The sequence below is a fragment of the Phyllobacterium sp. SYP-B3895 genome, assembly GCF_009647635.1.
Lineage (GTDB): Bacteria > Pseudomonadota > Alphaproteobacteria > Rhizobiales > Rhizobiaceae > Phyllobacterium > Phyllobacterium pellucidum.
Genome location: NZ_WJIG01000003.1, coordinates 797,414 through 855,084, shown reverse-complemented (window position 1 = coordinate 855,084; position 57,671 = coordinate 797,414). Strand labels below are relative to the sequence as shown.

At 59.8% G+C, this 57,671-nt stretch carries 52 protein-coding genes (1 of these 52 cut by a window edge); 24 read left to right on the top strand and 28 right to left on the bottom strand.

What is annotated here, in order from left to right; genetic code table 11:
• Positions 1-105, top strand: partial view of a hypothetical protein gene (locus GF108_RS16700; protein ID WP_153669160.1) — the 3' end only. It extends 1,077 nt beyond the left edge of the window; only the last 105 of its 1,182 coding nucleotides appear in the window; its start codon lies off the left edge, out of view; the stop codon is at positions 103-105.
• Here GF108_RS16700 and GF108_RS16695 read toward each other — a convergent pair.
• From GF108_RS16695 to GF108_RS16685, 3 genes are all read right to left on the bottom strand, one after another.
• Positions 102-1,547, bottom strand: coding sequence for a lytic transglycosylase F (locus GF108_RS16695; RefSeq protein ID WP_153669158.1), 1,446 nt, complete (start codon positions 1,545-1,547; stop codon positions 102-104). The two genes, GF108_RS16700 and GF108_RS16695, sit on opposite strands and share 4 nt — an antisense overlap.
• Before the next feature lie 127 nt (positions 1,548-1,674).
• Positions 1,675-3,414, bottom strand: coding sequence for a M48 family metallopeptidase (locus GF108_RS16690; protein ID WP_153669156.1), 1,740 nt, complete (start codon positions 3,412-3,414; stop codon positions 1,675-1,677).
• A 149-nt stretch (positions 3,415-3,563) separates the two neighbouring features.
• Positions 3,564-3,791 carry a hypothetical protein gene (locus GF108_RS16685; RefSeq protein WP_228019418.1) on the bottom strand — a complete coding sequence of 76 codons (228 nt, stop codon included), beginning with the start codon at positions 3,789-3,791 and terminating at the stop codon, positions 3,564-3,566.
• Positions 3,792-4,187: 396 nt separating this feature from the next.
• Between GF108_RS16685 and GF108_RS16680 the strand changes: the two genes are divergently transcribed.
• Entirely contained in the window at positions 4,188-4,958 is a 771-nt protein-coding gene (locus GF108_RS16680) for a hypothetical protein (RefSeq protein WP_370462217.1), read from the top strand.
• 6 nt (positions 4,959-4,964) lie between these two features.
• On the opposite strand, the gene GF108_RS16675 is transcribed toward GF108_RS16680, so the two are convergent.
• Entirely contained in the window at positions 4,965-5,618 is a 654-nt protein-coding gene (locus GF108_RS16675) for a hypothetical protein (protein WP_153669153.1), read from the bottom strand.
• A gap of 313 nt (positions 5,619-5,931) precedes the next feature.
• Between GF108_RS16675 and GF108_RS16670 the strand changes: the two genes are divergently transcribed.
• The 11 genes from GF108_RS16670 to GF108_RS16620 all read left to right on the top strand — a co-directional run bounded on the left by GF108_RS16670 (position 5,932) and on the right by GF108_RS16620 (position 20,965).
• A complete protein-coding gene (locus tag GF108_RS16670) occupies positions 5,932-7,593 on the top strand; it encodes an arylsulfatase (protein ID WP_153669151.1) in 1,662 nt (553 codons plus the stop codon).
• Positions 7,594-7,668: 75 nt separating this feature from the next.
• A complete protein-coding gene (locus tag GF108_RS16665; RefSeq protein WP_210386090.1) occupies positions 7,669-10,200 on the top strand; it encodes a fused MFS/spermidine synthase in 2,532 nt (843 codons plus the stop codon).
• The gene (locus tag GF108_RS16660) at positions 10,197-11,171 is read left to right on the top strand and encodes a MoxR family ATPase (RefSeq protein WP_153669149.1); all 975 of its coding nucleotides are present in this window, start codon (positions 10,197-10,199) and stop codon (positions 11,169-11,171) included. Before GF108_RS16665 ends, GF108_RS16660 begins: the two co-directional genes overlap by 4 nt.
• 30 nt (positions 11,172-11,201) lie before the next feature.
• Positions 11,202-12,137, top strand: coding sequence for a DUF58 domain-containing protein (locus GF108_RS16655; protein WP_370462216.1), 936 nt, complete (start codon positions 11,202-11,204; stop codon positions 12,135-12,137).
• A complete protein-coding gene (locus GF108_RS16650; protein ID WP_172982658.1) occupies positions 12,137-12,640 on the top strand; it encodes a DUF4381 domain-containing protein in 504 nt (167 codons plus the stop codon). The genes GF108_RS16655 and GF108_RS16650 overlap by 1 nt, the downstream gene beginning before the upstream one ends.
• Positions 12,627-13,640 (top strand): VWA domain-containing protein, encoded by a 1,014-nt coding sequence (locus GF108_RS16645; RefSeq protein ID WP_153669145.1) that lies wholly within the window; start codon positions 12,627-12,629, stop codon positions 13,638-13,640. The genes GF108_RS16650 and GF108_RS16645 overlap by 14 nt, the downstream gene beginning before the upstream one ends.
• Positions 13,637-15,205, top strand: a complete 1,569-nt coding sequence (locus tag GF108_RS16640; RefSeq protein WP_153669143.1) for a VWA domain-containing protein — start codon at positions 13,637-13,639, stop codon at positions 15,203-15,205. The genes GF108_RS16645 and GF108_RS16640 overlap by 4 nt, the downstream gene beginning before the upstream one ends.
• Entirely contained in the window at positions 15,202-16,560 is a 1,359-nt protein-coding gene (locus GF108_RS16635; RefSeq protein ID WP_172982657.1) for a BatD family protein, read from the top strand. Before GF108_RS16640 ends, GF108_RS16635 begins: the two co-directional genes overlap by 4 nt.
• Positions 16,561-16,628: 68 nt before the next feature.
• Entirely contained in the window at positions 16,629-17,618 is a 990-nt protein-coding gene (locus GF108_RS16630) for a formylglycine-generating enzyme family protein (RefSeq protein WP_153669138.1), read from the top strand.
• A gap of 46 nt (positions 17,619-17,664) precedes the next feature.
• Positions 17,665-19,356 carry an aspartate-alanine antiporter gene (gene aspT / locus GF108_RS16625; protein ID WP_153669137.1) on the top strand — a complete coding sequence of 564 codons (1,692 nt, stop codon included), beginning with the start codon at positions 17,665-17,667 and terminating at the stop codon, positions 19,354-19,356.
• Positions 19,357-19,366: 10 nt separating this feature from the next.
• Positions 19,367-20,965, top strand: a complete 1,599-nt coding sequence (locus GF108_RS16620; protein WP_153669135.1) for a bifunctional aspartate transaminase/aspartate 4-decarboxylase — start codon at positions 19,367-19,369, stop codon at positions 20,963-20,965.
• A 58-nt stretch (positions 20,966-21,023) separates the two neighbouring features.
• On the opposite strand, the gene GF108_RS16615 is transcribed toward GF108_RS16620, so the two are convergent.
• Entirely contained in the window at positions 21,024-22,733 is a 1,710-nt protein-coding gene (locus GF108_RS16615; RefSeq protein WP_153669133.1) for a histidine kinase, read from the bottom strand.
• A 217-nt stretch (positions 22,734-22,950) separates the two neighbouring features.
• On the opposite strand from GF108_RS16615, the gene GF108_RS16610 reads away from it, so the two are divergent.
• A complete protein-coding gene (locus GF108_RS16610) occupies positions 22,951-23,631 on the top strand; it encodes a hemolysin III family protein (protein WP_153669131.1) in 681 nt (226 codons plus the stop codon).
• Positions 23,632-23,637: 6 nt separating this feature from the next.
• Here the strand turns inward: GF108_RS16610 and GF108_RS16605 are convergent, their stop codons facing one another.
• The 4 genes from GF108_RS16605 to GF108_RS16590 form a co-directional block, all read right to left on the bottom strand.
• Entirely contained in the window at positions 23,638-24,036 is a 399-nt protein-coding gene (locus GF108_RS16605) for a hypothetical protein (protein WP_153669129.1), read from the bottom strand.
• Between the two features lie 133 nt (positions 24,037-24,169).
• On the bottom strand, positions 24,170-25,135 hold the full coding sequence (locus tag GF108_RS16600; protein WP_153669127.1) for a substrate-binding domain-containing protein: 966 nt from the start codon (positions 25,133-25,135) through the stop codon (positions 24,170-24,172).
• Positions 25,136-25,164: 29 nt separating this feature from the next.
• Positions 25,165-26,439 (bottom strand): ABC transporter permease, encoded by a 1,275-nt coding sequence (locus GF108_RS16595; RefSeq protein ID WP_153669528.1) that lies wholly within the window; start codon positions 26,437-26,439, stop codon positions 25,165-25,167.
• A 38-nt stretch (positions 26,440-26,477) separates the two neighbouring features.
• Positions 26,478-28,034 carry a sugar ABC transporter ATP-binding protein gene (locus GF108_RS16590; protein WP_153669125.1) on the bottom strand — a complete coding sequence of 519 codons (1,557 nt, stop codon included), beginning with the start codon at positions 28,032-28,034 and terminating at the stop codon, positions 26,478-26,480.
• 111 nt (positions 28,035-28,145) lie between these two features.
• Here GF108_RS16590 and GF108_RS16585 point away from each other — a divergent pair, with 111 nt between their 5' ends.
• Positions 28,146-28,850, top strand: a complete 705-nt coding sequence (locus GF108_RS16585) for a GntR family transcriptional regulator (protein ID WP_172982655.1) — start codon at positions 28,146-28,148, stop codon at positions 28,848-28,850.
• A gap of 26 nt (positions 28,851-28,876) precedes the next feature.
• Here the strand turns inward: GF108_RS16585 and GF108_RS16580 are convergent, their stop codons facing one another.
• The 4 genes from GF108_RS16580 to GF108_RS16565 form a co-directional block, all read right to left on the bottom strand.
• Positions 28,877-29,449, bottom strand: a complete 573-nt coding sequence (locus GF108_RS16580; RefSeq protein ID WP_153669121.1) for a DUF1349 domain-containing protein — start codon at positions 29,447-29,449, stop codon at positions 28,877-28,879.
• Between the two features lie 20 nt (positions 29,450-29,469).
• The gene (locus GF108_RS16575) at positions 29,470-30,501 is read right to left on the bottom strand and encodes an ABC transporter ATP-binding protein (RefSeq protein ID WP_153669119.1); all 1,032 of its coding nucleotides are present in this window, start codon (positions 30,499-30,501) and stop codon (positions 29,470-29,472) included.
• A complete protein-coding gene (locus tag GF108_RS16570) occupies positions 30,498-32,003 on the bottom strand; it encodes an iron ABC transporter permease (protein ID WP_246664008.1) in 1,506 nt (501 codons plus the stop codon). Before GF108_RS16570 ends, GF108_RS16575 begins: the two co-directional genes overlap by 4 nt.
• Before the next feature lie 201 nt (positions 32,004-32,204).
• Positions 32,205-33,221: an iron ABC transporter substrate-binding protein gene (locus tag GF108_RS16565; RefSeq protein WP_153669115.1), complete on the bottom strand. Its 1,017-nt coding sequence runs from the start codon at positions 33,219-33,221 to the stop codon at positions 32,205-32,207.
• A gap of 218 nt (positions 33,222-33,439) precedes the next feature.
• Here GF108_RS16565 and GF108_RS16560 point away from each other — a divergent pair, with 218 nt between their 5' ends.
• Positions 33,440-34,441, top strand: a complete 1,002-nt coding sequence (locus GF108_RS16560) for a bile acid:sodium symporter family protein (RefSeq protein ID WP_153669113.1) — start codon at positions 33,440-33,442, stop codon at positions 34,439-34,441.
• Positions 34,442-34,455: 14 nt separating this feature from the next.
• On the opposite strand, the gene GF108_RS16555 is transcribed toward GF108_RS16560, so the two are convergent.
• From GF108_RS16555 to GF108_RS16540, 4 genes are all read right to left on the bottom strand, one after another.
• On the bottom strand, positions 34,456-35,829 hold the full coding sequence (locus GF108_RS16555) for a virulence factor family protein (protein ID WP_246663979.1): 1,374 nt from the start codon (positions 35,827-35,829) through the stop codon (positions 34,456-34,458).
• A gap of 5 nt (positions 35,830-35,834) precedes the next feature.
• Complete coding sequence (mprF, locus tag GF108_RS16550) at positions 35,835-38,465, bottom strand: bifunctional lysylphosphatidylglycerol flippase/synthetase MprF (protein ID WP_153669109.1); 2,631 nt, start codon at positions 38,463-38,465, stop codon at positions 35,835-35,837.
• Positions 38,466-38,651: 186 nt separating this feature from the next.
• A complete protein-coding gene (locus tag GF108_RS16545; protein ID WP_153669107.1) occupies positions 38,652-39,131 on the bottom strand; it encodes a hypothetical protein in 480 nt (159 codons plus the stop codon).
• 264 nt (positions 39,132-39,395) lie between these two features.
• Positions 39,396-40,091 (bottom strand): fumarylacetoacetate hydrolase family protein, encoded by a 696-nt coding sequence (locus tag GF108_RS16540; protein ID WP_153669105.1) that lies wholly within the window; start codon positions 40,089-40,091, stop codon positions 39,396-39,398.
• Positions 40,092-40,227: 136 nt separating this feature from the next.
• Here GF108_RS16540 and GF108_RS16535 point away from each other — a divergent pair, with 136 nt between their 5' ends.
• Both GF108_RS16535 and GF108_RS16530 read left to right on the top strand, forming a co-directional pair.
• The gene (locus tag GF108_RS16535; RefSeq protein WP_153669103.1) at positions 40,228-41,493 is read left to right on the top strand and encodes a glucoamylase family protein; all 1,266 of its coding nucleotides are present in this window, start codon (positions 40,228-40,230) and stop codon (positions 41,491-41,493) included.
• Positions 41,494-41,621: 128 nt separating this feature from the next.
• On the top strand, positions 41,622-42,524 hold the full coding sequence (locus GF108_RS16530; protein WP_153669101.1) for a diacylglycerol kinase family protein: 903 nt from the start codon (positions 41,622-41,624) through the stop codon (positions 42,522-42,524).
• Positions 42,525-42,578: 54 nt separating this feature from the next.
• Here the strand turns inward: GF108_RS16530 and GF108_RS16525 are convergent, their stop codons facing one another.
• From GF108_RS16525 to GF108_RS16490, 8 genes are all read right to left on the bottom strand, one after another.
• On the bottom strand, positions 42,579-43,022 hold the full coding sequence (locus tag GF108_RS16525) for a hypothetical protein (RefSeq protein ID WP_153669099.1): 444 nt from the start codon (positions 43,020-43,022) through the stop codon (positions 42,579-42,581).
• A gap of 120 nt (positions 43,023-43,142) precedes the next feature.
• On the bottom strand, positions 43,143-44,018 hold the full coding sequence (locus tag GF108_RS16520) for an alpha/beta hydrolase (RefSeq protein ID WP_153669097.1): 876 nt from the start codon (positions 44,016-44,018) through the stop codon (positions 43,143-43,145).
• 8 nt (positions 44,019-44,026) lie between these two features.
• Positions 44,027-45,646 carry an NTP transferase domain-containing protein gene (locus GF108_RS16515; protein ID WP_153669095.1) on the bottom strand — a complete coding sequence of 540 codons (1,620 nt, stop codon included), beginning with the start codon at positions 45,644-45,646 and terminating at the stop codon, positions 44,027-44,029.
• Positions 45,643-46,356, bottom strand: a complete 714-nt coding sequence (locus tag GF108_RS16510) for an XdhC family protein (protein WP_370462197.1) — start codon at positions 46,354-46,356, stop codon at positions 45,643-45,645. The genes GF108_RS16515 and GF108_RS16510 overlap by 4 nt, the downstream gene beginning before the upstream one ends.
• A 2-nt stretch (positions 46,357-46,358) precedes the next feature.
• Complete coding sequence (locus tag GF108_RS16505) at positions 46,359-46,691, bottom strand: XdhC family protein (protein WP_370462196.1); 333 nt, start codon at positions 46,689-46,691, stop codon at positions 46,359-46,361.
• 20 nt (positions 46,692-46,711) lie between these two features.
• Positions 46,712-47,977 carry a VWA domain-containing protein gene (locus GF108_RS16500; RefSeq protein WP_153669524.1) on the bottom strand — a complete coding sequence of 422 codons (1,266 nt, stop codon included), beginning with the start codon at positions 47,975-47,977 and terminating at the stop codon, positions 46,712-46,714.
• 1 nt (position 47,978) lies between these two features.
• Entirely contained in the window at positions 47,979-48,920 is a 942-nt protein-coding gene (locus GF108_RS16495; RefSeq protein ID WP_153669091.1) for a MoxR family ATPase, read from the bottom strand.
• 7 nt (positions 48,921-48,927) lie between these two features.
• Complete coding sequence (locus tag GF108_RS16490; RefSeq protein WP_051615011.1) at positions 48,928-49,383, bottom strand: flavin reductase; 456 nt, start codon at positions 49,381-49,383, stop codon at positions 48,928-48,930.
• 225 nt (positions 49,384-49,608) lie between these two features.
• Here GF108_RS16490 and GF108_RS16485 point away from each other — a divergent pair, with 225 nt between their 5' ends.
• From GF108_RS16485 to purB, 5 genes are all read left to right on the top strand, one after another.
• On the top strand, positions 49,609-50,688 hold the full coding sequence (locus GF108_RS16485) for a branched-chain amino acid ABC transporter substrate-binding protein (RefSeq protein ID WP_153669089.1): 1,080 nt from the start codon (positions 49,609-49,611) through the stop codon (positions 50,686-50,688).
• Positions 50,688-51,695 carry a P1 family peptidase gene (locus GF108_RS16480; RefSeq protein ID WP_153669087.1) on the top strand — a complete coding sequence of 336 codons (1,008 nt, stop codon included), beginning with the start codon at positions 50,688-50,690 and terminating at the stop codon, positions 51,693-51,695. The genes GF108_RS16485 and GF108_RS16480 overlap by 1 nt, the downstream gene beginning before the upstream one ends.
• 70 nt (positions 51,696-51,765) lie before the next feature.
• Positions 51,766-52,431 (top strand): ribulose-phosphate 3-epimerase, encoded by a 666-nt coding sequence (gene rpe, locus GF108_RS16475; protein WP_153669085.1) that lies wholly within the window; start codon positions 51,766-51,768, stop codon positions 52,429-52,431.
• The gene (locus GF108_RS16470) at positions 52,428-53,165 is read left to right on the top strand and encodes a DUF2259 domain-containing protein (protein WP_370462195.1); all 738 of its coding nucleotides are present in this window, start codon (positions 52,428-52,430) and stop codon (positions 53,163-53,165) included. The genes rpe and GF108_RS16470 overlap by 4 nt, the downstream gene beginning before the upstream one ends.
• A 90-nt stretch (positions 53,166-53,255) precedes the next feature.
• The gene (gene purB / locus GF108_RS16465) at positions 53,256-54,560 is read left to right on the top strand and encodes an adenylosuccinate lyase (RefSeq protein ID WP_153669083.1); all 1,305 of its coding nucleotides are present in this window, start codon (positions 53,256-53,258) and stop codon (positions 54,558-54,560) included.
• Between the two features lie 49 nt (positions 54,561-54,609).
• On the opposite strand, the gene GF108_RS16460 is transcribed toward purB, so the two are convergent.
• A complete protein-coding gene (locus GF108_RS16460) occupies positions 54,610-55,503 on the bottom strand; it encodes a VOC family protein (RefSeq protein ID WP_153669081.1) in 894 nt (297 codons plus the stop codon).
• A gap of 231 nt (positions 55,504-55,734) precedes the next feature.
• Between GF108_RS16460 and GF108_RS16455 the strand changes: the two genes are divergently transcribed.
• A complete protein-coding gene (locus tag GF108_RS16455) occupies positions 55,735-56,283 on the top strand; it encodes an alpha/beta hydrolase (protein ID WP_153669079.1) in 549 nt (182 codons plus the stop codon).
• Here GF108_RS16455 and GF108_RS16450 read toward each other — a convergent pair.
• Together GF108_RS16450 and GF108_RS16445 are read right to left on the bottom strand one after the other, a co-directional pair.
• On the bottom strand, positions 56,280-57,047 hold the full coding sequence (locus GF108_RS16450; protein WP_153669077.1) for an HpcH/HpaI aldolase/citrate lyase family protein: 768 nt from the start codon (positions 57,045-57,047) through the stop codon (positions 56,280-56,282). The two genes, GF108_RS16455 and GF108_RS16450, sit on opposite strands and share 4 nt — an antisense overlap.
• A 120-nt stretch (positions 57,048-57,167) precedes the next feature.
• Positions 57,168-57,485, bottom strand: coding sequence for a DUF1476 domain-containing protein (locus tag GF108_RS16445; protein WP_027231625.1), 318 nt, complete (start codon positions 57,483-57,485; stop codon positions 57,168-57,170).
• Between the last annotated feature and the right edge of the window lie 186 nt (positions 57,486-57,671).

Here is a 57,671-nt window from a genome sequence, read left to right as displayed (position 1 = left end):
GTACCGGTGTCCGCGGCCGCTCTGCTTCCGTTCGTCGCGGTCGCGATAACGCAGCTGCCGATCAAGGAACTCGTACCGGTGCTGAAGCGCCTGCTGCTTCTCTAGCCGCCTTTGGCTCCGGCATTGACCGCGTCGGCATGCTCGCCGAGGCGCTCCACGAGCATCGAATAGGCAACGTAGTATTTGAAGATGTTGCTGACGTACTGCACCGTCTCGCGCCCGATGATATCGGCCGCCGAATTCTCCACATTGCCGAACCAGATATTCGGATCGAGCCCCATCTGCGTGGCCCTTTTCCGGAACTTGTTGAGGTTGCCGGGGCCGGCATTATAGGCGGCAAATGCCATCAGCTGGCGGTCGCGTTCCTTCATGTCCGGCTCGTTGAGATAGGTATCGATAAGATAGCGCAAATATTTCGACCCGGCTTCGACATTGCGGTCCTGGTCCTTGTCGATGCCGTTTATGCCAACCGCCTTGTCTCGCGCCGTGGCGGGCAGCAGTTGCATGATTCCGACAGCGCCCCGCGGGCTGCGTTTCGCCTGATCGAGCTTCGATTCCTGATAACCCTGGGCCATCAGCATCAGATAATCGAAGGAATAGGTCTTGCCGTGCTTGCGGAAGATCTCGACAAGCTGCTTGAACTTTTCCACGTCTTCGCCCGAATAGTCGCGCTGCAGGATCTTGTCGCTCTTGAAATATTTGCTGCGCAACATGTTGCCGAACGCTGTGCCAACGCGGTGGGCGGCGACGAAAGTGTCGAGTTCCTTCTTGAGTTGCGGGCTGTTTCTGCGGATCGCCCAGGCGATCTCGCCGTCCTTGGCGACTGCAATATCCTCATGCACCTTGATGTCGGTGAAAATCGTCGCCCAGATATCTGCCTTGTACTTGTCGACGACGGTGTACTGCAAAATGCCGGCATTGACCATTTCGAGGATGTCTTCGTCTTCGAGATTGTCGTCCATGATCCTGAGCTTGATCGGCTCCTTGCCGCGCGACTTAAGGTCCTCGTTGACCTTCAGGAGATGCTCGTAATAGCTGCTCGTTTCCCGCACTGCGAGTTCCTTGCCGGACAGTCCGTCAAGGTTGAATACCTCCTTTGACGCCGGCCCTGTTACCAGCACCTCGCTTGCCTTGTCATAGATAGGGATAGTGAAATCGACCTGCTTCAGGCGCTCGGGCGTGATCGTCAGGTTGGCCATGATGATGTCACCAAGCCCTTCGTTCAACGCCGGTATCAGCCGGTCGCGTCCCATTGGGATAAATGCGACGTGGATGCGATCGACCTCACGCTTCTTGCCTGTGTTGATCGCCGTCTCAAGTTCCAGCCCGAAATCGACTGCCGTGCCGAGTTGTCGGCCCTTATCTAGGAAATAGATTGTCTTGCTGTAAGGAACGTGGACCCGGACCAGTCGGCGCTGCTTCATTCCCTCAAGATCGTCCAGATGGGCCTGGACGAGGGATTTTGTTTCCGCCAGCGCCAGACTTGCAGGCACGCACAAGAGTGCCAGCGCGAGCGCGACAGCACTGACGAACCACCTCTTATTCATTTGTTTTGGGCCTCCCCGCCCAGCAGCGCCGTGTCGCTATGGTTTCCCAGGTTCTATCCCGGATGAGCAACGGCAGTGTGCTGGTGAGATTTCACCGACACCACCACTCCCTGCAAGTACGTAACTGTTAATTGGTTGCGGGAAGCGGCTGGGCCAACGGAAGACCGGCCTTGACCAGCCCGGCCTCGAGCCCATCGATCATGGCCGGAGCATAGCGGCGCGCAATCATGTCGGCGCGGAACGTCGTCCAGAAGCGGTCGTGGTAGCGGGTCAGACGGTCCATGGTTTCCCGGACACCCGAGGCATCACCCAATTGGCCGAAGGCTGCAAGTTCAAGCACATCGGCCAGATAGTTCCCCGAATGACCCATCTGCTGAACCTTGAGCACCGCCTTGGTGAAATCGCCCTTTCGATAGGCGTCAAGCGCAAGGATCAACTCGGCATCATCCTGCGTGCCGTTGATCTGTTCTGCCCTGGAGGCGAGGTTTGCGCCCTCGGTCCAATTGCCATTGGCGAAGAACATCGCGCCAAGCTTGGCTGGAATGAAGCTATTGTTGGGATTGAGCGCCATCGCCCGATAGCCCGCAACGAAGGCCGCTTCACTCTGTCCGTTATGATAGAGCGCCAGCATTTGCGCATAGCCGGCGCGGTCCGACATCGGCGCCAATGCAACGGCCTTATTGGCCAGAAGCAGCGCCTGCGCTGCAGTGCCGTTGACGACTTCCGGCGCCGCGGACTCGATCATGGTGACCGCCATGGCGGCGTTGGCATCGGGATTGTTCGGCATGGCTTGCAAAGTGGCGGCGAGACAGTCGCGAACAGCGTCGAGCTCAGCAGCATCTTGCCGCTCGAGCGCCACCCCGGTTCTGAGGATACAGCCATTGCCGAGACTGGGGGCTGCGAGTTCTCGCGTATACTCGATATTGTTGATGACGCCTTGCGGGCCGGCGAAGCGGGTGGCGAGATCGGTTACAAGCTCGCGGCGAACCTCCGTGTCCGGCCGGTCGTCCGGGGTAGCACGCTCCACCCCCGACCGCAGGGCTTCGCCGCTCACCGGATCGACGACCTGCCACCAAACCGCGCGGCCATTTATGTCCGGGTGGTACTTGAGGACGACATGGTAGGGATTGGCAGCGCGCCGGGCGCTTCGGAACCAGCTAAGCGCTGGAAGCGTCGCCCTTACCGGCGATGGCATTTCTGCCGCCGCCAGCGTCAAAGTCTGAAATTGCGAAAGCGCCGTCATCAGATAGTCGCGGATGAGGCCGGCTTCCGCATCGGTGCCATCGCCTGCCAGCTTCATCTCGACAGCAACGACCGGCTTTTCAGAAAAAACACGGCGGTTGGCCGCAACTGCCACGAGAGAAATCGCTGTGATACACACGACGCCTGCTGCAACGGCAAGATGCCGCTTGGTCATGAAGCTGCGCGAAGGCTGCGCCGGGGGCAAGACGGGCTGTTCTTCCGCCTCCTCGCATTCTTCCACGACCTCCGCTTGCGGCGGCGCCTTGGTGAATACGGGTATGTAGCGGCCGCGCGGCAGTTCGATGCGTACGCTGCCTTCCTCGGCCCGGCTCTCATAATATTGCGCCAGGGAGGCCCGAAGCCGGGTTGCTTCGATGCGGACGATGGGATCGGTCGTCGGGTCGAAACTCGAGGGCCGGCCAAAGACGTCGACGGCAATCGTATAGGCTTTTACCGAGGCTGCCCGGCCCTCGAACATCTCCTGGGCGACGAACCTGAGGAAATTCCGGTTACGTTCTGTCGAATGGAATTGTGAGTCCGAAAGGAGCCTGTCGAGCTCCGCCCGCGCCTCTTCTTCGGAAATCCTCTCCGAGTCTGGCATGTCGACATTGAAGTCAACTTCCATGTTTGCGCCCCACCCCAGTTTCACTGGATAGTAGAATTGAACGGAACGCTACGCAACGCCATACGGGAAATCCCCCAGGTTGCGATGGAATTGTCCTGACGCAAGACCAGGTTGAGGAGATCAGCGGTCGATAGTGGGGACGCTCTACCTCAGTAGCTTCTGCCGCGCGTGGCGATGCAGATGTCGATGACTTCACTCTCGATGTCAGCGCAGAGCATTTCATATTCAGCAATCAGCTTGAGATCTTTCGAGCCGTTGCGGCGCAAGCGATCAAGCGTGGAGCTGGCCTCGTCGAAGGCATCGCACAAGCTTTGCAATGTCGTATTCCGCGCACTGAGGACCTGCAGCTGCCCACGCATCGCAGGCAGCCTGAGCATCAATTTCCACAGTCCCCTTTGGGCAGACGCGGTCGACATCGCTTCAATTGCATCCCCTGCTCGTTGTTCCGTCGAGCTCCGGTCGGGCCGCAATCAGCAATTATATCCCCAGGCCCCGCTCGGTCATTGATCATAGGATGATGTCTCGCCTTATGGGAGTACGTAACGGTTAACAGGGGTCCGTTGCCGCAAATCCGCGAGCCCAAAAAACGAAATGTTTTGCCTTGGATGAATTTGGATTGCCCCCTTTTTGGTCGTTCTACCCTGGCATGGGCGGGAGGCCGTAAACGTTACAGTTACGAACTTGTCATGCAGGATGGAATCTGGCTCACCTTGGCTTTCAATTAAAGGATGAAGACCATGAGATATTTAAGTTATTCGTTAGATGTATTGATTATGGCCATCGGTGCGATTTCGTTAAGTGCGCAAGCCGCATCGTCGCAGGAACACGCAGACGTAAATGCTGCAAACAACCCGCTGACGCCCAAGATCACGCTGAATTTTCATGACTACTATGTTCCCGAACTGACCGGACTGCCGGGCGACCGCTACGCAAACCAGTTCCTGCTGCGCGGTCTCGTGCCTTCGGACCTTTTCGGTGCACCGCAACTGATCCGTTTCACGCTTCCGGTCGCGACCGCACCGGAATTTCCGACAGGATATACGACGGGCCTGGGCGATCTGACGCTGATGGACATTTTCCTGGTGCCCGGCAAGGAGATTTCATTCGGCGCCGGCCCGCTCGTCGTCCTCCCGACTGCGACGGACGATGCCCTTGGCGCCGGCAAATGGCAGGCGGGCGCCGCCGGCGTTGTGGTCGCCCCGCAAAGCTGGGGCCTGCTCGGCGGTCTCGTCACCTACCAGACGTCATTTGCCGGCGAAAGCGACCGGGATGATGTTTCACTCGCAACGTTCCAGCCCATCGTCAATTTCAACTTGAGCAAGGGTTTCTACCTCAGGTCATCCGCCATCTGGAACTTCGACCTGGAGAGCGGAAACTACTCGGTTCCGGTCGGTTTTGGCGTCGGCAAGGTGTTTCAGGTCAACGACAAGGTGACGATGAACGCCTTCGTCGAGCCGCAATACACCGTCTTCGATCACGGCCGCGGCAATCCCGAGTGGCAGGTATTTGTCGGTGTCAACTTTCAGTTTGCGCTGGGCAAATAGGCGAGATCATTTGGCCGTAACCTGACTGAACGACATGCCGTCGATCTTGCCTTCGTCGAGCCGATAGACGAGGGCTTGCAGGGTCGTCACGCCATTGCTGTTTGGGCCCTGTTCATTCGAGTAACGGATAATCCCGTCATGAATGCTCATGCCGAAAGCCTTTTGCAGATCCGTCTCGCCATCCTTCAAGCCCGGCACAGGAAGCATCCACGCCGTCAAGGTTTCAGGACCTTGCGAGCAGCCTGACCGCGCAGTCTCGCTCTCCTCGGCCGATACCATTGTCAGGAGCCGTTTCGAACCCGCTGCTTCACCATTGGAAATGAACCAGAGATTCGACGCGTGGCCATCGAGCGCAACCTGATAGCAGAGCCAACTGACACCATTGGCGCCCGAACCGCGCGTCCTGATCTCGCCGCCAAACGCCTTCTGGATTGCATCGAGCGTGGTTGCTCCGAACGAAATGTCGAGCATGTCCGCCTTGAGCATATTGTTGAAGGGCTTGGGCATTTGATAGGACGTTGATTTAGCTGTGCCACCCGACAGGATCAGCGATGGAAAGCCCGAAAGCCGTACGTCGTCAGCCCTCGCCTGCGCAGCCCATATCCATGGACCGGTGGCGATGATCATTGCACATAGCGTCTTCACGGTGACCGCCTTCATTCACGTCTCCTGCTGCGTTTTCACGTCTAGCGTGCAGACATCATGAGCGCATCTCATCCGAAGACAAAGTACTTAACTGTTACAGAACGCTCTGCGAGAGGCGGATAAAATTTCGTCCCGTTCCCGGTAAAATCAAGGATTGCGTTACAGTTACGTACTTCCTTCGGAAGCCCGAAAGCATGCAGGTTGTCCAAAGCCCAATCCAGGGCAGAAACACGCGCATCGGTTGCAGAGGCCTGATAATGCCTCCGCCCAGACACGAGAGTACAATGCTTCAGCACGAAATATGCCCCCAGTCTCCAGGAGGATCCTGATGTCAGTTGAATGGAAGATTGATTTAAGCAGGCTTTGGCAAGCTTGCGTTCCGAGCGGAGCCAAGGCGAAGACCTCGCTTCTCGCCGGCGCCGCCATAGCGACAGGGATTGCTTTTGCGCAATGGCCCGGAGTTCAGGCCGCGCAGGCGCAGGACGCTCCCAAACCCAACATCCTCGTCATTTTCGGCGACGATATCGGCCAGACGAACATCAGCGCCTATACCCGCGGCCTCGTCGGTTACCAGACACCGAATATCGACCGCATCGCCAAGGAAGGCATGATGTTCACGGATTACTATGCCGAGAACAGTTGTACCGCCGGTCGCTCTTCGTTTATCACCGGCCAGACGCCGTTGCGCACCGGTCTTTCCAAGGTGGGCGCGCCCGGAGCGCCGGTCGGGCTCCAGGATCGCGACATCACGATCGCCCAGGCTCTTAAGCCGCTTGGCTACAACACCGCCCAATTTGGCAAGAACCACCTTGGCGACAAGGATGAATATCTGCCCGTAAAGCACGGTTTTGACGAGTTCTTCGGCAATCTCTATCACCTCAATGCGGAGGAAGAGCCGGAACGACCCTATTGGCCGAAGGACCCCAATGATCCTTTTGTCAAGAATTTCTCACCGCGCGGCGTGATCAAGGCAACGGCCGATGGCAAGATCGAGGATTCCGGTCCGCTGACGACGAAGCGGATGGAAACGATCGACGACGAGACCACGGGTGCGGCGATCGATTACATCAAGCAGCACAGCAAGAGCGACAAGCCTTTCTTCGTCTGGATGAACACGACCCGCATGCACGTATTTACCCATGTGCGGGAAGAGTATCGCGGCAAGAGCGGCATGCCTGGCAATGAATATGCCGACGGCATGTGGGAACACGATCAGGACGTCGGCAAGCTTCTGAAGACGCTCGACGACGAAGGCATCGCCAACAACACGATCGTCGTCTACACCACCGACAACGGCCCCAACATGTTCTCATGGCCGGATGCGGCGATGACGCCGTTCCGCAGCGAAAAGGATTCCAACTGGGAAGGCGCGTTCCGCGTCCCGGCGATGATCCGTTGGCCAGGCAAGATCAAACCCGATACCGTGAGCAACGACATGTTCTCGGGCCTCGACTGGTTCCCGACCCTGCTCGCCGCTGCCGGCGACACGGATATCAAGGACCGGTTGTTGAAGGGCGCCGATATCGGCGGCAAGAACTTCAAGGTGCATCTCGACGGCTATAATCAGCTGCCTTATCTCGAAGGTCAGCAGCCGAAGAGTGCGCGCAACGAGTTCTACTATTTCGACGACGACGGTAAACTTGTCGCCATGCGTTGGGACAACTGGAAAGCGGTGTTCTGCGAGCAGCGCGCGCCAGGCAACCTCAACATCTGGCAGGAGCCCTTTACCTGCCTGCGTCTTCCCAAGATCTTCAACCTGCGCATGGACCCCTATGAGCGCGCCGACATCACTTCGGACCAGTACAATGACTGGCTCGTGAAGAACGCGTATCTGACGGGTATTGCCACGTTGAAAGCTTCGGAGTTCCTGCAAACCTTCGTCGATTATCCGCCGAGCCAGAAGCCGGCAAGCTTCAGTGTCGATCAGGTGGAGGAAGCCGTTCACAAGAAGATCGACGAGGAACTGGCAAAGCAGAACAAGGCGCAATAACGCCCGTTTGACTTCGACAGCCGGCTGGCGCCCACACGATGCGCCAGCCGAATAATCCATTGCGGAGCGCATCAGATGAGCGTTGATACGCAACTTTCCAACCAGCCTGCCGGTGCCGAACAGTTTGAAGTTTCCATGCCCCAACGATTGACCCTTACGGCGCTGCCTGCCCTTCTGCTTTTCGCCTCGGGGTTTTCAGCTCTGGTCTTTCAGGTCGTCTGGGTACGGCAACTCTCGCTGATCGTTGGCGTCGACGTCTATGCCGTCACGGCTGGCGTTGCAGCGTTCATGGCAGGGCTGGCGCTCGGTAATCTGTTGCTCGGGCCTGCAATCGATCGCAGCAATTATCCCTTTCGGTTTTATGCGCTGCTCGAGGCGGGTGTCGCCCTTTGCGGCATTGCAGTTACCGTCGCGCTCGCACATTTCGCGCCGTCCTTTGCAATTATCGAAAATTCTGCTGCGCCCGTCGCCTGGTTGATCGTTTTCGCTCTTGTCGGTGTTCCCGCCGTCCTCATGGGCGGCACGCTTCCCGCGCTGGTGCGTTCGGTAGCGACGTCGAACCGCGATATCGGCCTCAAGGGCGGCAGCCTCTATGCGGCAAATACGGCAGGCGCCATTGCCGGGACCCTCGCCGCTGCATTTCTCCTCATCCCCTATCTTGGTGTCTCCGGCACCGCCGATGCTGCGGCAGCGCTGAGCCTTCTTGCAGCTGCCCTTGCGCTCGTCCTTGCTTCGCCTGCGCAAGCGCAAACCATCTCGCCTGCCAATGTGAATTCCCGGAATGTCCGACTTGCCCTGTTTCTCTATTCCGTCGCGGGCGGCATCGCACTGGGCTACGAGGTCATCTGGACCCAGTCCATCGTCCAGTTCATGAGCACACGCACATTTGCTTTCGCCATTGTGCTCGCTACCTACCTCGTTGGTTTGGCCGCAGGCTCCGCACTGGCCTCCAGATGGGTCGACCGCGTTCGCGACCACTGGAGCATTTTCGGCCTGCTGATCGCCGGCGCGGGCCTCATCGGCCTTTGCGGCATCGCGTTCCTCAGCAACTGGATCATCATGCTGCAGTCCATGGCCGAGTACTGGCTGCTGCAGCTGACAGGAAACCAGCTTGCGGGAATGTCGGCACGCTTTGCGGTCGCCGCGATCCTCATCGTGCTTCCAACGACGCTTCTGCTTGGCGCCGCCTTTCCCTTTGCGCTCAAGCTGGTGGTTGAAGATGGCCGCACCGGCAGCGGCGTCGGGCTCGTCAGCGGCTGGAACACGCTCGGCAGCATTATCGGAACGGCGCTGACGGGCTTTGTGCTCGTTCCCACTTTCGGCTTCGTCGGCTCGTTCGGCATCCTCGCCGTCGCTGCCGCCATCATTGGCCTGATCGCCGTGTTTCGCAATGTCGCGGCCGTACGCCTCCACCGCATTGCCATCGCATCGGTCGGCGTCCTGACGCTGGCCCTGGCCTTCCTCATCCCCTCTGATCGCTTCGCCAGTCTGCTGCCGGGTGCCCAGGCCGGAAGGCTGGTCTTCTACGAGGAAGGCCTTGGCGCAACCGTCGCGGTCGTCGAACAGGGCCGTGACCGCAAGTTCCGCCGACTCTATATTCAGGGTGTCTCCAATACCGGAGACTCCCTGCCCTCCCTGCGTTACATGCGGCTGCAGGCGCTCCTTCCTCTGATAACCATGCAAAAGCAGCCGCAGGCGGCGATGGTTGTCGGCCTCGGAACCGGCATAACCGCAGGTGCGCTCCTTGCTTATGACGGGCTTAACCAGCGCGTCGCCGCCGAACTCCTCCCGGGCGTGCAGCGGGCAGCGAACCTGTTTAACGGCAATTTCAATGCTGCCTCATCGCCCGACCTCGATATCAGGCTGCGGGACGGCAGGCGCGAACTGCTTGGAAGCGAAGAGTCCTACGATCTCGTAACACTCGAACCGCCGCCGCCCTCGGCGGCAGGGGTCGCCAATCTCTACTCAACCGATTTCTACAGGCTTGCCGCATCACGGCTGCGGCCCGGCGGCATGGTCGCGCAATGGCTCCCGTTGCCGACGCAAAACGATGAGGATACACGCTCGCTCGTTCGAAGCTTCATCGATGTCTTTCCGCACGCATCCCTATGGACAACCGAACTGCATGAAATGCTCCTCATCGGCTCGCTCGAACCCATGAACCTCGATGTCGCTCAGATGAGCGCACGGTTCGAACAACCCGGCGTGAAACAGGCCTTGCGCGAAGTCGGCGTCAGTTCACTTCCTGAATTGATGGCCACATTCGTGATGGATCGCAAGGGACTTGAAACCTATGCCGGAGACGCGCCCCCCGTGACCGACGATAGGCCCCGCATCGAATATGCGGCGTGGGTGAGACCCGACACCTTTCCGACAGTCCTGCCGAAACTTCTCGCCCTTGCAAGTGAACCACCGCTCGTCAATGCCGATGCGGCGTTCATCACATCGACGAAGCAGGAGCGGGAAATTCTTCACACGTTCTATAATGCCGGCCTAAGCGCCTATCGCGGTGATCGGGACGCCTGGCAGCGCAACGCTGCATTCGTGAGCGACCATGCACCGGACAATGCCTATTATGCCTGGTTTTTCGGCGGGAACACACAATGAGCGCACGTGACGATATTCTCGCATTGGGCAAGCGCATCGGCCAGTCGATCATCGGCCAGGACACGATGGTCGAGCGGTTGCTGCTTGGCCTTATCGCCAATGGACATCTGCTGGTGGAAGGCTTGCCGGGCCTTGCGAAGACCCGGGCAATCAAGAGTCTGGCCAAAAATCTCGATGCCGAGCTGTCGCGCGTGCAGTTCACGCCGGACCTTCTGCCGGCCGACATCACCGGTTCCGAAATCTACTTCAGCGAGGGCGGCAAGGGCGAGTTCAAATTCCAGCAGGGCCCGATCTTCGCCAACCTGATCCTTGCCGACGAAGTGAACCGTGCGCCGGCCAAGGTGCAATCGGCGCTGCTTGAAGCGATGGAGGAACGCCAGGTGACCGTCGGGGGCAAAAGCTATCCCCTGCCCGACCTTTTCATGGTGATGGCGACGCAAAACCCGATTGAGCAGGAAGGAACGTATCCGCTCCCCGAAGCCCAGCTCGACCGCTTTCTCATGCATGTCGAAGTGGGCTACACCGACGAGGAGTCGGAGGCGGCGATCATGCGGCTCGTTCGCAGCGAGGAGACTGCAACCAAGTCCAAACCCGGCAAATCCGACGACAAGCTGGACCCCAAAGCAGTCTTCGATGCCCGGGCCGAAATATCGGCCATCACCGTGTCCAAGCCGGTCGAGGACTACATGGTGGCACTCGTTTTCGGGACGCGCTACCCCGACAAGATCGACGCGGATCTCGCCAAATGGCTGCAGGTCGGTGTCAGCCCGCGCGGCGTCATTGGCCTCGATAAGGTTTCACGCGCCTATGCTTGGCTGAAGGGCCGCGACTATGTTACGCCCGACGATGTCAAGGCGATCGTCCATGATGTTTTCAGGCATCGGCTGATCCTGTCCTATGAGGCACATGCCGCGAATATCGGTCCCGACAAAGTCATCGACCGGATCGTCGAACGCGTAGCGGTGGCCTGAGTGCCATGGCGCCCGCCGTCCCCGCAAGAAATCTCCGACGGCGCTTATGTCTCGGTCGAACAGCTCGCCGCACTCGAATCGACAGCGCGCGACCTGACATTCATCCAGAGGAACGCGGTACAGCAGCCCCTGACCGGGCGTCACAGTTCGAGGATGCGCGGGCGCGGACTTACCTTCGAGGAACTGCGCGAATATCTTCCGGGCGACGATATCCGTACCATCGACTGGCGCGTAACGGCGCGCACCAGCAAGCCCTTCGTGCGCATCTACGGCGAGGAAAAGGAACGTCCTGCCCTCATCGTCGTCGACCAGCGCACCAATATGTTCTTCGGTAGCCGCCGCGTCATGAAATCGGTCACAGCTGCGGAAGCTGCCATGCTGTGCGCATGGCGCATTCTCGGCTCGGGCGACCGGGTCGGCGGGCAGGTGTTCAACGATAGCGGCACCACGCAGTTGCGGCCGCATCGCAGTCGCGAATCCGTCATCGCCTTGGCCGACAGCATTGCCGCCATGAACCAGGCGCTGAATGCGCGCACCCCCGGTGAGCGCGCCACAGGACAACTGGACACGGTGCTGCGGACCGTGGAGAATGTCGCGCACCACGATCACCTTGTGATCATCGTCAGCGATTTTGACGGACATTCGGCGGAAACGCGCGATCTCCTTTTGCGCCTCAGCGTGCGCAATGACGTGCTCGCCATTCTGGTCTACGACCCGTTCCTGCTCGAATTGCTAACCAAAGGCGAGATGGTTATCAGGGGCGGCTCCATGCAAGCAGAACTCGCTTTCCAGCAGGCGAAGGCACGCAACGCGATCGGCGATTTTGCCCGAAGCAGAGGGCGCGAATTGTTGGCCTGGCAGCAAGAACTCGGCTTGCCGATGCTGCCGGTTTCGACCGCGCTTGAGACGGCGCCGCAATTGCGCCGATTGCTGGCGCAGACCGCCTGGCGGCAAAGGAGGCGATGATGGCCGATACGCCGCTCGATCTTGCAACAGAACAGGCCTTGAAATCACTGGCTGATATCGCAACCCCCGCCCCCGTTGCGCTGTTCCCGCAGACCTGGGGATGGGCCTTGGTGGCAATCCTCCTTCTTGCAGCACTGGCAATGGTTTGCTGGCATTGGTTCAAGAAGCGACGAGCCAATCGTTACCGGCGCGAAGCTTTGCAAATTCTCGATCGGCTCCAGAGCGACGGTGATGCGGATACGATCGCCCGGGAGGTGCCGATACTGGTCAAGCGCGTTGCGTTGGCCGTCTGGCCGCGCGATGAGGTTGCCGCGCAAAGCGGCGGGGCGTGGGTCGCGTTCCTGCAAAATGCCCTGCCGGATCGAAGCCTAGGCGCGGATCTTGTCCATATGCTCGACGACCTGGAATATCACCCCGCACGAGAGAGCGATCCTGCCTGGAACCCCAAGCAATTGCTCGCAGCCGCACGCCACTGGATCGAGAAGCACCATGTACCAGCTTGATTTTCCGTGGTTGCTGGTGCTGCTGCCATTGCCTGTCGTCGTCTGGTGGCTCCTGCCGCCATATCGCTCACAATCTGCTTCGGTACGCATTCCATTCTTCGAAGAAGTCACGCAGGCTGCGGGAATTGCCCCATCGACCGGCTCACTGGTCACGCGCAGAACCTGGCCGGAGTTGATCGTGGGAACGATCTGCTGGCTTCTTGTCCTTATCGCTCTCGCCCGTCCGCAATATGTCGAACCGCCGATCGAGAAGACCGAGCCGCAGCGCGACCTTATGTTGGCGATCGATCTTTCACAGTCGATGGAGACAAAGGACTTTCGCGATCCCGGCGGCAACCTCATCTCGCGGATAGACGCGGTTCGCAGCGTCGTCAGCGACTTCGTCAAGAAGCGCCCCGCCGATCGCATCGGCCTCATCGCCTTTGGCGACGCACCCTACCCGCTCGTCCCCTTCACCATGGATCATGCCACTGTGCAGACCATGATCGCGGACGCGCTGCCCGGAATTGCCGGGCCGCGAACGTCACTCGGCGATGCCATCGGGCTGGCGATCAAGATGTTCAAGGACACCAGCGCGCCCGAGAAGGTCCTTATCGTTCTTACCGACGGCAACGATACGGCAAGCAAGATGCCGCCGGCCAAGGCGTCGGACATAGCCAGGGATGCAAAGATCACGATCCATACGATCGGCATCGGCAATCCCCAAGCTACCGGTGAAGAGAAGCTCGACACTGCCTCACTCGAAAAAATCGCAGTGACGACGGGCGGACGATATTTCTTCGGCCAGGACCAGACCGGGCTTCAGGACATCTATACGACGCTCGACCGCATCACGCCCATCAATCAAAAAACACTATCCTGGCGTCCGCGCATCGAATTGTTCCACTATCCTCTCGGTGCCGCGCTTTTGCTCCTTATCGCCTATCATCTCCTTGCGCTCCTGTTCGCAAGGCTGCGAAACCGCAGCGGCGCTGCGCTTGAACCGGCAGCCAGCCGATGATCGCCGATTTCCACTTCCTCCGGCCGTGGTGGCTGCTGGCGATCCTCGCAGCGATCGCAATATTGTGGCTGGCATCGCGCCAGTCCGACATGAGGCTGCGCTGGCGCGATATGATTGCGCCGCAATTGCTCGATCACCTTGTCTCCGACGATCCATCCAAGGGGCGGCTGCGGCCCTATCACCTGACGGCAATTCTCATTGCCCTCGCAGCACTCGCCCTTGCTGGCCCGACATGGCAACGCGAACTCCCGCCTTTCGTTCAGGACGAAGCGCCGCTGGTGATCGCCATCGACCTGTCGCAAACGATGGATGCAATCGACGTCACACCATCGCGGCTTGAACGGGCGAAGCTCAAGGTCCACGACATTCTCGCCGCGCGGCCCGCAGCGCGAACCGCCATGATTGCCTATGCGGGCTCGGCGCATCTGGTTCTTCCGTTAACCGACGATGCAGCGCTCGTGCGCACCTATGTCGACTCGCTTGCCACGCGGATTATGCCCGTTGCTGGCAAGAATACTGCTGTCGCATTGGCAGCAGCAGAAAAAACGCTTGAAAGTGCGCAAGCGCCCGGAACGATTCTTCTCATGACCGACGGTGTCGATGCGGCCTCCTTCGATCAGGTGGCCCGGTTCGGCGGCAGCAACAACGTCGTGCTCCTTGCGATTGGCACAGCCGAGGGCGGTCCGGTCAAAACCAGCGGTGGAGGTTTCGCCAGCGATGCTGCCGGAGGTCGCCTCTTCGCCAAGCTTGACGTCGACGAATTGAAACGGTTGCAAGGGGCCGGAAACATCAGCGTTGCCACTTTTACGAGCGACGACAGCGACGTGCGCTGGGTCGTGGAGCGGATCAAGACGCATTTCGCGCAGAAGGCCGCCGAAGCCGAAACGCGCTGGCGCGACTTTGGCTGGTGGTTGACCATACCGATCGTGCTGCTTGCCGCGCTGTCGTTCCGGCGGGGCTGGGTCGTGCGTTGGGCCGGCGCGCTTGTCGCCTTCCATCTCATTTTCAGCCCCGATACCTCACGCGCCGCCGATCTCAGCCTTGCCGATATGTGGCTGACACCGGACCAGCAAGGACGTCTCGCCTATGAGCGCGGCGCTTATCCCGCCGCCGCGGCTGCCTTCAGGGACAACGAGTGGCGCGGCGTCGCACTCTATCGCGCTGGCAAGTTCAGCGAAGCGGTCGATGCCTTCGCGGCAAGGGATACGCCAGAAGCCTGGTACAACCAGGGCAACGCTTTGCTTCACCTCAATCGGCTGGATCAGGCGGTCGCCGCCTACAAGCGCGCGCTGCAACTTCGAACAGATTGGCCCGAGGCCAGGGCCAATCTCGCCATTGCCGAGAAACTCGTGTCGCTGCAAAAGCAGGAAGAAGAGGAACAGCAGCAGGACCCCAATCTCAAACCTGACCAGGTCCAGTTCGACGACAAGGGCAAGCAGGGCAAAAAGGGGCAGGTCAACGTTTCTGAACAGACTGCCGATCTATGGATGAAAAATATCGAGGTCAGTCCGGCCGATCTTCTTGCCCGCAAATTTGCCATCGAGGCGCGAGGAGGCAAGCAATGAGATATTTTGGCTGGCTTGTCGCGCTTGCTCTTCTGTTTGCATCGCCGGTTTACGCCGCCGAGCCCTTCGCGGAAACGTCGCTGGCGACACAGGGCAAGATCGTGGTCGGCCAGCAGGTGAGCATCGATGTCGACGTCTACGTTCCGAACTTTTTCACATCGCCGCCGCAGTTTCCATTGCTCGACGTCCCGAACGCAATTGTCACGCTTCCCGACGAGCGGGCCCAGAACCTGGTCAAATCCGTCAACGGCGAAGAGTATTCCGGCATTCGCCGCACCTATTTCATTATTCCGCAGATCGCCGGCGAATTTACGCTCCCGACAGCAAGCGTACCGCTCGCCTACGCCAAGGTGCCGGGTCAGTCCACCCCGGCAACAATAAATCTTCCCGCAGTCACCTTTGTCGCCGCGGACCTGCCACCCGGGGCCGAAGCATCGGCGTTTTCCGCCACGCGTGCCGAACTTAATGAGACCCTCGACGGTGATCCGGCCAATCTCAAGGTCGGCGACACGCTTGTGCGCACGGTTACGCTCTTCGCAACAGGGACGCGGGCAATGATGTTGCCGCAATTATCGTTCGACGTGCCGGATGGCGTAAAGCTCTATCGCCAGGCCCCGACACTGGCGGACAATGTCGATGGCAGTGGCCGTGAGCGAGGTAGCAGCCGCACCGAGCGCGTCACCTACGTGATGGATAGGGAGGGGACGTTCACGCTTCCCGCACTGACCGTCACCTGGTTCGACACGGAAAACATGCAGGCGCAGCGGGCCGAACTGAAGCCCCTCGTCCTCGCCGCCAAGGCAAAGCCAGCGACGGCCATCGCTATTGCGCCCGATCTTCCCCAGGCGAAGGAAGCACCAGACCGCCTTTCCATCCGCTCAATGCTTGGCATTGGCATCACCATCCTCGCCGTGCTTGTCCTGGCTTTCCTCCTCCATCGCCTGTGGCCCCGCATGGAACGCTGGGTTGATGCGCGCAAGCAGGCCCGGGCCCAATCCGAGCCCACGCGCTATCGTGAACTCCTGGCAGCGCTCAACTCGGGCGACGCGAAGCGTGCCTATTCGGCGCTCAACCTCTGGACGAAAGCCATGGGATTTCGAAGCGCAACGGATTGGGCTGAGGCAAGCAATGACCGGTCGATGCAAGATGCTCTGGCAGGATTTGAACGTGATCTCTTCGGTCCACCACATCCACCGACACAAGGCAGTGCGCGTATCCTTGCGTCCGCCATGTTGGCCTGGCGTGTGAAGTATCGCCGCCGCGACCGGCGATCCTTTACAGTTACGCGAGCGCTTCCCCCGCTTAATCCGCCGCTCGGTAACTGGCAGCGGCCGGCCAGAAACAACAGTGTGTAACTGTAACGTACTTCAGTCGCAGCGAATTCGCGGCAATGCTCGCACAAGTTGACATTCGGAGAGGTAGAATGCCCGCCGCAGCCCAAAGAGATGGCTTCAACGAGCAGTTGAAATCGGAGGACGGCCTCATCTGGATCCCCGGACGAACCTTCATGATGGGTTCGAACAAGCACTATCCGGAGGAGTCCCCTGCGCACCCGGTCGAGGTCGACGGATTCTGGATTCAGGCCACCCCGGTCACGAACCGTCAATTCATGGAATTCGTCAAGGCGACCGGCCATGTCACGGTTGCCGAAAAGGCCCCGGATCCAAAGGATTATCCGGGTGCGCTACCACATATGTTAAAGCCGGGCTCGCTGATGTTCGATCCGCCGACCCGCCCGGTCACAAGCCCCGATATTTCCCAGTGGTGGACTTATAAGTTCGGGGCTGATTGGCGTCACCCCTATGGCCGGCGCAGCGACTTGCGCGGCAAACTCGACCATCCCGTGGTGCATGTCGCGTGGCAGGATGCCAAGGCCTACGCGGATTGGGCCGGCAAGGACCTGCCGACGGAAGCCGAGTGGGAACTGGCAGCCCGCGGTGGGCTCGACGAAACCGAGTTTGCCTGGGGTGAAGAGCTGAACCCCGGCGGCCGGCAGATGGCCAATACCTGGCAAGGCATATTTCCACATCACAACCTTCGCTCCCAAGGCGACGACCGGACCTCGCCCGTCCACAGATTCCCACCGAACGGTTATGGCGTTTACGACATGATCGGAAATGTCTGGGAGTGGACGGGCGATTTCTGGTCCACACGTCATGAGGAGCCGGCGGCAAAGGCTTGCTGCATCCCGCTTAACCCGCGCGGCGGTCCGATCGACGCGAGCTATGATCCGCACACGCCGCAAATCCTTATTCCCCGGCGCGTCCTCAAGGGCGGTTCGCATCTTTGCGCACCGAATTATTGCCGGCGTTACCGTCCGGCCGCGCGGCATGCCGAACCCGAGGACACTTCAACCAGTCACGTTGGTTTTCGCTGCGTCAAGCGTCCGGATCAACGCTCGACTACGAACTGACGCTCAAACACCGCAATCGCGCTGATACAATCGTTGGAGGATCTCGATGATCTGGCTTCATGAGATTTTTCGTCAATCGCCCGAAATTGCCTTGTTCCTTTCGCTTGCCGGCGGTTATGCCATCGGCAAGGTTCAATTCGGCAAATTCCAGCTCGGCGGCGTTGCCGGATCGCTGCTTGTAGCGGTGCTAATCAGCCAGGTCGGCGTCTCCGTCGACAATGGCGTAAAATCCGTGCTCTTCGCGCTGTTCATCTATGCCGTGGGCTTTGAAAGCGGCCCGCAATTCTTCCGCTCGCTCGGCCGGCAATCGTTGCGCGAAATCGCTATGGCCGTCGTGCTTGCTCTCAGCGGGCTGCTGACCGTCATCGTGCTGGCCCGGATGTTTGGTCTCGACAAGGGCCTCGCCGCCGGTATCGCCGCGGGCGGCCTTACGCAATCGGCCATCATCGGCACGGCCTCCGCCGCCATCGGCAAGCTCGGCCTTGCCGCCGATGAAGTGCAGCGCCTGCAAGGCAACGTCGCCGTCGGCTATGCGGTCACCTACATTTTTGGCTCGTTCGGCGCGATCATTGTTTGCGTCAACATTCTGCCGAAGTTCATGGGCCGCAGCATTCGTGACGACGCGATGAAGGCCGAGGCGGAACTGCTTGCCGGCGCGCAGGTCTTCGGTCCCGGCGAAGTACCCGCTGCGCCCGATCTCGTCGGCCGCATCTATCGGGTGACGACCGCAGCCGGAAAGACCATTGCTCAGGTCGAAGGGCCGACGACGAAGGACGCGCCGATGACCATCGAACGCGTCAAGCGCGCCGGCGCGCTGATTGGCGTCCAACCTGACCTCAGGCTTGAATCCGGCGATGTAATCCTGGTTGTCGGCCGGCGTGCGGGCGTGGTGTCTTCAGCACAAGGCATCGGTCCCGAGCTTCAATCGTCGGACGGCATGGACCTTGTCATCGTGACCCGCGATATTACGATCAACAGTCCGGCGCTGGTCGGCAAGACGGTCGCGGAAATCAGGGCGGCGACCGCCGATGACCTGCGCCACGGCATCTATGTCACCGGGATCAAGCGCGCCGACAAGCCGCTGCCGCTATTGCCCGACACGCGCATCGAAACCGGCGACGTGGTCAGCCTTTACGGTACTGACCAGGATTTGCAGAGAGTGGCCAAATCCATCGGCACGGTCATCGTCCCCAGCGACAAAACCGATTTCGTTTTCCACGGCCTTGGCCTCGTTGCCGGCTTGCTGATCGGCCTCGCCGTGATCCGCATCGGCTCGATTCCTCTGACGCTTGGAAGCGGCGGCGGCGCCCTGCTCTCCGGTCTTCTGTTCGGCTGGTATCGCAGCCGCAACCTTGCCATCGGCAACATGCCGACCGCGGCGTCGACGCTGCTGCGCGACCTTGGTCTGGCAGGCTTCGTTGCGGTGGTCGGACTTCAATCCGGCCTGCAGGCAGTGCAAACCATCGCCACAAGCGGTCTTTCAATCTTCCTCATTGGCGTGGTCGTGACCATCCTGCCGCTGCTGATAACCATGGTCTTTGGCCGTTATGTCCTCAAATATGACAACACGGCGATCTTTGCCGGCGCGCTGTCCGGTTCGCGCAGTGCCAATCCAGCCTTCGGCGAAATCCTCGACAAGGCAGGCAATACGATACCGACGACCCCCTTCGCCATTACCTATGCCCTTGCCAATGTATTCCTGACCCTGCTCGGCCCTTTGGTCGTGGCATTTGCCTGAGGAGAGTTCCATGTCCCGCACAGACTACAGCCAATATGCCAAGCTTAGCCCGTTCGAACTCAAGGATGCGTTGATCCAGGTTGCCTCCAGCAAGGAAAACCGCCTCATTCTCAATGCAGGACGTGGTAACCCGAACTTTCTCGCCACCCTGCCGCGGCGCGCCTTTTTCCGTCTCGGGCTCTTTGCCGTTGCCGAAGCCGAACTCTCATTCTCATATATGGAGAACGGTGTCGGCGGCCTGCCGAAAATCGCCGGAATCGAGGGGCGCTTTGCCCGCTATGTCGACGAACATCGCGATCAGCCCGGGGTGGTGTTTCTCGGGCGGGCTTTAAGCTATGTCCGCGATCAGCTCGGGCTCAATGCATCGGACTTTCTGCATGAAGCTGTCGAGGGGATTCTCGGCTGCAATTATCCCGTACCGCCGCGCATGCTTCGCGTCAGCGAGGAAATCGTGAAGCACTATATCGTCAAGGAGATGATCGGCGGCTTTATCAGTTCGGACGACATCGACCTTTTCGCGGTGGAGGGCGGCACCGCGGCGATGACCTATATCTTCAACTCGCTGAAGCAGAACAAGCTGATATCGGCTGGTGACAAGGTGGCAATCGGCATGCCCGCCTTCACGCCCTACATTGAAATTCCCGAGCTCAAGGAATACGACCTGAAGCAGGTTCATATAAACGCCGATCCTGCTCAGGAATGGCAATATCCCGATAAGGAGATCGACAAGCTTCTCGACAAGGACATCAAGATCTTCTTCTGCATCAATCCGAGCAATCCCCCCTCGGTAAAGATGGATGATCGCAGCCTCGAGCGCATCACGAAGATGGTCGCGGAGAAGCGGCCGGACCTGATGATCCTTACCGATGACGTCTACGGGACCTTCGCCGACGACTTCAAGTCGCTGTTTGCGACCTGCCCCGCCAATACGCTTCTTGTCTATTCCTTCTCGAAATATTTCGGTGCAACGGGATGGCGGCTCGGCGTCATCGCAACGCAACGCGAAAATATCTTCGACGCCAAGCTCAAGGGCCTCTCCAAGTCCGACCGCAAGGATCTGGACGAGCGCTATTCGACGCTTGTTCCTGACGTATCAAAGCTGAAATTCCTCGACCGGGTGGTTGCGGACAGCCGGGCGGTTGCCCTCAACCACACAGCCGGGCTTTCCACGCCGCAGCAGGTACAGATGGTGCTGTTTTCGCTGTTTGCCCTGATGGACGAGAGCGACGGCTACAAGGCGGAGCTGAAGAAGCTCATCCGCCGCCGTGAGGCTGCGCTTTACCGCGAACTCGGGCTGCCGCCGGAACACGACGTCAATGCCGTCGATTACTATACGCTGCTTGATCTCGAACATATTGCCCGCAAGCTCTATGGAGATGCATTCGCCGACTGGGTGAAGAAAAATGTGGCGCCCACCGAGCTCCTGTTCCGGATTGCCAGCGACACCGGCATTGTACTGCTGCCCGGTAGCGGCTTCGGTACCCTGCATCCTTCGGGGCGCGCCTCGCTCGCCAATCTCAACGAGTTCGAATACGCGAATATCGGGCGGTCCTTGCGCAAATTGGCCGACCAGATTTATGCGGACTACAAAGGCAAGAAGAAGGGCTGAGCAGGCGGTCCTGTATCAGCAACCTCGGGGCCAATCCCGAGGACTGCAATGAGCGCGATCAACCACGCACGCGCACGGAGAGCGTCGTTCCCTTCTTGCCGGTGGAAATATCGAGCAGTCCGTTGAAGGGTCGCAGCCGCGCCTCCATTCCGGAGAGGCCGACGCCGATCGTATTGCGATTTCTGCGCTCTATGCCGATGCCGTCATCCTTCACGGTCAAAGACAGCATCGGATATGCATCGCTCCCCTGGCGCACAAGCCTGATCGTGGCGTGGCTTGCGCGTGCATGGCGGTAGATATTTGTCAGCGCCTCCTGGACAATGCGAAATATCGCAAGCTCCACGCCGGCCGGCGGGCGCTTCGTGCCAATTTCGGGCGCCACACGCAGCTCGATTTCAAGACCGCTCCGCTCCTCGAAGCCGACGACGAGCAGTTCGAGCGCATTGGGCAGCCCGGACTCGTCGAGCATCGGCGGGTGAAGCAGGTAGGACAGCGTTCGCAATTCCTCATTGCTTTGCATTATCAACGCGGCGGCGCGGTGCAATGCCCGCGACGTGTCATCGTCAGTCTCCGAAATGCGGGAACGGGCGCTGTCGAGTTCCATTGCCGCGCCGATCAGATGCTGGCCGGTTGAATCGTGCAGATCGCGCGCGATCGAACGGCGCTCCTCATCCTGAGAAACAAGCACCCGCTCGCTGACCTCGCGAAGCGACTCGTTGGAATGAAGCAGCGCTATCGAATTGCGCCGCGCCATCCATGCGGTCGCCATGAATGCTGCAAGGGCGGTAGCGAGAACCGCGCCATAGACGAAAACCGATTGCCACCAGCCGTTCAGCAATTTTCCTTCATCGATGGCGTAGCTCACGTAAAACGGAAACGCCTCAACCTTTCGGTATGCCACTAGCCGGTTCGTCTGGTCACTTGCAGACACGCTGTTGACAACCCCTGCGGTCGGATTGGCTCCCACGGCAGATGCGAACCACAAGGGCGCCTGGTTGCCGCCTTGGGCAAAGGGGACATTGACGATGACCCTGCCATCGTTCCGCAGGAGCTGGGCAACGTCCGACGGCGAAGCCGCGCCATTGAAAAGGTTGGAGAAATACTCGAGCGGCATGGTGATCAATATCAGGCCGTCGAACAAGCCATCCTGCCTGTGCAGGGCCTTGCTCATGGTCAGCGAGAGTTTGCCATGGACCCTGCCTATCAGCGGCTCGCCAATGAAGGTCTCGCTCAAGGGATTATCGTGCAGGTAGCGGTAATAATCGCGATCGGTGACGCTGAACGACTTGGCCGGAAAGCCCTCACTATAGGCGACGAGCGAACCTTCCCTGTTGACGAGGGCAATGACGCCAGAATGCTTCAGGAATTGCTTTTGGTCGGCGAGAAGGCTTGCCACTTTCGGCGACGCCACGATGTCGCTCCAGGGCATCGGATCGATTTCAGAAGAGATGTTGCGCAAGACCATTTCATTGGCTTCGAGGATCTTGCTTACATAGGCTTCAAGCAGCGCCGTCTTCTGGCGCAACTGAACCGTCGATTCGGAGATCATCCTGTCCCTGCTCTCACCGACGCCGATAATGAAGACGAGAATGATCGCGGCGACGCTGAGGAAGAGGAGAAGTCCGTAAGGCAGCAGTTCCAGCGGACGCGAATGTGAGCGGACGCCGCTCAGCGCTTTGCCGGCGGGCGCCATCAGGCCAAGGCGGCGCAGGAGTGCAGGAAGTCCCGCAAGCGCCCATCGATCACCACTTCTGCGCAGAATGCTCAACACCAGTCCCCAGTCACCACGTCCGCCACAGCGGATCCGCCCTGTTTATACTGCAATTCTATCAAGTAAAAAGGAAAGTAATTACGAATGTAATTGCCCATCATTATTACACATTTTCCCTCCATACGCATCGGGAATTCTCCTGATCACCCTGCGCAATGCCTGGGTCAGGGGATTTCGGGTTGTCAAAAGCGAAGAATGAAATAGGCTGGATGCCATGATCGAGATTGCAGGAGCCCCTTTGACCGGACCAAAGCTACGAGCCCTACCCGTGACGATCTTCCGGCGCTATTCGGTGGCCGAGCTTTGGGCAGATGGCGTTGTGCACGTTCTGGGCACCACTCTCGCCATCGTCGGATCGGTCATACTCCTGACGATTGTGCTCGGTCAGTCGGCGATCGGCACCTCGGCCGCGACCGCCATCTACGTCGGAACACTCGTGCTTTCGATGGGCCTGTCAGCCACCTATAACATCTGGCCGGAATCGCCGATTAAATACTTGCTGCGCCGTTTCGATCATTCGGCGATCTACCTCCTGATTGCCGGCACTTATACGCCCTTCATGGCGAAGTCGGGCACATGGTGGCTGCTCGCAGGCGTCTGGGCTACGGCCGTCGTGGGTGTCGTCCTTAAGCTGGTGATGCCAGGACGATTTGATCGCCTCGCCATCGGGCTTTATCTCTTGCTTGGATGGAGCGGGGTTTCCGCTTATCACCAGCTTGAAGGGGCCTTGTCAGCATCAGTGCTGTGGCTGATCCTCGCTGGCGGCATTGTCTATTCCTGCGGCGTCATCTTTCACGTGCTCGAACGCCTGCCGTTTCACAATGCCATATGGCACAGCTTCGTCCTCACTGCTGCCGGCATCCACTTTGCGGCCGTCTATTCCGTCGTCGTCTGAAAAATTCTACTGCGTATCGACCGTCGGCTGATCCTGCCCGCTTATTGGTGCGGTGAAAGGCATCGTGAACACCTGTCCGCCAATTCCCGCTGCGAGATCGGTGGAAAACGACAATGGCATGCAGGCCTGTATCGCTTCGATTGCTGAACCAACGAACTTTTGACGCGCTTTGTCATCGCCATCGACAGCGATGTTGGTCGGCTTCGGCGGCCCAATCAGCGTTCCATCACGCTTGAAGCTGAAGCTGAGCGTTACCGTTCCCTTCCAATCCGAGGCTGGCTTCCAGCAGGCGGCAATCGCCTGGCCGACGTCATCCATCGTCTGGAGCGGTTCGGCGGAGGCCTTGTTTGTCGATATGGCAGCCGTTGCAAAGAAAATTGCGGCGGCAATGGCCTGCGTTTTCATGACGGTACCTCCAACAACATGCGGCGCAACAGGTGCGGCCAGGCCAAATCATAGCGCAAAAGGCTGCGATAACAACAAGATGTCGGAGAGATTCGAGCCGCACGTGGACGTGCGGCTCGCCTTGGCTAGTGCGTTACAGCCCGTTCGCCTTGAGGATGGCAGGTGCGTTTTCCTTGGTGATCGTTTCCGTTCCAAGCACGATCTTCTTCTCGACCTTTTCACCGGCGAGAACCTTCAAGGCTTGGCGCAGTCCTTCGGCACCTGGCGTCGGATAGAGGAATGTCGCAGCCAGTTCGCCCTTGTTCACCCATTGGACGCCCTCATTGGGCAACCCGTCGACGCCGAGGAAAAGGATATTCTTTTCACGGCCCGCATCCTTGGCGGCAAGGTAGGCGCCATAGGCCATTGGGTCGTTGTGGCCGTAGACCATGGTAATATCTTCATGGTTGCGCAGGGCGGTCGCCATGATGTTGTAGGCCTGATCCTGTTTCCAGTCGCCCGATTGCTTGTCGAGCAAATATTTGATGCCGGGTTCCGCATCCGAATATTTGTGGAAGCCGTCGCTGCGATCATGGCTTGCCTGCGTGCCCAGCCCGCCCCAAATTTCGACGACGGTGCCCTTGGCCTTGCCCTTACCGCCGAGGAGTTCCACGGCATGTTTGCCCGCGGCCTCGCCGATCACAACATTATCGCCGCCGATCCACTGCGTATATTTTTCGGTATCGACGTTGCGGTCGAGAACGATGACCGGAATGCCGGCGTCCATCGCCTTTTCTACGACGCCGGTAAGGCCGGCGGATTCCTTTGGCGAAATCAGGATGGCGTCGACCTCCTGGCGGATGAAGTTTTCAACGTCAGCAACCTGCTTCTCCGTCTTGTCCTGGCCGTCGGCAACCAAGAGCTCGACATTGGCGTGTTTCTTCGCCTCTGCTTCGAGGTCCTTGTTGAACTGGACACGCCACGGTTCGACGGTGGTCACCTGGCTGAAGCCGATGACGTATTTATCCTTGGCTTCAGCCAGGGATACGTGGAAGGCGACTGGAGCGATCAGGGCCGTCGCGAGGGCCCAGGTGGCAAACTGCCTGCGGGTAATCTTCATTCTCTCTCTCCCTTTGTGGTTATGCGTATTTATTCGCCGTGCCGGCCTGTCTCCGTCTGCTGGCTGGACACGGATCTCTCGGGTGCGTCGCGCACCTTGAGCTGAGAAAGGAAGAACATCCAACCATTTGAGCGGCGTTCCTGAAGCAGGACCGCGACAATGATGATGATGCCCTTCAAGACGAGCTGGGTATTGCTGTCGATATTGTTGAGTTGGAGGATATTGCTGAGGAAACCGAAGATGAGGACGCCAACGAGCGTGCCGATCATCGATCCGCGGCCGCCCATGAGGCTGGTCCCGCCGATGACAACGGCAGCGATCGCATCGAGCTCGAGGCCCATGCCGGCATCGGGTTTGCCCTGGCGGTATTGTGCGACGTAGAGGATGCCTGCAAGCGCTGCAAGATAGCCCGAAATAGCGTAGACGGCGATCTTGACGCGCCAGACCGGAACACCGGCCAGTCGGGCCGCTTCCTCGTTGCCGCCGATCGCATAGACATAGCGGCCGAACTTCGTAAATCTGAGAATGATCCAGAAGAGCAGGATGACGCCCGCAAAGATGACGCCGGGGACCGGAATGATACCGAAGATGAGCGCCCGCAGCGCCTCGAAATCCTCGGTGGCATTGCTCCCCGTGTAGACCGGCCATACGGCCGTGTTCTGGCCAGCAGTCAGCCGGGCAATTCCGAGCCCGGCAACCATCATGGCGAGCGTAACGATGAAGGGCTGCAGTCTGCCCCCGACGATAACGACACCATTGATTGCGCCAAGCATCAGGCCGACAGCGGGCACGACAAGCAGAACGAGCAGGACGCTGGCCTTGCTTGCGGAACTGGACGCGACCAGGGCGGCGACAATAAACGCTGCGGCCAGGGCGGCAACCAGTGCGATCTTGGAAATTCCGGGAACCGCTCCGGTTTGCGTTGCGCGCCGCTGCACCTTCACGGCAAACGATACGACGCCGAGGACGACAAGGAAGGCCAGGAGAAACACAGCGGGAACGCCAAGCAGATAGGCGGAAGACCAGCCTTCATTGGTCAGGAGCATCGCGCAGACCACGGAGCCGAGCGCAAGCACCGACCCGACCGAAAGGTCGATACCGGCAATAAGGATCACAAGCGTCATGCCGACAGCGGTGATGCCTGTCACGGAGATTTGCCGGAACACGTCGGAAAGATTGCCGAAGGACAAGAAGATGTTGTGTCCCTTCGAAGAGACCGGCGAGGACAGAACGCCGACTGCAAACAGCAATGCAAGGCCCCAATAGAGCTTGGTCGCCTTTACGATCCCCTTCAGCCATTCCATGGTATTCGATGATTCCATTGCGCGCTCGCCTGTATCGGTCATGCCGCCGCTCCGGTCAGGGCATTGCCCTTAGGCGTTGCAAGCTCCATGACCCGCTCTTCTGAAAATTCCTGGGCGTCGATGACGCCTGTCGCCCTGCCCTCGCACATGACAAGAATGCGGTTCGACAGCGAAAGCAGTTCCGGAAGCTCCGAACTTACCATCACGATCGCAACACCGGATTCCGCCAGTTTCTTGAGAAGGTCGTAAATCTCCTCCTTCGCGCCGACGTCGATGCCACGCGTCGGCTCGTCGAGCAGCACAACCCGCGGTCGCGTCTCCAGCCATTTGCCGAGTACGATCTTCTGCTGGTTGCCGCCGCTGAGTTCATCGATGCCCTGGTCTGGTCCCTGACAGCGGACGCGCATGGCCGAGATGATGCGACCCGCAACCGTGTCTTCGCGCGCCTTGCTGATCCAGCCAAGGGGCGCAAGCCAGGGCAGCGATGGGAGCACGGCATTGGAGCGGATGTCGGCGTGAAGCAGCAGACCCGTCCCTTTGCGGTCTTCGGTCAGAAAGGCGATGCCGTTGCCGACGGAACGGCGCGGGTTTAGCGACTGCGCCGCCTGCCTGATACCGCCGCGTTCTATCGTACCCGAACGCTTTCCGATGGCAGCGCCGAAAATGAGTTCCAGCACTTCGGTACGGCCCGAGCCCAGGAGCCCGCCTATCCCGAGTATCTCGCCCTCATGAAGATCGAAGCTTACATCATTGACAACGCTGTGAATTCGGCCGCGCGAATTCGGTCTCTCGAGCCCGAGATTGCGCACCGAAAGTACAATCGGCCGCTCCGATACGGAAGCTGTAGCAAGCTGCTTCTTCACGTCCCGGCCAACCATCATGCGGATAACATGTCGTTCGCTGATCTCGCCCGAGCGGCGTGTTGCGATAAAATTGCCGTCGCGCAGGACCGTGATCTTGTCAGCAAGCGCAAAGACCTCGCTCATCCGGTGCGAAATATAGACGATGGCGACGCCTTGCCGGGCAAGATCGCGCACGAAACTCGCAAGCCTTTGCGCCTCGGCTTCGGACAGGGCCGACGTTGGTTCGTCCAGCACCAGCACATCGGCGTTCAGTGACAGGGCGCGTGCTATCTCGACCAATTGCTGCTCGCCCACCCGCAGGTTCTCGATATCGGCGCGCGGGTCGATATCGATACCGAAGCGGGTCAGGATTTCGGCGCTGCGTCTTTCAATCTCGGCATAGTCGATGAAGAGGCCGGCTTTCAGAGGTTCGCGGCCAAGGAAGATGTTCTCCGAGACGCTTAAGGTGGGGATGAGGTTGAGTTCCTGATGGATGATGGCGATGCCGTTGCGCTCCGCCTCTTTCGGCGTTGCGAAATCGACCGGCTCGCCGCGCACTTCCATATGCCCGCCGCTGCGCCGATGCACGCCGCTCAGAATCTTCACAAGTGTCGACTTGCCCGCGCCGTTCTCCCCCATGATTGCATGGATTTCTCCAGCATGGATATCGAGGTCGATACGGCGCAAGGCCACCACGTGAGCGAAGGTCTTGCTGATTCCCCGAAGCGACACAATTGGAGGCTGGCTGTCCAAATGCTCCTCCCAAAACATTCTTCCCCGTTGGTATGTAACATGTTAGATGTTGGCACGGGAGTCAATTGCTGCAACCACTGGTTTCAGCGAGCATTGGGGGGAGTTTCGACCGTGCAGATTCGCTCTGCGAGCAGGGACTTCAAGCAACAGAAGGTCGTCGCCGTCACGCGCAAGGACCAGGTCTATACGATATTACGGCAGGCGATCATTTCATCGCAGCTCGCGCCGGGTGAAGCTATCCGCAAGGAAGTGATCGCAGCGCAGCTCGGCGTCTCCCGTACCCCCGTCAGTGATGCGATCAACCGGCTGGCCGATGAAGGACTGGTTGAGATTTATCCGCAGACCGGCACGTTCGTCGCGCGCCTGTGGCTCGAGAAAATCGAAACGGCGCAATTCGTCCGTGTCGCACTCGAAACAGCCGCAATACGCCGGGCGACGGAGCAGCTGACGCCGGAAACGCTTGAGCGGATGCAGCAGAACCTCGAGCAACAGCGCCACGCCGCTGCCCACCGGGAATTCGAACACTTCTATGAACTCGATGAGGCGTTGCACGACATGGTCAGCGATGCGGCTGGATTGGTGGGACTGCGTGAGATAGCCGCGCGTGAGCGCAGCCAGATCGATCGCGTGCGACGTCTTCTTCTCCACTACGAAGCGCGGATGGCGGAAACGCTCGTCGAACATGAGGCAATCATTGCCGCGATTGCCGACAGGGATGCCGATCGGGCGGCAAAGACCATGGAAACACATATTTCCCAGATGGGCCGCATGCTGCTGCATCTGCGCGACAAGCGACCGGAATTGTTCAAAAGCTAGAGAAGTCCTGCGCAAAGAGAGCGTGCTTAATCGTGCAGCTTGCGGTCGATGGCGGCACCAAGTTCAAAACTGCGGAAATGCGCCGTAAATCCTGCCCGCTCCGGCGAACAGGCCATCATTCCGACCGAAGCGTCGGCATCGGAAAACGGGGCGAGGCGCGCCATCTGCCAAGGCGCATCGTTTACAGAGAATTGCACGCGGACCGCTGATCCGTGCCGGGTCAATTGCACCGCGACCTCATCGCCCGGACCTGCATAGGGCAATGGAATGACCGACCAGTCCGACTGGCGATTGGTGACGACGACACTGAAATGCATCCGCCCGTCCGTAAACTCGATGCCTGTCTTGATCCAGTTTTCCGGATCAATCCGCAGCAGCAGCCCGGCCTGATCATAAAGTTCGCGGTAGTCGCCCTTGAACCTCACCCGCGCTGTGAAATCGCCTGCTACCGGTGTCAGGTAGGCATGACCGTTATCTCGCTTGAAACCATAGAATGTCTCTTGCCAGAAATCGGTCTGCAGATCAGTCGTAAGATTCAGTTCCGCGGCCGCGCCGCTATGCAATGCGGGTTCATTCAGCCAGGTAAATTGCCTGCTCATTCGTCTCTCCGCGCGGGTGATCAGGCGAAGACGTGCGCCTGGCCAATCAAACTGATCTGAACATGGCTGCCCACAGGCGGCAAGTCCAGCCGCGCGCTTTTGACCATCAGCAGCGCTCCGTCTTTCCCCAGCGACACCGCGATCAAGCTGGACGGACCGTTGAAATCGATCCGCATGATGGTCCCCTGGCAAGGGTGCGCGCCGTTGGACAAGGAGAGGACCACCTGTTCCGGACGCAGCATGATCCGGCCCTTGCCGCGATAGGAACTCGATACCTCGACGCGACCGAGCTCGCACTCGGCCCATCCATCATCAATCTCGGCCGGCAGGATGATCGCATCGCCAAAGAACGAGGCGATGCCGGGATCGGACGGCTTCATGTAGAGGTCGCGTGGCGGTCCCGACTGGAGCAACTTCCCTTCGCGCAGAATCGCCACCTGATCGGCAAATGACAGCGCCTCCGCCTGATCATGCGTAACCAGAATGGCCGTGATCTTCTCGGCCCGCAGCAACTCGGCAACGGACATGCGGATGGCCTCGCGCAAGCCGGTGTCGAGCGCCGAAAAAGGTTCGTCAAGCAGCATCAGCTTGGGCTGGCGGGCCAAGGCACGCGCCAGGGCGACGCGCTGTTGCTGGCCGCCAGAGAGTTGGTGCGGCCGCCGGTCGCCCATCTCCCGCGCGAGTTCCACCATGTCCATCAGCGCCAATATACGCCGATGGCGGTGGGGCGCCTTTCGGTCCAGCCCGAAACCGATATTGTCCGCAACCGTCAAATGGGGAAACAGCGCTCCATCCTGCGCGACGATGCCGATGCTGCGCTTGTACGGCGGTGTGGCGGCCCTGCCCTCGGCCAGCAACTCTCCATCCAGCGTGATCTGGCCCGCATCCGGCACCTCGAAGCCAGCGATCAAGCGCAGCAGCGTTGTCTTGCCCGATCCCGACGGTCCAACGATGGCCGTGCGACTGCCAGCGGCGACGTCGATGCTGACATTTTCGAGGGCTGTGACACGCCCATAGCGTTTGGTGACGGTCTTTACTGAAAGAAAAGTCATTGTCCGGTCATTCGCTTGGATTGTGTGTAGAGCAGCAAAGTCATGGGCAGTGACAACAGAACCATCAACAATGCGTAGGGCGCAGCGGCAACGTAGTCAATCTCACTGGTCAGCGACCAGAATTGCGTTGCGAGCGTGCGCGTCCCGTTGGGCGACAGCATCAACGTCGCGGTCAGTTCATTGGTTATGCCCAATGCAACGAGCGCCATGCTCGCGGCAAAACCCGGCGCGGCGAGCCGCATGGTGATCTGCGCCACGGCGTTGATCGGCGTGCGCCCCAGCGCCATCGCCGCCTGTTCGAGTTCGACGGGAACCTGGGCGATGCTGGCGCGCAATCCGACGAGGGATCGCGGCAGGAACAGGAGGGCGTAAGCAAGGAGCAGCGTTGCCACCGTCTGGTAGAGCGGCAGGGCGACGCGGACCGTAATCGTGACCAATGCCAGGGCCACAACCACGCCGGGAAGCGATCCCACATAGTAATGGCACGACTCAAGAATACGCTGGATACGGCCGGGCGCGCGGACGGAGAGCCATGCCATCGGCAAGGTCACCGCCGTCGTCAAGGCTGCACCCGCGAGCGCGAACAGGATCGTTTGCCCAAGAGCGTTGCCGATAAGGTCGAGACGCCAGACGCCGGCGCCGCCAAGGATAAGCCAGCGGCCAAGCGTCGTGAACGGAACGCCGATTGCGAGTGCTGCGGTCAGCGCGCAAAGCAGCAGTCCCGGCACCGCCATCCAGCCGAGCGTCCGCTTGACGGGGACGCGGGCTGCGCCGGAGCCGACGCGGGCATAGCGCTCGTTGCCGCGAGCGAGGGCTTCAAGGCCAAGCAGGCCGAAGCAGCAGATGACCAGCACGCCGGCCAGCATGTTCGCGGCGGGGCCGTTGAAGGCCGATTGGAACTGGTCGACGATCGCCGTGGTGAATGTATCAAACCGGATCATCACATAGAGGCCGTACTCGGCAAGAAGATGCAGGCCGATCAGCAGCGAACCGCCGCAGATCGCAAGGCGCAGTTGCGGTAGCACCGCAAAGAAGAAAACGGGCCACGGACCATTGCCAAGCGAGGCCGCAGCATCCTCTATCGCCGGATCAAGGCGCCTGATCTGCGCCGAAACCGGAAGGTAGAGGAACGGAAAATAGGCGAGAACCGAAACGAGTACGCCGCCGAACAGGCCCTGCAGCCCGGGGACGAGACTGACCCAGGCGTAGCTGTGGACGAAGGCGGGAACGGCGAGCGGCGCAACCGCAAGCCACGACCAGAAGCGGGCGCCGGGAAGGTCCGTCCGCTCGGTAAGCCATGCGAGCGACACCGACAGAGCGATCGAGATCGGAATGGTGAAGGCGAGCAGCAGAAGCGTATTGATCAACAATTCGCCGACGCGCGGCCGAAAAATCAATGCCGATACGGTTTCCCAACCGGTCTGAACCGCAATCCAGATGACAAACCCAACCGGCAGCAGCGAAAGCGCCGAAACTGCCGCCGCCGCAGCGAAGACCCACATGCGTGGCAGTCCGCGGCGGCGCACCAGGGGAAATGGAGCTTGCAGCAACAACGCGCCTGGCTGGTCTGACTGGCTTGGCGGCAATGGAGACATTGCTTTCTTCGTTATGGCGCAGACGCCTGCGCGCCCGCACGGAATGAAACAGCACCCCGACATTGATGCCGGGGTGCCAGGACGACGCCTTATGAACGTGACTGACGCTTAGAGCAAGCCAGCCGCAGTCATCAAATCCGTCACCTTCTTGCTGTTCAGCTTCGAAGGTTCAACCTTGGGCGCGTTCAGGTCCGCCAGCGGAACGAGAGCGGCATTCGATGCCTCATCCTTACCCACGGCGTATTCGAACGAATTGCCGTCGCGCAAGACGGCCTGGCCGCCCTTGCCTGTGACCCACTTCAGGAAGGCCTGCGCCTGATCCTTGTTCTTGCTCGATGCGAGAACACCGCCACCAGAAATGCTGACGAACGCGCCGGGATCTTCGTTCTTGAAGAAGTGCAGGGAGACGTTCTTGCTGTTTTCGCCGGTCTTGGCCTGATCGCCGTAATAATAGTAGTGGTAGATAATCGCGCCATCGACTTCGCCGGCGTTCACACCCTTCATGGCAATGCTGTTGCCCTTATAGGGCTTGGCGTTTTCCTTCATGGCCTTGAGCCAGTCTTCCGTGACCTTTTCGCCCTTGAGTTCGAGCAAGGCGCTGACAATGGCCTGGAAATCGGCGCCGGCGGGCGCTGCGCCCCAGCGACCCTTCCAGCTTTCATCGGCAAGATCGACCATCGATTTCGGCAGCTTGTCTTCGGTCAGCTTGTTCTTGTCATAGGCAAAAACGGTGGAACGAGCGGCAACGCCGATCCAATTTCCATTGGCCGGCCGGTAGTTGTCCGGGACCTGCGCGAGGATATCGGCGTTGAGCGGTGCAAAGAGCTTCGAATTGTCGACGAGCGCCATGGCCGGCGAATTCTCGGTCAGGAAAACATCCGCCGGCGAAGCTGCACCTTCCTGTACGATCTGGTTGGCGAACTCCATGTCCTTGCCGTTGCGGATCGTAACCTTGACGCCGGTCTCCTTGGTAAATCCGTCGGCCCAGGCCTGGGTAAGGCTCTCGTGCTGAGCATTGTAGACGGTGATACCGTCCTCGGCGCGCGCCGGCGCCATTATGGTCGCGCTTGCGACACCGGCAGCAACGATCAGCGTGCCGGCAAATTGCGAAAATGACTTCTTCATGGAAAATCCCCCTGTCAAAAAGCATCCGGACCCCCGGATGTCCGTTCACTCGATAAACAATTATGATAAAACTCGTCAACTTAGACCAGTGACATTTATGTGAGCGAACGACTCATATTTTCCATTCTCATGCGTGTGCAAATATGATTGTCCTCATCGTTTCGGGAGTGGGCTGCGTATGTTAGACGGACGCATTGAATTCACGAATGGAAGTCGCAATGCGTCGCTTTTTACCTGACAATTTCACACTGATGCTGGTCGGGGCCGTGATCCTGGCCTCGTTCTTTCCGATCAGCGGCGTAGCGGCGGATTATTTCGGCACCGCGACCAAGATAGCGATCGGCATGCTGTTCTTCCTGCACGGCGCCCGCCTTTCACGCGATGTCGTCATTGCCGGCTTCCTGCACTGGAAGCTGCACCTGGCGATTCTCGCGGCAACCTTCGTCCTCTTTCCGCTGCTTGGTATTTGCGCCGGCATTCTGGTACCCGCGATACTGCCGCCGGCGCTCTATTCCGGCATTCTTTTCCTGTGCGTGTTACCCTCGACGGTGCAATCGTCGATCGCATTCACCTCGATTGCTGGCGGCAACGTGCCGGCGGCGATCTGTTCCGCCTCTGCTTCGAACATTTTTGGCATGTTCCTGACGCCATTTCTGGTCGGCCTGCTCTTTTCGACAGCGGGTAGCCATGGCGGATTTTCGCTTGATGCGCTGCAGTCTATTCTCCTGCAATTGCTCGCGCCCTTTGTTCTCGGGCAGATCCTCCAGCCATTCATCGGCAATTTCATTCGCAGCCAGCGCAAGCTGCTGATGCCGTTCGATCGAGGGTCGATCCTGATGGTGGTCTACCTGGCGTTCAGCGAATCCGTGACCGAGGGCCTGTGGCATACGATTTCGATTCGTGACCTTGCCGTCGTGATCCTGCTCGACATTGCAATCCTTGCCATCGTCCTTGCGATCACGATGTTCGGCAGCCGCTGGGCCGGATTTTCACGCGAGGACGAGATTGCGATAACCTTCTGCGGCTCGAAGAAGAGCCTTGCCAGCGGCATTCCCATCGCAACGGTCATTTTTGCCGGGCAAAGCATCGGCAGCATAGTATTGCCGCTGATGCTGTTTCATCAGATCCAGCTGATGGTATGCGCTGTCATTGCCCAGAAATATGCGGATGCCGGAAAGCGGGCCCGCGCGAAGGAAGCACATCCCGCCGCCCAGACCTGACGGAAAATCCAAGACTATTTGGGCTGGCGTGCCGCGATCGCCTGCATCAGCTTTGCGGCCAGCATGTCGTACTTCTCGTCATAGTGGTGGTCGCCCTGAAGTTCGATTTTCTCGACTGAGGCAAGCGATGGATCGTTGCACGCCGTATCGTCTTCCTCGGAACCGTAAACGCATAGAACCTTGTCCAGCGGCAACTTGGCGACTGCAGGCGCAACCTCGTTGTCGCCGCCGAGCCCGAGCCATGCTCCGACCGACACCTGAAACGGCGTCGTCTCTTCCGTGCCAATCAGGCCGATCATCCGCACCCGGTCCTGCAATTGTTGGGGCATGGATGGCCAGGAGAAGGGTATGGTGTTGGCACCAAATGAATAGCCGAGGAGAACCACCGGCAGCTTGCCGGATGGATCGGCTTTCGCGACGATCCGGCCGATATCCTTGGCGATGTCCTCGGGCTTGCGCAGCGTCCAGAAATAGCGGAGCGAATCGACGCCAACGACGTGGACACCTTCCTTGGCAATGATGTCGCCGACCGATTTGTCGATATCGCGCCAGCCGCCATCGCCCGAGAAAAAGACGGCGAGATATTTAGGATCGCCGTTTGTTGCCGGCACGTCGATGATCGGCAGCGACTCGGCCGAGGCGTCTTCCTTGGCGATTTCGACCGCCGCGTCCGCCGCGATCTGCAGCCGCTCGGGACGCGTTGCGCCGAGCTTTTCCTGCGCGAGGAAAAAGCCGGTGCTGGGCGGGCCCTTGGGGTCGGCATCCGGCTTCTCGCGCACGATCGTTGCCGGATTGGGCAAATCGGCATCGTAGGAGTAGCTGAAGCCGTCATTGCCCACGGCCTCATAATCGGCGCCCTCGCACGACGGAAGCTTGGTCTTGAGCCCGACCGAGGGATCGATAACGACGGCTCCCGCCAGGGTTGCCGCCGGCGTATCGGCCACCGAGGCATAGGCCATCACGCCGCCCTCGCCGATGCCAACGACTACCGGATGCATATAGGTATCGACAGCGATCATGCGCTGCGCCTCCTTGGCAATACCTTCGAGGTCGGAGACGAAATAAGTGCAATCGCCGGTATCCTGATCGAGTTCCTTGCGCCACTTCTCAAGATCGACGGTCAAGACCAGAAAGTTGCGCTCGAGCAGGAGCTTGCTCAGCGCTTCGTCGTCGGCAGCCAAGCCACCTTTTTGCGAAACGACGATTGCGATACCCGACGGCTTGCCATCCGGCTGCAGCAACGGCACGTCCGTGAGCCGCTCGGACGAAACAAGAATGCGCTTGCCTCCGCCGCCAAACCCGAACCGCGGAAGGTAGTGAAGTGCTGCAGAAAGACCGATACTGACGATCAGCAATGCAAGAATGACGAGCAGGGTGCGCCTGCGCATGAATTTCATCGTTTAAAGACCTCAAAGGGGCTGCCGCTCACCAGATTCGTCGCATCAATGAGCGAGCGGGGCGTCGCGAGGCCCGGTGGGCAAATCAGGTAATAGGGTGTCCATTTCGGGCCGAACTTATCCTTGAAAGCGCGCAATCCGTCAAACCGATAAAACTCGGCGCCGCGCCGGTAGATAAAGGAGCCGATCCGGTTCCATCGCGAGGCAAGATGACTGTCGGACAAGCCTGACAATGGCGCCGCGCCAAGATTGAACCAATGATAGCCCTCGTTCTTTGCCGCCATCAGCAGATTGGCAAAAAGCCCGTCCATGACGACGCTGGAGGCATCCGGTACATGGCGCATCAGGTCGACGGCAATTTCTTCCTTGTTGGCGCCGCGCCACATATTGGCGAATGCGACGATCTTGCCCTCCTTGCGCAGGACACCAACGTCGAAATTGGCAAGGTAGGCGTTTTCAAACGAACCAAGCGAGAACCGCTTCTCCGAACCGGATTTCATCTCAAGCCAGGCGTCCGAGACCTCGCGCAGCTCGTCCATGATGTCCGGCGTATTGTCCCTCGCAATGACCTCGAATGTTATGCCTTCTTTTTCGAGGCGGCGCGCCGCATAGCGCAGCGGCTGGCGCTTCGAGCCCTCAAGCGAAAAGTCGGTCAGGTCGACGCGTGCAACTTCACCAAGCTTCAGCGCCGTCAGGCCCATATCGAGGAAAAGTGGCAGTCTTTCGGGACCTACGCCATAGAACACCGTGCGCGATCCCGTTCGGTCGGCAAGACCGCGGAACGCCCAGGCGAGATCCGATATGACGGTTCCGTCGTTGCCCACGGGCTCGCCCATCGAGACGAGGCTGCCGCCAGAGCGGGCATACATGACGAAACCCCTGCCCTGCGGATCCATCAGGAAGCGCTTGTCACCGAGCAGTGCCAGCGCATCGGAGGCACGCGGCGATGTGGCGACGACCTGAGGCACTTGATCGGGAATGGGCTGGGCCTTGAGCTTGCTGCGGCCAACACCATTGATGACCGTGTTGATCGTGACGGCCGCAAGAATGGTGAGGACCAGCACCGTCGCCCGCAAGAACCGGGAGGCCTGGGCATCCCAGGCGAACTCCCACCAGAGCTCGTTGGCATATTCGACATGGTGATAGGCAAAGAATCCGAGCCAGATTACGGCGAAGGCCGTGGTCCCGATGCTGGCGAGCCAGCCCCATGTGAGTGTGAAGCGTTCGTTGAGCGGCCTGCGATAGAAGGAATCGCGGAACAAGAGCAGCGTTCCCGCCATCAAGGTCACTATGAGCGCTTCTTCCCAGGCGAGACTCTTCGTAAGTGCGAAGATGGCGCCAAGGCTAAACAGAATGAGGGCAAGGAACCAGGCGCGCCAGAGCCGCCGTGCTAGGCCGCGAGCAACGATGAGCAACGCGAGGCCAACGAAGCTCGCGCCAAGATGCGACATTTCGAGAAATGGCATGGGCAGGATGTCTGCCAAAACTTCGAGGCGGGAGTGCAGGCCCGGAATCACGGCCGAAATCAGGAGAACGATGCCGCCAAGAAACGCGATGCCGGCCGAAAGCGGCGGTATCAGCGGCTCGAACATGCGCGCAGCCATCATCGTCGGCGCGGCGAGCAGATGGCGTTTGCGCAAAATCTCGGAAACGACGAAACCGGCGATCGCGATCAGAAAAGGGATAAGCGTATAAATCAGGCGGTAGGCGACCAGCGCGGCGATAGCGTCGGGATTCTGGCCAAGGCCAAGGCCGGCAATAATCGTCGCTTCGAAAGCGCCGATACCGCCTGGTGCATGGCTGACGATGCCGAGCGCGACTGCGACCACGTATACGAGCGCGAAGGCCGGAATGCTTCCAACTGAGCCCGCAGGCAAGAGAACATAGAGCGTTGCAGCAGCGGCGGCGACATCGACAAGTCCGGCGATGATCTGCAGCAGCGCGCCCTGCGACGACGGGAGGCGCACCGACATGCGGCCGATCCGTAGCGTACGCTCGCGGCGCGACAGCCAATAGAGAAGCACCGCGACGGCAATAAGAATTCCCGTGCCAATCACCTGATCGACGATGGGGCCGAACGAGACCACCCAGGGAATGCGTGTCGGGTCGATGACGAGGGCAACGGCGATGAGAATCGTGAATGCGAACCAGATCGCCAGCCACGACGTGCCGATGATGCGACCGATATCGGCGATATCGATGCCCTCGGCGGCATAGACCCTGTAGCGCAACGCTCCGCCGGTCAGAAGCGAGAAGCCGAGTGCGTTGGAAATGGCGTATCCGGCGCCGCCGGCCATGGCGGAAATGTGATAGGGAACGCGTTTCGGCGCAATCGTCTCAACTGCAACAACGTCGTAGAGTGCAACGGCGGCAAAGCTGACGAACGTGAAAACAAGCGCGACCAGTAGCGTGCTTGTCGGAATGGCATGCAGCGACCGCTTCACATCATGCAGCGAAATCTCGCTGGAAAAATGGGCGAGGACGAGCAGGCTGACGATGGCCACGCCAATGCCCAGCGCGGCGAACATCGCCGATCTGGCCTTCTTGCCCCACCAGGGAAGGCGAGACTTCGCGCGGGCTTCCAGCCTTTGCATCTGTTTTTCGTGATCTGCGACAGCCGTCGTCATGGGTTATTCCAAAATCAGAATGGATCTGAAGGAAGCAAATTGCACCGTTTCAAGGTTGGCGCATTAGCCCTGCAATAATGGCGGGATTGAGCCCAGAATAAAGGCTAAATAATCTTTCATCTTCCGGTAGCCCGGATAACGATATGCGATCAGTTATTACAGTCTTACTGGGAGATCAATCTTGGATCATGCCGCGTCGAGCAATAGTTGCCGATGGCTCCCCGGCGCACGCACGCGGCCGACGGCCTTTCGCGGCGGGTTGAGACCCATTCCCTTGGCAATGGCGGTTGCTACCGAGTTGCTGTTCTGGATCAGAAAAGAGTAGCGCAGTTCCGATTGCCGGATACGGTTCGCTACATCCATTGCCGCCCGCCAGCGCGCGGCAATCGTCGCGTAGCTGCCCTCCAGCATCATCGTCGTGCGCGACGTCGGCCGCACGTAAAATTCCGGGAAATAGACGAGATCGCGCTTGGCATAGTCGGTGACGACAGCAGTCAGCGCGCCGCCAATCGCGCAATAGTTGAAACTTCCGTTCGGATTTGCAGCGCCGCCGTTGATTTCGAACAATGGACGCCCGGCCTCATCCGTCCAGACCACAAAGTTGTGGCTGGCGATCCCGCCGAAACGCGGGATGGGATAGGAGCCAAAGAGAATGCGGTGTTCCATCAAAATCGGCGCTCTGAGATACGAAATAGAAGTTGATGGATCTCAATTACCTCATTTATTTTCAAACACAAGGCCGCGAGTCTTCACGGAAATGCGAGGGGTTTCCGCTTAGCCGGCGCATATCTGCCTAAGCTGCGCCAACAGCGTGGAATTCCCGGCAACGGCCCGCCCAGACTGCGCAGAAAATTATTTTCGCCGTCGCTGTCGATCTCGGAAGAAACAAGTTCGGTTCGCTGGCAAAATTGTGTTGGATTGCAGGCCGCCCTAGACGACCCGTACCTGGATTTCACCGATTCCATCAACGCCGCCATGCATTTCATCGCCGCGTTGCACGGCGCCGACACCGGAGGGCGTGCCGGTAAAGATCAGGTCGCCCGGCTGCAGCGTGAACAGTGTCGACAGGTAGGAAATCGTCTCCGGCACCTTCCAGATCATCTGGTCGAGGTCGCCGCGCTGGCGTTCGGTCCCGTTGACCTTCAGCCAGATGGCGCCGGCAACCGGGTGGCCGATCGCCGCCGCCGGCACAATCGGCGAGCATGGCGCCGATGCCTCGAACGCCTTGCCGACCTCCCAGGGGCGGCCGAGCTTCTTGGCCTCCCCTTGCAAGTCACGCCGCGTCATGTCGAGCCCGACGGCATAGCCGTAGACGTGATCCAGCGCATATTCGACGCTGATGTCGGAGCCGCCCTTGGCAAGCGCCACAACGAGCTCCATTTCGAAATGAACATCGTTGGTCGCTGTCGGATACGGGAAATCCCGCCCCTCGGTCAGGAGGCTATCAGGGTTCTTCTGGAAGAAGAATGGCGGCTCGCGGCTCGGGTCATGTCCCATTTCGATGGCGTGGTCAGCATAGTTGCGTCCGACACAGTATATCCGGTGAACCGGGAAAAACTTGTCCAGACCGGCCACGGGCAATGCCGGTTGCGGAAGCGGGTCAAAAACAAAACGGGCTTCAAACATTTCTTCGCCTCTTTCGGGTTTTACCGGTTGCGCCTTCTCACTCAGCGCTATGCGTACTATAGAGTCGAGACGCCCGCCTGATGCAACCCGGCATATGCAGCGGCATAATGCCCTTGGCAAGGATATTGCGCCCCCCATGCATCTTCGATTTGACTCGGCCCCAGCGTTTCATGGCGAGGACAGCGATGAAGCACTGCTTGAGCGGGTGCAGCGCGCAAGCTTCGGCTATTTCTGGGATGGCGCGCATCCACATAGCGGTCTTGCCCGCGACAGGTCTGGCCGGACAGCTGATCCGAACAATGACCTCGTCTCGATAAGCGGCTCTGGCTTTGCCTTCATGGCGATCATTGTCGCCCTCGAACGCGGCTGGATCAAACGCCGGGATGCGCTTGCCCGTTTCGATGCAATGGTATCGACCCTCGAGCAAGCGACGCACTACCAGGGCGTCTATCCGCATTTCATCAACGGCCGCGACGGCTCGACAGTCCCCTTCTCGCGCCTCGATGACGGCGGCGATCTGGTCGAAACGTCATTGCTGTTCCAGGGGCTTCTCTGCGTCCGCCAGTATCTCGCCTCGCAACATGCGGGGAGCTTCGACCTGAGGGCCCGGATCGATCGTGTCTGGCGCGCGGTCAACTGGAGCGCACACATAAAGCCCGGAACGAATGCCCTTTACTGGCATCACAGCCCGAAACATGAATGGGCGCGCAATGTGCCGATCCGCGGCTGGAACGAAGCGCTGATTACCTATGTTCTCGCCGCCGCCTCCCCCGACTACGCGATCGAACCCCGGATTTACCACGAGGGCTTTGCTGGCAATGGCGCATTCGCCAACGGGCGCGAGTACTATGGAGTAACGCTGCCGCTGGGTCCGGACTATGGCGGCCCCCTATTCTTTGCCCATTACTCCTTCTGCGGCCTCGACCCGCGCGGCCTTAAGGATCGCTACGCCGATTACTGGGAGCAGAACTGCAATCACACGCGCATCAACTATCTGCACAGCGTGGAAAAAACCCACTCCAACGATTGCTGGGGGCTGACTGCGAGCCACGCGCCCAAGGGTTACGCCGTCAGTTCACCGGTTTCCGACATGGGTTTGATTGCACCGACAGCGGCCCTGAGCAGCCTTCCCTACACGCCTTACGAGTCGATGCGGGCGCTGCGCCATTTCATGACATTGCCGCAAAGCCGGATGGCCGGGCGTTTCGGGTTCGTCGATGCCTTTGCACCGGCGCGCAACTGGTATGCCCGCACCTATCTTGCAATCAATCAGGGGCCGATTGTCGCCATGATCGAGAACCACCGCAGCGGGCTGCTTTGGGAACTCTTCATGAGCGCGCCGGAAATCAGGGATGGGCTGCGCAAGCTTGGCTTTGTCAGCCCGCACGTGTCACAGGTGTAGGCCCATTATGGCCCCCTATGCCCTACGAAAGTCGAGGAACGAAAACACGCCTGAGGGATTGTTTTTAGTGGGGCAATTGACCATCTTCCGCTCACCTCGCCGCGCTTCCCGCTGAACAAGGATCAGACATGAAAGTCCATGCCGTTTTCAACCGCGATGGCGGCACCTTTCGCACGATGGACATGGAAGCGTTCGCAGCGACGGCAAAGTCCATCTTCGAAAGCCATGGGCATACGTTCGAAAGCGAGATCATCCCGGGCAAGAAGCTTATCAAAGCGCTCGAACGCGTCTGCGCCGAGCCGGGCGACCACGTGCTCATGGCGGGCGGCGGTGACGGTACGATCTCCGCGGCCGCGGATTTCGCATGGAAGTCGCAAATACCCCTCGCGGTCCTGCCGGCCGGCACGATGAACCTTTTCGCCCGGGCGTTGAAGATCCCGCTCGACCTCAACGCTGCGCTTGAAAGTCTCGCGACCGGATCGATCGAAGCTGTCGATATTTCAACGGCCAATGACGAAAGTTTCGTCCATCAGTTCTCGATCGGCTTCCAGCCTCAGATGATACAGGTTCGCAACACGCTGGAATATCGCTCGCGCTGGGGCAAGCGGCTCGCCAGCATGCGTGCCTTTGCCAAGGCCATGGGCCGCCCGCCCAAATTCCTCGTTCGCATGGTCATCGACGGAACCACCATCGAGCGAACCGTTTCGGCGATTTCCGTCGCCAACAATGCCTATGGCCACGGCGTCCTGCCGGTTCCCGAAGTCGTCAACCGCGGCGAGCTCGGCGTTTATATTGCTGGAAAACTGACGCCGGCGGCCCTTCTCAAGCTGGCCTTCACGGTGCTCACCGGCTCGTGGCGCAGCAACCCGGACGTCGATGAAGTTGTGGCCCGAAAGGTCGAGCTGCACTTCCCGCACCTGCGGCGCGGCGCGAAGGCCACGATCGATGGCGAGCTGATCCCGCTGCCGCGCGACGTCAAGATTGCCGTTCGCGCCGGCGAACTCAAAGTGCTTGCGCCAAAAGTTCCCTGAAATGAAAACAGCGCGGCGATGGCCGCGCTGCTGAGATTATAAAGGAAAGACCGCTTAGCTGCTGGTTTTCTTGTTCTTTTTTGTCGGCGTCGCAGCGGGCGCTGCCGCCGGGGCCGGGTTCGTAGCCTTGCGTGCCGCGGCCTCGTCGGCTGCAGCCTGGTCGGCGCTCTTCGGCATGGTGTCGACGATCGAGCGGACCTTGCCCTTGTCGGTTACCGTGCACATGGCATCGCGGATATCCGCCTTCAGGCGGACCTGGCTTACGCCACCGCCCATCGATTCCGCTTCAACGGCCTTGATGTTGCTTTCGGAGAGGAAGTATTTGACTGCCGCCGCCTGGATGCAGGGTTCGGCCAGCGCTGAATCCACCGGCGGGCGAACCGGCGCGAAAGTCGGGATCATCGGAACCAGTGGAGGCTGGCCGGTCGTGGAGCATGCTGCCAGGGGAATAAGAACCGCCAAAGGGGCAATTCGGCTCAGTACTTCAGGCAGGCGCATGGGTCTCTCCGCAAAGTCTCATCGCAGTATTGGATATAGGCCGGAAACTATTCGCTTTTCGCCATTTGTCTAGTGGCGCAACTGCCACAATGGGACTTTATTGCCACAACACCAGGACACTCAGGGTGCGACCGACAGCATCCAGTTTAACGCGCCGCGCCAGTCCGTCATTCGGATAGGCGTGCCGTGGTTACCGCTTTCAAACCGGGTAAAGTGCACGGGATAGCCTTTGCCGGAAGCGCGGATCTGCTGGTAGAAAGCTTCCTGCTTATCGATTGCAAAGACAGGGTCTCGGCTACCGTGGCCGAAGAAGACCGGTATGCGGCGCTTGAACGAAGCGGAGCCGACGAAGTGATCGTCCCAGAGTGATCCGAGGATCAGCAATCCGGAAATATCCTTTGCCGCCTTTGGATCGTCCGCAAGCCGCCAGCATAACATTCCCCCCATCGATCCGCAGGCAACGAACAGTTTCGCTTGCGGCGACTGCGCCTTGAAATGAGCAATCAAGCCAGCAACCTGCGCTGCACCCTTTTCGCCGAAATCGGTGAAATCCGGGGTGAGGTATAGACCGTTGTTCCGGTCCATAAGGATCTTCAGCCGATTGAAATTGCCGCCGAACGTGAAATCGTTCATCCCCTGCTGCCGATTTCCGCCCTGCCCGTGCAGGTAGATCGTGATGACGGCCGGGCTGTCGAGATTGCCCACTGCCATGACCTTGACCGATACGCTGTCGGTCGTAACCACCAGATCCTTTTGCGAGCGTTTCGGCTGCAAGGACACATAGTTCGGCTTGACCCGCCGTTCTGGCACCGTGTCGCGGCCATTGATATCCCGCAGTTCATTATAATCCACAACCACATAGTCGCCGCCATCCGCGCTTTTCAGAATACCTGGATAGGCAAAGAGATCGTCCTTGTACGGATCGAGTTGCACGGCGGAAGCGGGCGCAGCGAGGCACAGCAGAGCGAACGCGGCGAAGAGGATGGGTTTCAGCAATGTTAGTCCTAAGGGTTCGGCAGGGCGATCGTGCCGCCGGCGCGATTGAGCATGTCCGGCGTGTCGACATCAATAGCCGCTGCCTCGCCAAGTTCAACATCGATCAGCGGAAAATCGCCCCGCTCGATCAGATGACGGGCTCCGACATCACCGGCAAGCGTGAAGACTTCGTCAAACAATTGGCGTGGCAAAAGCACGGGGTTGCCGCGCTTTCCGTCAAAGGTCGCTCGCACGATCGACTGACCCCCTGCCTCGCTGAAACGCCTGATCATCGTCTCAACGTGCTCGCTCGAAAGCGCCGGCATGTCGGCAAGCAGCATCAAGACGCCGTCCGCCGAAGCGGGCACATGCCGGATCGCGGTTTGCAGCGAGGATGCCAGGCCGCTTGCGTAGTCCTTGTTGAGCGCGATGACAACATTGAGGCCCTCGAGCGCCGCGCTACATTGCTCGGCCATATGGCCGAGAACTGCAATGACCGGACGTCCGCCCGCTTCGATCGCAGTCAGGGTCGAGCGCCGGATCAAAGGCATGCCGGAGAAAGTCGCCAGCAGCTTGTTGGGGCCGTTCATGCGTGTCGACTGTCCCGCCGCGAGCACGGCGATCGCCACATCGGCGCGCGACGCGGCGGGTCGCGGATCGCGCGGCTGCGGCCGCGATGTTATCTCCATAAGCAAGCCCCCCACGCCCATGCCGATGACATCTTCCTTCGTGACGGGCACATTTGCCATGAGGCGCTCGAGCACCCAGTCGAAGCCATTTTCCTTTGGACTGCGCGCACAGCCCGGCGCACCGATAACCGGCTTGCCGTCGAGTTCGCCAAGCACCAGAAGATTGCCTGGGTCGACCGGCATGCCGACATGATGCACAACGCCCCCGGCCTGCCTGATGGCCGCCGGCACGACATCGCCGGCATCGACCACAGCTGATGCGCCGAATGCAATGACGATGTCGTTCGATCGATGCAATTCGCGAATGGCCTCCGCAAGCGCGCTTTCGGAATGGGTGGTCCGCCGCTCGGCAGTCAGTTCACCATGATTTCCGGCTATGCGCGCATCGATGACGCGGCGGGTCTTGTCGAGTACGCTCGTCTTCACTGACGGCAAGGTCGTCTGGGCAAGGCCGACGCGCGCGCCGGTAAAGGCATGGACGCCAATTGCCGCTCGCCCGCGCGCCAGCATTGCGATGCGATCAATGACTTGGGCCGGAACTGCGAATGGGATGATCTTGATCGTCGCAACCATCTGGCCGAGTTCCACACGCTCGAATGGTTTTAAAGTTGCAATTGTTGCGGCCGGATCGACCGCATTGATGGCATTGACGAGGTCGGCATCGACAGCAAAAAGCCCGGCTTTTTCGGCGTAGCAGTTGACGCGGCCCGTCGTTGCGGTCCCCAGCCGGACATTGAATACATCAAGCGATTTGGTGATTTGCTCGGCCGCGGCATTCTCTTCGAGATCGCCGCTTTCCAGCCGCGCTGCAATAACGTGCCTGACGCCTGCGGCCCGGAGCCCCGTGATATCGGCGGCTGTAAGCATATGCCCCTTTTTCAGCTTGAGCCCGCCCGCGTGGGTTGAGTGGGCGAGTATCGCACCGACCGCATCGTCGAGTGGAATTTCACCGAATATCATGCGGTTCGGTCCAATTGCTGCAATGGCTGCAGTTCGCGCGCACGGAATGACTTGACGACCTCGGCGATAATCGCCACGGCGATCTCCGCGGGACTGGCGGCCCCGATATCAAGTCCTATTGGCGCGCTGATCCGGCTGATCTGTTCGTCAGCAAGCCCGAGCAGCTTGAGCCGCTCCACCCGCTTTGCATGTGTTTTGCGGCTGCCGAGAGCGCCGACGTAAAAACAGCCGGACGTCAACGCCGCCGCGAGCGCCGGATCGTCGATCTTCGGGTCATGTGTCACTGCGGCCACGCCCGTATAGGGGTCAAGCGGGCGGGCTTCCAGCACGTCTTGCGGCCATTCGGCGTGAAGCACGACATCCGGGAAGCGCTCCTGTGTCGCAAAGGCCGTGCGCGGATCGATGATTTCCATGTCATAGCCGGCAACCTTCGCCATGGGCGCCAATGCCTGGCTGATATGCACCGCTCCGATGACAACGAGGCGTGGTGGCGGCAGATGCACATTCAGAAAAAAGGACCGGCCATCCACATCGGCAATTCCGGACCGGCCCGACAGGAATGCAGTTCGAACCGCGTGGCCCAGCGCACCGGCAACAGGATCGCCCTGACGGATCACCCGATCCCGGCCATCCCCAATATCAGTCAGGAGGATCGCGGCGCGGCGTGCGCGGCGCTCTTCGTTAAGTTTCTTGAGGCAAAAGGGATCCACGATCAGCCCAGCCGCTCCACATAAACCCTGATGCGTCCGCCACAGGAAAGCCCGACCTGCCAAGCCGTTTCATCGGCAACCCCGAACTCGAGCATGCGCGGCTGGCCGCTCTTGATCACGTCCATGGCCTCAGCGATAACCGCGCCTTCGACGCAGCCGCCCGATACCGAACCTTCGAAATTGCCGGAGCGATCGATGACCAGATGGCTGCCGACCGGCCTTGGCGCCGACCCCCACGTCTCGATGACGGTCGCGATGGCGACATCCCGGCCATCTGACATCCAATCCTGCGCGGTCATCAGCGGATCAAGTGTTTGTTGATTGGATTCCAGCATCGTCATGCCCTCCAGCAGGCTCAATATGGGTGCGATCCCGGCGCATGGGAAGGGGTCGCTCGGTCAAGCCAGCGTTTCGGATCGTCGTTACGGTCGCGGGGCCGGCCGAGCGCCTTGCACAAATCGTCCAGCGCTTCAAGGTTGTGCACGGCGCGAAAGTCATCGACATAGGGAAGCATTGCCCGAACGCCCCGGGCGCGCGGCTCGAAGCCTTCAAAGCGCAGCAAGGGATTGAGCCAGATCAGCCGCCGGCACGACTTCGACAGCCGCTCCATCTCCGCTTCGAGTTCGCTTGTATCCTCCCGCTCAAGACCATCGGTTATGAGCAGGACCACGGCGCCCTGGGTCAGGACGCGGCGCGACCATTGCCTGTTGAATTCATGCAATGTCTCACCGATGCGCGTGCCGCCGGACCAGTCTTTTACAACATCGGTGCACCGCGCAATGGCATCGTCAGGATCGCGGTAGCGCAATGGCCGCGTAATGTTGCTGAGACGCGTGCCGAAGACGAAACAATGAACACGCCGTCGCCTCTCCATGATCGCATGCATGAAATGCAGAAAGATGCGCGTGTACTGGCTCATCGAGCCGGAAATATCGGCAAGCACGACGAGTGGCGGGTGCACGACGCGGTGCGAACGAAACTTTGGCAGGATGAGGTCGCCTCCCGTGCGCAGACTTGCCCGCATCATGGCCCGCGGATCGATGCGCCGCCCACGCGGATCGCTGCGGTAGCGCCTGGTTTCAACCTCATCGAGCGGCAGGGTGAGTTCGCTCATGGCGCGTCGCGCCTCACCGAGTTCAGCGGCGCTCATCTGCGCAAAATCCTTGGTCCGTAAGACTTCCTTGCCGGAAAATGTAAAGCGGGCGTCCACCTCGATCTCCGGCGGGCGTTGACCCGGTTCTGGCTTACCATTGCCCCTGAGCAACGCTTCGGCGACCCGCGCTTCGGCTGCCCTTGCCCGTTCACGGTCCTGCGCCATCGCAACCGGGGAGAACATTGCCAGCATCTTTTCGATCAGTTCGCGCGAGCGCCAATAAAGACGGAACCCCTCGTCGAATGTCGCATGGTCCTCGCGGCGCGTTACGAAAACACTGTGCAGCGTCCAGTAGAAGTCATCCCTGGAGCCGATGCCGCCGATGAGCACCGCCTGGATTGCATCCTGGACGGAGGCTGGACCGACGCGCATGCCTGCCTTGCGCAGGGTCCGGGCGAAATAGACGATATTGTCCGCAAGATGACTGCCCGAACCCGCCGCCTGCGGTGATGGTTCGAGCGCCGCCATGTCAGACGGCATTCAAGCTGGCTTGGCGTATCTCCGACTTGACTTCGTCAAGGATGCGCCGGCCCTCGCCGCCAGCGATGCGGGCAATGTCGTCCTGATATTTCAGGAGCACGCCGATCGTATCGGATACGGCTTCAGGATCGAGGGCGAGCTTGTCCATCTCCGTCAGGGCTCCGGCCCAGTCGATGGTCTCGGCTACGCCCGGTAACTTGAAGAGGTCGACTTCGCGCAGCTTTTGGACATAGCGGACGATCTCGTCCGAGAGGCGCTCATTGGCGGCCGGCACCTTGCGGCGGACGATTTCGAGCTCGCGGGTAGCCGAGGGGTAATCCACCCAGTGGTAGAGGCAGCGCCGCTTTAGTGCGTCATGGATTTCACGTGTACGATTGGTGGTTATGATGACCAGCGGCGGCTCATTCGCCCGAATGGTGCCAAGCTCCGGGATTGTCACCTGATAATCCGACAGAACTTCAAGCAGGAAAGCCTCGAACGCCTCGTCCGTGCGGTCGAGTTCGTCAATCAGGAAGACCGGCGCTTTGCCCTGCTCGCCTGAAAGCGCCTGCAGCACCGGCCTCCTGATCAGGAACTTTTCGGAAAACACGTTCCGCTCGATCGCATTCTTGTCGATGACGCCGCTCGCCTCATCGAGCCGGATCTCGATCATCTGTGCCGCATAGTTCCACTCGTAGACGGCCGAGGATACGTCGAGGCCCTCATAGCACTGCAGCCGGATAAGAGGACGGCCGAGGGTGGTCGCCAGCACCTTGGCGATCTCCGTCTTGCCGACGCCCGCCTCGCCTTCAAGAAACAGCGGCCGCTTCATGCGCAAGCTCAGGAACAAAACGGTCGCCAAGGCCCGGTCCGCAACGTACCCGCCGGATTCGAGCAGGGCCAAGGTGGCCTCGATCGACTGCGGCAGGAACGAAACGGCTTGCTTGCCCATGCTGGTCCTAGTCTCCGGCGGAGTGGTACGATCGGTTGAGATAGATCAGGGATTTGGCCGGATCACCCATGTTGAGCGCCGTCACCTTGCCATAGATCACGTAGTGGGTGGCGACCTCGTGCGTGGCGACGATGCGGCAGTCAAAGCTTGCCAATGCGTCGACGAGAACGGGCGCCCCTGTCTGCAAGGTGTGCCAGTGGCCGAGGGAAAACCTGTCCTGCTGCGCAAGATCGCCCCTGCCGGAAAAAGCTTCGGACAGCGCCTGCTGGCCAAGCGAGAGGGTGTTCAGCGCAAAGACCTGGTTTTCGATGAAGAGATGATTGAGTTCATGCTCGCGGTTGAGGCAGACGAGCATCGTTGCAGGATTGTCGGAAACGGAACAGACAGCCGAAACCGTCACGCCACGACGTCCGGCCGGACCATCGGTCGTGATAATATGCACGGCTTCCGCGAAATGGCTCATCGCATTGCGGAACGCGAGCGGCTCGATCTTCTGATCCTTGGCTATAAGCAAATTTTCAATTCCGTATCTGCAGCATCAGTATCGCAACAATCGCCACAACCAAAGAGTGCGGACAAATTTTTGTTCGATCCTATTATTATATAGACCCCAATTGCGCGGAATGAAGGAAACAGTTACCGAAATAATGTAACTGGTTACCATACAACACGAAATGGCCCGCTCTTGATGAATCGCTTGCTACGCGCCGCAACATTCCTTGGCCTTCTGGTCTCGAGTGTCGCACATGCGGAGGATAGGATTGGCGTTATTGCGCCGCTTTCGGGTCCCTTTGCGCGCCTCGGCATGCAAGTGGTCGATGGCAGCACCGTGGCGGTAAACACTGCCGGAAAAGGCCAGGCGATATCGATCACCACCGCCGACGACAAGTGCGACGCAGCCGGTGGCGAGGCCGCTGCGAGGCAGATGGTACAGGCCAACGTCATGATCGTCGTCGGCTTCCTTTGCGCGGACGCCTTGGAGGCGGCTTTGCCTATCCTCAACCAGAAGGGCATTCCGGTCATAAGTCCGGGGGTGCGGTCGCGAACACTGACCGAGCGGCGAGCCGAGCAACCATATGCCGTTTTCCGGCTCGCCCCGTCCGAACAGAGCGAGGTAACGGAAACAGGCGATATTCTTGCGCAGTTGTGGCATTCCACACCCTTCGCGATCATTGACGACGGCACCATCTTCGGCCGTGAACTTGCCTCAGGCGTGCGCGCGCGGCTTGAGGAGAAGGGCCTGAAGCCTGTCTTCGCCGATACGTATCGCCCTGGCCTCGACAATCAGAACGCACTCGTCGGCCGGCTGAAGCGCGCGGGCGCCACGCAGGTTTTCGTCGGCGGCGAGCGCGACGACGTTGCAGCCATCGGGCGCAGCGCCGTCGCCCTGTCCTACCCGCTCACCATCGTCAGCGGCGAAGCGCTCGGTACTGTCGGCAACGGCAGCGACCTTGCCGCCGGAACCCTGATGATAGCACCGCGCGACGCGGAAAAGCTCGACAGCGCCCGCAACGCGAAAAACGCTGTCGAACTTGCCGGGAAAGTCCCGGAAGGCTACGTCATACCGGCCTATGCCGCGACCGAGATCGCCTTGCAGGTTCTTGCCGGTGCGCAGGCGCAGCCGGGTTCCCTCAGCGAACTCCTGCACAAGAATGCTTTTGAGACAGCGCTGGGCTCCGTCCAGTTTGACGCCCTGGGCGAGCGGATCGCGGATACTTACTGGGTGCAGAAGTTCGACGGAACGCAATTCGTCCTGGAGGCGAAGTGATGTCCAGCGTCAAGACAGGTCCCCGCAACCTCATCACCGATGTGGCTGGCCTGCGTGTCGGCAATGCGAGCGACGAAAAGGTAAAGTCCGGCACGACTGTGATCCTCTACGATACGCCGGCGACCGCCGCGGTGCAGGTTCTCGGCGGTGCCCCGGGCACGCGCGAAACCGACCTTCTCGAACCGCACAACACGGTTGAATCGATCAACGCGCTCGTACTGTCGGGTGGCTCTGCTTTCGGGCTCGACGCAGCCTCGGGCGTTCAGGCGGCGCTGCGCGAAAAGGGTGTCGGCTTCGAGGTCGGCGGTCACCGCATTCCGATCGTTCCGGCTGCGATCCTCTTCGACATGATGAATGGGGGCGACAAGGATTGGGGACGCTTCCCGCCCTATCGCGAACTTGGCTACGCCGCCGTCCAGTCGGCATCGCCCGCATTCGAAATCGGAACCGCCGGGGCTGGTACCGGCGCCACTGTGGCCGGGTTGAAGGGCGGGCTCGGTTCAGCCTCTTCAATGCTGGCGAGCGGCGCGACCATCGGCGCGCTCGTTGCGGTCAACGCGCTTGGGTCGGTAACGATCGGCCGAGGCAAGCATTTCTGGGCCGCGCCTTTTGAAATCGGTGAGGAGTTCGGCGGTCACGGCCTGCCCCATCCGCTTCCCGCCGATACGAGTGAAATAAAAACCAAATTCAGCGAAGCAGCGGGCTCGAACACCACTATCGGCGTCATCGCGACCGATCTTGTGCTGACCAAGGCGCAGGCCAAGCGCCTGGCTATCGCCGCCCATGACGGATTTGCCCGTGCCATCTGGCCTTCCCATACGCCGTTTGACGGCGACCTCATATTCACACTTGCCACCGGCACGAGCGGCCGCATGCCGGAGGTTGGTGAATTCATCGATCTTTGCGCGGCAGCCGCTTCGACCATGTCACGGGCGATTGCCCGCGGCATATATGCCGCGACGCCAGCCGCGAACGATCCCTATCCGGTGTGGAAATCGCTGATCTAGACCGGTTTCAGTTGTGCCACCGGAACGCGCATGGTAACGGCGCGCAAGTTTTAAATTCCGGAGACTGAACATGAGCCGTCCGCTCGTCATTGCCCCATCCATTCTCGCGTCGGATTTTTCCAAGCTCGGCGCGGAAGTAACCAGCGTCCTCGACGCGGGCGCCGATTGGGTGCACATCGATGTCATGGACGGGCACTTCGTTCCGAACATCACCTTTGGCCCGGAGGTGGTCAAGGCCATTCGCCCGTTGACGGACGCGGTTTTCGATACGCACCTGATGATTGCACCCTGCGATCCATATCTTGAAGCCTTCGCCAAGGCCGGCTCCGATATCCTCACCGTTCATGCCGAAGCCGGCCCGCACCTCCACCGTTCGCTGCAGACGATCCGCGCACTCGGCAAAAAGGCTGGTGTTGCGCTAAACCCCGCAACCCCGGAATCGGCCATTGAGTACGTCCTGGACGATATCGATCTCATCCTGGTCATGACGGTAAATCCCGGCTTCGGCGGCCAGAAATTCATCCACGAGACGCTGGAAAAGATACGCAAAATCAAGGCGATGATCGGTGAGCGGCCGATCGATCTTGAAGTCGATGGCGGCATCACCGCCGAAACAGCTGCGCTTGCCACGGCGGCCGGCGCGAACGCCCTGGTTGCGGGATCATCCGTATTCAAGGGCGCATCTTACCGCGATAACATTGATCTCATTCGCAATGCCTGCGTGAATAGCGCGTGAGCCCGTATCGCCGCCTTGCCATTGGTTTGCTGCTCGGCCTGTTTCCAGCGGCAACTCCATCATATGCGGGCGATGCGGCGAAGCTCAATATTCTCGGTTTCTCCAAGGATGGCGGCGTTTTCGCCTTCGAGGAATACGGTATCCAGGACGGTTCCGGCTTTCCCTATGCCAACCGGTTCTACATCGATACCGCGAACGACAAGTTCCTGCCGAAGACGCCGGTGCGCGTCCGCCTCGATGATGAACATTCTTCGCTGGAAGAGGCACGCGACAAGGCTGCGCGGGATGCGCAGGGCCTGACATCGCTCACCGACGTTGAGTTGCGGGCAAACATCGGCTTTACCGTAGCTTCGAATCCGGTAACCGAGCTTTCTGCCGATCCTTTTAAAGTGAGGGTGAACCCCCGGCCGATTTTTCCGGCGCTTGATCCAGCCCTCGCCATCACGCTCGAGGAAATCTCCGCGCCAGCAAGCGAGATGTGCCAGAACATGGGCGATATCAAGGGGTTTCGCCTGACACTTGCCGACGACAAGCCCGGCGCTGCGACGCAATTGCTCCATGCCGACGAAGCGGTGCCGACAAGCCGGGGCTGCCCGCTCGGTTACAGCATCGGCGCCGTGCAAACCTATTATCCTCAAGGCGCATCGCCGGTTGTTGCCGTTCTTGTCGCCATTAGGGCGTTCGGCTTCGAAGGTCCCGATCATCGCTGGATGGCCGTGACCACCCGCCGCTAGCTGCGCCGACGGCAAAAACCTGCGTTGAGCGATCGGCAAAGGTCTGATAGACCGCACTCAACTTTTAATTCTTCGCCGACAGGAACACATATGATCCCGCGCTATTCGCGGCCGGAAATGGTCGCCATCTGGTCCCCGGAAACGAAATTCCGCATCTGGTTTGAAATCGAGGCGCATGCCTGCGATGCGCTTGCCGAACTCGGCGTCATCCCCAAGGAAGCGGCGAAAACCATCTGGGAAAAGGGCGGCAAGGCAACGTTCGACATCGACCGCATCGACGATATCGAGCGTGAGACCAAGCACGATGTTATCGCGTTCCTGACCCACCTTGCCGAGATTGTCGGTCCGGATGCGCGCTTTGTCCATCAGGGCATGACCTCCTCGGACGTTCTCGACACCTGCTTTAACGTGCAGCTGATGCGCGCAAGCGATATCCTTCTCTCCGACCTGGACAAGCTTCTCGCCGCGCTGAAGACCCGTGCCTTCGAGCACAAGGATACCGTCACCATCGGGCGCAGCCATGGCATCCATGCCGAGCCGACCACCTTCGGCGTGAAGCTCGCCCAAGCCTATGCCGAGTTCGAACGCTGCCGCAGCCGCCTCGTCGCGGCGCGGGCCGAGATCGCCACCTGCGCAATATCCGGTGCGGTCGGGACATTTGCCAATATCGATCCATACGTTGAAGAACATGTGGCCAAGGCATTGGGAATGCAGCCGGAACCGGTTTCGACACAGGTCATTCCGCGCGACCGCCACGCCATGTACTTCGCCACCCTTGGCGTCATCGCTTCGTCAATCGAACGGCTGTCCGTTGAAATCCGCCACCTGCAGCGCACCGAAGTCCTCGAAGCCGAAGAGTATTTCTCTCCCGGCCAGAAGGGCTCTTCGGCCATGCCGCACAAGCGCAATCCAGTCCTCACCGAGAACATGACCGGCCTTGCCCGCATGGTCCGCGCCTTCGCCCTGCCGGCGATGGAAAATGTTGCACTTTGGCACGAACGCGACATCTCGCATTCGTCCGTCGAGCGCATGATCGGTCCGGACGCGACAATTACGCTCGACTTCGCACTGGCCCGTCTCACCGGCGTCATCGAGAAGCTTCTCGTCTACCCGGACAACATGCTCAAGAACATGAACAAGTTCCGGGGCCTCATCCACTCGCAGCGCGTGCTGCTCGCCCTCACCCAGGCCGGCGTGTCGCGTGAGGATTCCTACCGTCTGGTGCAGCGCAACGCCATGAAGGTGTGGGAGCAGGGCAAGGATTTCCTCGAAGAACTTCTGGCCGATGCGGACGTGCGTGCGGCCCTGCCCGAAGAGACAATCCGCGAGAAGTTCGACCTCGGCTACCATACCAAACATGTCGATACGATCTTCAAGCGCGTGTTCGGTAGCTGATGTAGCAAACGCTCGACCTTAAAGCCGAGCGTTGCCAAAGTATCGGCGATCAGCCGCGTTTCGCGGGAACGATGCGGATCACATTGCCCCAGGGATCGACGATTTCGCGTTCGTCATTTGCCGTAGCCGAGTTGAATTCCGCCCAGGCAAGCCCGGAGCGGTCATTGTCCCGCCGCCCCGCGCCGCGGCTTTGCCATGAATTTGCCGCGACGTGGTGGTGGTAGCCGCCCGTCGACATGAATACGGCGCTGCCGCCGAAGCCTGCCACTGTTTCGAGACCAAGCTCCTTGTGCCACCATGCCTCCGCGTCCTTGGCATTGCCGACGCGCAAATGCAGGTGTCCAACCATTGTGCCGTCTGGGGCCGACGACCAGGGCGTCTCGCTCCCGGGTTCCGCAACCAGGCTGCCGACATTGAGTGCCTCTGTGCCCATCGCCACCGACGAACCGTTCCAGGTCCAGCTCTCATGCGGGCGATCCGCATAGATCTCGATGCCGTTGCCTTCGGGATCGGTCAGGTAGATCGCCTCGCTGACGAGATGATCCGAAGCACCAACGATAGGCGTGCGCTTTTCGATGGCGCGCTTGGCCCAGCGCGCAAGATCAGCGCGGGCGGGTAAGAGGAATGCGGTGTGGTAAAGTCCGGCGCTGTGCGGATCGTCCGCGCGCACCGCATCTGCCTGCTCGATCTCAAGCAAGGGCGTTTCCCCCGCTCCGAGAGTGACCGATTGACCTTTGCGCGAAATCTCGCGCAGGCCCACAACCTCCTGGTAATATTTCGCCAGCGCGTCGGCGTCCTTGGCCTTGATGCCGACCTTCGACACGTGGACCGGCGCCGTTGCCGCAAAGGATGTGTTTTCCATTCTCGTCTCCGCGCGGGCAATTCCCGCTGTTGCGACGAAAGCAATAGACCCGCCAACCAGTTCCCGGCGTGTGATCGCCATGCTTTCCTCGAAAAAATCTCGTTCCCAGTAAGGTCGGATTTATCGGCGTTTGATACAAGCCGAAAGCAGCGAACAGCTTGTTCACAAATAATGAACTTAAAAGGCATGATTGTTTACTAACCATGCGAGCCCGGTGAGGTGAAGCGGCGGCGCCATCATTCCTGAGATTTTGCGGAGGTGCTACACTTGCGCAATGTTGCGATCCCGAAGTGATTCTCCTAAATACGCCGCATGAAAGTCAAAGACGTCGATATTCTCATCGTTCCCGGTTACACCAATTCCGGCCCCGATCACTGGCAGACCCGCTGGGAAGCCAAGCTATCCACGGCGCGCCGCGTCGAGCAGGCGGAGTGGACGAAACCGGTGCGCGAGGACTGGGTGGCCGCGGTCGTCAAGGCGGTCAATGCGGCGACAAAACCCGTGGTGATCGTCGCCCATTCGCTTGGCGTTCCGACGTTCGTCCATGCAATTCCGGAGATCGGCGCCAAGGTGAACGGCGCCTTTCTCGTCACCCCGCCCGACGTTTCGAACCCGAAGATTCGGCCAAAGCACCTGATGACGTTCGGCCCCTACCCGCGCGAACCCTTCACCTTTCCTTCGATTGTCGTTGCCAGCCGCAACGATCATTATTGCGACTATGCGGTCGCCGAAGACCTTGCCGCCGCCTGGGGATCGCTTTTCATCGATGCCGGCGAATCCGGCCACCTCAACGCCGAATCCGGCCATGGCCCCTGGCCGGAAGGCTCCATGGTCTTTGCGCAGTTCCTGTCGCGGCTTTAGGGTTTGTTCAGCCCGTCAAGGATGCTTTGCACGCCGAGTGTCAGGTAGCCCGTATCAACGGCAAGCGCCAGGTAAGTATAGCCGAGCGCACTGAAGCGATTGGCCATGTCGGCGTTCGCCGCATAGATCGCGGCGAATTTGCCGGCAGCCTTGGTCCTCGCGGCAATTTTTGTCAGTGGCTCGATGATTGCGTCCGAAGCTGCATTGACCTCGGCGCCCTTGCTCCAGGCGATGGAAAAATCCGACGGGCCGACGAAAATGCCGTCGATGCCTTCGACGCCCAGAATGTCGTCCAATACCTCGTAGGCGGCGATGGTTTCTATCATTGCAAAGGCCAGCGTCGACTCGTTGGACTCGCGCAGATAGGCGCCGGAGCCGCCCGCCCCATAGCTCGCGGGCCGACCGCGCAATTGTCCCCACGACCGTTCGCCCAGCGGCGGATATTTCATCGAAGCAGCAAAAAGCCGCGCATCCTCGACGCTGTTGATCATCGGCGCCACCACGGCATCGACCCCGATGTCGAGCGCGCGGCTCGCCATATCGAAGCGTCCAACCGGGATACGCACCAATGCCGGTTTCTGGGTTGCACGCAGGACGCCGGTCAGCGCAACGACGCTCGCCGTGTCGTGGGCGCCGTGCTGCATGTCGAGAAGCACCGCATCGAGCGGGGTCCGGCACAAGGCTTCCATGACCAGTGGGTCGGTCACGCTCGACCAGCCGGAATAGAGTGTCTCCCCAGCCCTCAGGCGCGACGCAAATGACATGTTTCTTATCCTTCTTCGATTTCGCGCCGGAGTATGGGAAACGCCGCCACGGCGGGTCAAGTCGCCGCCATAAAAAAAGCCCGGCGCTGTGGCCGGGCTTTTGCGTTCATAAAGCTCGGATCAGGAACCTTCGATCTGGCGGATCGCCTCGACCATCAGTTCTTCCATGGTGCGGCGGATACGATGGTCGGACGTGTCGATACCTGCCGTATCGAAATCAGCGCGGATCTTGCGGAAGACATCGTCGTCACCAGCTTCCTGGAAATCCGCCTTGATGACTTCCTTTACATAGGCATCCGCTTCGTCACCGCTCTTGCCAAGCTTTTCGGCCGCCCATTGACCGAGGAGCTTGTTACGGCGGGCCTCCGCCCTGAAACGCAGTTCTGCGTCATGCGCATACTTGTTTTCAAAGGCGTTTTTGCGATCTTCCATTGTCATCCTCAGTTGCTCCCGCAATATGATCGGTTGGTTCAATGCTTAAACTACATCCGGGCCTTGGGCGTTTTTCAGGCAGTTCCCCAATGTTTTCGCTTCCTGGTTCATATAGCCATTCTGCACGAAATCGAAAGACCGAAATGAACCGCTGGAATCAATTTGTCGTAGATCGTTCATGGAGCACCTATA

Excerpts from the sequence above, each read along its gene's own strand:
- GF108_RS16695 (WP_153669158.1), bottom strand. The coding sequence starts at position 1,547 with ATGAATAAGAGGTGGTTCGTCAGTGCTGTCGCGCTCGCGCTGGCACTC.
- GF108_RS16690 (WP_153669156.1), bottom strand. The coding sequence starts at position 3,414 with ATGGAAGTTGACTTCAATGTCGACATGCCAGACTCGGAGAGGATTTCC.
- GF108_RS16685 (WP_228019418.1), bottom strand. The coding sequence starts at position 3,791 with ATGCTCAGGCTGCCTGCGATGCGTGGGCAGCTGCAGGTCCTCAGTGCG.
- GF108_RS16680 (WP_370462217.1), top strand. The coding sequence starts at position 4,188 with ATGGCCATCGGTGCGATTTCGTTAAGTGCGCAAGCCGCATCGTCGCAG.
- GF108_RS16675 (WP_153669153.1), bottom strand. The coding sequence starts at position 5,618 with ATGAAGGCGGTCACCGTGAAGACGCTATGTGCAATGATCATCGCCACC.
- GF108_RS16670 (WP_153669151.1), top strand. The coding sequence starts at position 5,932 with ATGTCAGTTGAATGGAAGATTGATTTAAGCAGGCTTTGGCAAGCTTGC.
- GF108_RS16665 (WP_210386090.1), top strand. The coding sequence starts at position 7,669 with ATGAGCGTTGATACGCAACTTTCCAACCAGCCTGCCGGTGCCGAACAG.
- GF108_RS16660 (WP_153669149.1), top strand. The coding sequence starts at position 10,197 with ATGAGCGCACGTGACGATATTCTCGCATTGGGCAAGCGCATCGGCCAG.
- GF108_RS16650 (WP_172982658.1), top strand. The coding sequence starts at position 12,137 with ATGGCCGATACGCCGCTCGATCTTGCAACAGAACAGGCCTTGAAATCA.
- GF108_RS16645 (WP_153669145.1), top strand. The coding sequence starts at position 12,627 with ATGTACCAGCTTGATTTTCCGTGGTTGCTGGTGCTGCTGCCATTGCCT.
- GF108_RS16640 (WP_153669143.1), top strand. The coding sequence starts at position 13,637 with ATGATCGCCGATTTCCACTTCCTCCGGCCGTGGTGGCTGCTGGCGATC.
- GF108_RS16635 (WP_172982657.1), top strand. The coding sequence starts at position 15,202 with ATGAGATATTTTGGCTGGCTTGTCGCGCTTGCTCTTCTGTTTGCATCG.
- GF108_RS16630 (WP_153669138.1), top strand. The coding sequence starts at position 16,629 with ATGCCCGCCGCAGCCCAAAGAGATGGCTTCAACGAGCAGTTGAAATCG.
- aspT (WP_153669137.1), top strand. The coding sequence starts at position 17,665 with ATGATCTGGCTTCATGAGATTTTTCGTCAATCGCCCGAAATTGCCTTG.
- GF108_RS16620 (WP_153669135.1), top strand. The coding sequence starts at position 19,367 with ATGTCCCGCACAGACTACAGCCAATATGCCAAGCTTAGCCCGTTCGAA.
- GF108_RS16610 (WP_153669131.1), top strand. The coding sequence starts at position 22,951 with ATGATCGAGATTGCAGGAGCCCCTTTGACCGGACCAAAGCTACGAGCC.
- GF108_RS16605 (WP_153669129.1), bottom strand. The coding sequence starts at position 24,036 with ATGAAAACGCAGGCCATTGCCGCCGCAATTTTCTTTGCAACGGCTGCC.
- GF108_RS16600 (WP_153669127.1), bottom strand. The coding sequence starts at position 25,135 with ATGAAGATTACCCGCAGGCAGTTTGCCACCTGGGCCCTCGCGACGGCC.
- GF108_RS16595 (WP_153669528.1), bottom strand. The coding sequence starts at position 26,439 with ATGGAATGGCTGAAGGGGATCGTAAAGGCGACCAAGCTCTATTGGGGC.
- GF108_RS16580 (WP_153669121.1), bottom strand. The coding sequence starts at position 29,449 with ATGAGCAGGCAATTTACCTGGCTGAATGAACCCGCATTGCATAGCGGC.
- GF108_RS16575 (WP_153669119.1), bottom strand. The coding sequence starts at position 30,501 with ATGACTTTTCTTTCAGTAAAGACCGTCACCAAACGCTATGGGCGTGTC.
- GF108_RS16570 (WP_246664008.1), bottom strand. The coding sequence starts at position 32,003 with ATGTGGGTCTTCGCTGCGGCGGCGGCAGTTTCGGCGCTTTCGCTGCTG.
- GF108_RS16565 (WP_153669115.1), bottom strand. The coding sequence starts at position 33,221 with ATGAAGAAGTCATTTTCGCAATTTGCCGGCACGCTGATCGTTGCTGCC.
- GF108_RS16560 (WP_153669113.1), top strand. The coding sequence starts at position 33,440 with ATGCGTCGCTTTTTACCTGACAATTTCACACTGATGCTGGTCGGGGCC.
- GF108_RS16555 (WP_246663979.1), bottom strand. The coding sequence starts at position 35,829 with ATGCGCAGGCGCACCCTGCTCGTCATTCTTGCATTGCTGATCGTCAGT.
- mprF (WP_153669109.1), bottom strand. The coding sequence starts at position 38,465 with ATGACGACGGCTGTCGCAGATCACGAAAAACAGATGCAAAGGCTGGAA.
- GF108_RS16545 (WP_153669107.1), bottom strand. The coding sequence starts at position 39,131 with ATGGAACACCGCATTCTCTTTGGCTCCTATCCCATCCCGCGTTTCGGC.
- GF108_RS16540 (WP_153669105.1), bottom strand. The coding sequence starts at position 40,091 with ATGTTTGAAGCCCGTTTTGTTTTTGACCCGCTTCCGCAACCGGCATTG.
- GF108_RS16535 (WP_153669103.1), top strand. The coding sequence starts at position 40,228 with ATGCATCTTCGATTTGACTCGGCCCCAGCGTTTCATGGCGAGGACAGC.
- GF108_RS16530 (WP_153669101.1), top strand. The coding sequence starts at position 41,622 with ATGAAAGTCCATGCCGTTTTCAACCGCGATGGCGGCACCTTTCGCACG.
- GF108_RS16525 (WP_153669099.1), bottom strand. The coding sequence starts at position 43,022 with ATGCGCCTGCCTGAAGTACTGAGCCGAATTGCCCCTTTGGCGGTTCTT.
- GF108_RS16515 (WP_153669095.1), bottom strand. The coding sequence starts at position 45,646 with ATGATATTCGGTGAAATTCCACTCGACGATGCGGTCGGTGCGATACTC.
- GF108_RS16505 (WP_370462196.1), bottom strand. The coding sequence starts at position 46,691 with ATGCTGGAATCCAATCAACAAACACTTGATCCGCTGATGACCGCGCAG.
- GF108_RS16500 (WP_153669524.1), bottom strand. The coding sequence starts at position 47,977 with ATGGCGGCGCTCGAACCATCACCGCAGGCGGCGGGTTCGGGCAGTCAT.
- GF108_RS16495 (WP_153669091.1), bottom strand. The coding sequence starts at position 48,920 with ATGGGCAAGCAAGCCGTTTCGTTCCTGCCGCAGTCGATCGAGGCCACC.
- GF108_RS16490 (WP_051615011.1), bottom strand. The coding sequence starts at position 49,383 with ATGAGCCATTTCGCGGAAGCCGTGCATATTATCACGACCGATGGTCCG.
- GF108_RS16485 (WP_153669089.1), top strand. The coding sequence starts at position 49,609 with ATGAATCGCTTGCTACGCGCCGCAACATTCCTTGGCCTTCTGGTCTCG.
- GF108_RS16480 (WP_153669087.1), top strand. The coding sequence starts at position 50,688 with ATGTCCAGCGTCAAGACAGGTCCCCGCAACCTCATCACCGATGTGGCT.
- rpe (WP_153669085.1), top strand. The coding sequence starts at position 51,766 with ATGAGCCGTCCGCTCGTCATTGCCCCATCCATTCTCGCGTCGGATTTT.
- purB (WP_153669083.1), top strand. The coding sequence starts at position 53,256 with ATGATCCCGCGCTATTCGCGGCCGGAAATGGTCGCCATCTGGTCCCCG.
- GF108_RS16460 (WP_153669081.1), bottom strand. The coding sequence starts at position 55,503 with ATGGCGATCACACGCCGGGAACTGGTTGGCGGGTCTATTGCTTTCGTC.
- GF108_RS16455 (WP_153669079.1), top strand. The coding sequence starts at position 55,735 with ATGAAAGTCAAAGACGTCGATATTCTCATCGTTCCCGGTTACACCAAT.
- GF108_RS16450 (WP_153669077.1), bottom strand. The coding sequence starts at position 57,047 with ATGTCATTTGCGTCGCGCCTGAGGGCTGGGGAGACACTCTATTCCGGC.
- GF108_RS16445 (WP_027231625.1), bottom strand. The coding sequence starts at position 57,485 with ATGACAATGGAAGATCGCAAAAACGCCTTTGAAAACAAGTATGCGCAT.